57 protein-coding genes (1 of these 57 cut by a window edge) are annotated in these 54839 nt (G+C 76.9%); 26 read left to right on the top strand and 31 right to left on the bottom strand.

The window, feature by feature from the left end:
• A protein-coding gene (locus ACFVVL_RS14505) for a carbohydrate-binding protein (RefSeq protein WP_387674859.1) crosses the window boundary here: on the top strand, positions 1–1124 show its 3' portion. The gene continues 259 nt to the left of window position 1, outside the view; only the last 1124 of its 1383 coding nucleotides appear in the window; its start codon lies off the left edge, out of view; its stop codon occupies positions 1122–1124.
• A 295-nt stretch (positions 1125–1419) separates the two neighbouring features.
• On the opposite strand, the gene ACFVVL_RS14500 is transcribed toward ACFVVL_RS14505, so the two are convergent.
• On the bottom strand, positions 1420–2082 hold the full coding sequence (locus tag ACFVVL_RS14500; RefSeq protein WP_387674856.1) for a GNAT family N-acetyltransferase: 663 nt from the start codon (positions 2080–2082) through the stop codon (positions 1420–1422).
• Positions 2083–2246: 164 nt separating this feature from the next.
• Here ACFVVL_RS14500 and ACFVVL_RS14495 point away from each other — a divergent pair, with 164 nt between their 5' ends.
• The 4 genes from ACFVVL_RS14495 to ACFVVL_RS14480 all read left to right on the top strand — a co-directional run bounded on the left by ACFVVL_RS14495 (position 2247) and on the right by ACFVVL_RS14480 (position 4529).
• The gene (locus ACFVVL_RS14495) at positions 2247–2654 is read left to right on the top strand and encodes a YybH family protein (protein WP_380297993.1); all 408 of its coding nucleotides are present in this window, start codon (positions 2247–2249) and stop codon (positions 2652–2654) included.
• A gap of 84 nt (positions 2655–2738) precedes the next feature.
• Entirely contained in the window at positions 2739–3692 is a 954-nt protein-coding gene (locus ACFVVL_RS14490) for a TIGR03557 family F420-dependent LLM class oxidoreductase (RefSeq protein WP_387674853.1), read from the top strand.
• A 17-nt stretch (positions 3693–3709) separates the two neighbouring features.
• Positions 3710–3949: a trehalase-like domain-containing protein gene (locus ACFVVL_RS14485; protein ID WP_387674958.1), complete on the top strand. Its 240-nt coding sequence runs from the start codon at positions 3710–3712 to the stop codon at positions 3947–3949.
• Positions 3950–3977: 28 nt separating this feature from the next.
• Positions 3978–4529, top strand: coding sequence for a YceI family protein (locus ACFVVL_RS14480; RefSeq protein WP_380297989.1), 552 nt, complete (start codon positions 3978–3980; stop codon positions 4527–4529).
• A gap of 73 nt (positions 4530–4602) precedes the next feature.
• On the opposite strand, the gene ACFVVL_RS14475 is transcribed toward ACFVVL_RS14480, so the two are convergent.
• The 4 genes from ACFVVL_RS14475 to ACFVVL_RS14460 all read right to left on the bottom strand — a co-directional run bounded on the left by ACFVVL_RS14475 (position 4603) and on the right by ACFVVL_RS14460 (position 12088).
• Positions 4603–5043, bottom strand: a complete 441-nt coding sequence (locus ACFVVL_RS14475) for an ATP-binding protein (RefSeq protein ID WP_380297988.1) — start codon at positions 5041–5043, stop codon at positions 4603–4605.
• A 45-nt stretch (positions 5044–5088) separates the two neighbouring features.
• A complete protein-coding gene (locus ACFVVL_RS14470) occupies positions 5089–5580 on the bottom strand; it encodes a hypothetical protein (RefSeq protein WP_387674849.1) in 492 nt (163 codons plus the stop codon).
• Positions 5581–5657: 77 nt separating this feature from the next.
• Entirely contained in the window at positions 5658–8234 is a 2577-nt protein-coding gene (locus ACFVVL_RS14465) for a SpoIIE family protein phosphatase (RefSeq protein ID WP_387674847.1), read from the bottom strand.
• Complete coding sequence (locus tag ACFVVL_RS14460; RefSeq protein WP_387674845.1) at positions 8231–12088, bottom strand: HAMP domain-containing protein; 3858 nt, start codon at positions 12086–12088, stop codon at positions 8231–8233. The genes ACFVVL_RS14465 and ACFVVL_RS14460 overlap by 4 nt, the downstream gene beginning before the upstream one ends.
• Before the next feature lie 220 nt (positions 12089–12308).
• On the opposite strand from ACFVVL_RS14460, the gene ACFVVL_RS14455 reads away from it, so the two are divergent.
• Both ACFVVL_RS14455 and ACFVVL_RS14450 read left to right on the top strand, forming a co-directional pair.
• Complete coding sequence (locus ACFVVL_RS14455) at positions 12309–12632, top strand: plasmid stabilization protein (RefSeq protein ID WP_380296291.1); 324 nt, start codon at positions 12309–12311, stop codon at positions 12630–12632.
• A 16-nt stretch (positions 12633–12648) separates the two neighbouring features.
• Positions 12649–12870 (top strand): hypothetical protein, encoded by a 222-nt coding sequence (locus ACFVVL_RS14450; protein WP_380296290.1) that lies wholly within the window; start codon positions 12649–12651, stop codon positions 12868–12870.
• A gap of 26 nt (positions 12871–12896) precedes the next feature.
• Here the strand turns inward: ACFVVL_RS14450 and ACFVVL_RS14445 are convergent, their stop codons facing one another.
• Both ACFVVL_RS14445 and ACFVVL_RS14440 read right to left on the bottom strand, forming a co-directional pair.
• The gene (locus ACFVVL_RS14445) at positions 12897–13388 is read right to left on the bottom strand and encodes an ATP-binding protein (RefSeq protein WP_387674841.1); all 492 of its coding nucleotides are present in this window, start codon (positions 13386–13388) and stop codon (positions 12897–12899) included.
• 4 nt (positions 13389–13392) lie between these two features.
• Complete coding sequence (locus tag ACFVVL_RS14440; protein WP_387674838.1) at positions 13393–13848, bottom strand: STAS domain-containing protein; 456 nt, start codon at positions 13846–13848, stop codon at positions 13393–13395.
• A 315-nt stretch (positions 13849–14163) separates the two neighbouring features.
• Between ACFVVL_RS14440 and ACFVVL_RS14435 the strand changes: the two genes are divergently transcribed.
• The 6 genes from ACFVVL_RS14435 to ACFVVL_RS14410 all read left to right on the top strand — a co-directional run bounded on the left by ACFVVL_RS14435 (position 14164) and on the right by ACFVVL_RS14410 (position 17848).
• On the top strand, positions 14164–14703 hold the full coding sequence (locus ACFVVL_RS14435) for a DUF6328 family protein (protein WP_387674835.1): 540 nt from the start codon (positions 14164–14166) through the stop codon (positions 14701–14703).
• Between the two features lie 49 nt (positions 14704–14752).
• On the top strand, positions 14753–15784 hold the full coding sequence (locus ACFVVL_RS14430) for an SDR family oxidoreductase (protein WP_387674832.1): 1032 nt from the start codon (positions 14753–14755) through the stop codon (positions 15782–15784).
• The gene (locus ACFVVL_RS14425; RefSeq protein ID WP_387674829.1) at positions 15781–16914 is read left to right on the top strand and encodes a glutamate--cysteine ligase; all 1134 of its coding nucleotides are present in this window, start codon (positions 15781–15783) and stop codon (positions 16912–16914) included. Before ACFVVL_RS14430 ends, ACFVVL_RS14425 begins: the two co-directional genes overlap by 4 nt.
• A gap of 77 nt (positions 16915–16991) precedes the next feature.
• On the top strand, positions 16992–17165 hold the full coding sequence (locus ACFVVL_RS14420; RefSeq protein ID WP_380296281.1) for a CsbD family protein: 174 nt from the start codon (positions 16992–16994) through the stop codon (positions 17163–17165).
• Positions 17166–17214: 49 nt separating this feature from the next.
• A complete protein-coding gene (locus ACFVVL_RS14415; protein ID WP_387674826.1) occupies positions 17215–17448 on the top strand; it encodes a hypothetical protein in 234 nt (77 codons plus the stop codon).
• A 238-nt stretch (positions 17449–17686) separates the two neighbouring features.
• Positions 17687–17848, top strand: a complete 162-nt coding sequence (locus tag ACFVVL_RS14410; RefSeq protein WP_387674823.1) for a hypothetical protein — start codon at positions 17687–17689, stop codon at positions 17846–17848.
• 94 nt (positions 17849–17942) lie between these two features.
• Here the strand turns inward: ACFVVL_RS14410 and ACFVVL_RS14405 are convergent, their stop codons facing one another.
• Both ACFVVL_RS14405 and ACFVVL_RS14400 read right to left on the bottom strand, forming a co-directional pair.
• Positions 17943–18815: a VOC family protein gene (locus tag ACFVVL_RS14405; protein ID WP_387674820.1), complete on the bottom strand. Its 873-nt coding sequence runs from the start codon at positions 18813–18815 to the stop codon at positions 17943–17945.
• Positions 18816–18818: 3 nt separating this feature from the next.
• On the bottom strand, positions 18819–18962 hold the full coding sequence (locus ACFVVL_RS14400; protein ID WP_387674817.1) for a hypothetical protein: 144 nt from the start codon (positions 18960–18962) through the stop codon (positions 18819–18821).
• A 191-nt stretch (positions 18963–19153) separates the two neighbouring features.
• On the opposite strand from ACFVVL_RS14400, the gene ACFVVL_RS14395 reads away from it, so the two are divergent.
• Positions 19154–19714: a hemerythrin domain-containing protein gene (locus ACFVVL_RS14395; RefSeq protein ID WP_387674814.1), complete on the top strand. Its 561-nt coding sequence runs from the start codon at positions 19154–19156 to the stop codon at positions 19712–19714.
• Positions 19715–19807: 93 nt separating this feature from the next.
• A complete protein-coding gene (locus ACFVVL_RS14390; RefSeq protein WP_380296272.1) occupies positions 19808–20455 on the top strand; it encodes an HAD-IIIA family hydrolase in 648 nt (215 codons plus the stop codon).
• 626 nt (positions 20456–21081) lie between these two features.
• Here ACFVVL_RS14390 and ACFVVL_RS14385 read toward each other — a convergent pair.
• Positions 21082–21666, bottom strand: a complete 585-nt coding sequence (locus tag ACFVVL_RS14385; protein ID WP_387674811.1) for a DJ-1/PfpI/YhbO family deglycase/protease — start codon at positions 21664–21666, stop codon at positions 21082–21084.
• A 221-nt stretch (positions 21667–21887) separates the two neighbouring features.
• Here ACFVVL_RS14385 and ACFVVL_RS14380 point away from each other — a divergent pair, with 221 nt between their 5' ends.
• Complete coding sequence (locus tag ACFVVL_RS14380; RefSeq protein ID WP_387674808.1) at positions 21888–22073, top strand: hypothetical protein; 186 nt, start codon at positions 21888–21890, stop codon at positions 22071–22073.
• A 23-nt stretch (positions 22074–22096) separates the two neighbouring features.
• On the opposite strand, the gene ACFVVL_RS14375 is transcribed toward ACFVVL_RS14380, so the two are convergent.
• Complete coding sequence (locus ACFVVL_RS14375; RefSeq protein ID WP_387674805.1) at positions 22097–22531, bottom strand: hypothetical protein; 435 nt, start codon at positions 22529–22531, stop codon at positions 22097–22099.
• A gap of 121 nt (positions 22532–22652) precedes the next feature.
• On the opposite strand from ACFVVL_RS14375, the gene ACFVVL_RS14370 reads away from it, so the two are divergent.
• Positions 22653–23492 (top strand): hypothetical protein, encoded by an 840-nt coding sequence (locus ACFVVL_RS14370; RefSeq protein ID WP_387674802.1) that lies wholly within the window; start codon positions 22653–22655, stop codon positions 23490–23492.
• A 94-nt stretch (positions 23493–23586) separates the two neighbouring features.
• Here ACFVVL_RS14370 and ACFVVL_RS14365 read toward each other — a convergent pair whose 3' ends face one another.
• The gene (locus ACFVVL_RS14365; protein ID WP_387674800.1) at positions 23587–24045 is read right to left on the bottom strand and encodes an SRPBCC family protein; all 459 of its coding nucleotides are present in this window, start codon (positions 24043–24045) and stop codon (positions 23587–23589) included.
• A 182-nt stretch (positions 24046–24227) separates the two neighbouring features.
• On the opposite strand from ACFVVL_RS14365, the gene ACFVVL_RS14360 reads away from it, so the two are divergent.
• Positions 24228–24452 (top strand): hypothetical protein, encoded by a 225-nt coding sequence (locus ACFVVL_RS14360; RefSeq protein WP_380296263.1) that lies wholly within the window; start codon positions 24228–24230, stop codon positions 24450–24452.
• A 59-nt stretch (positions 24453–24511) separates the two neighbouring features.
• Here ACFVVL_RS14360 and ACFVVL_RS14355 read toward each other — a convergent pair whose 3' ends face one another.
• Both ACFVVL_RS14355 and ACFVVL_RS14350 read right to left on the bottom strand, forming a co-directional pair.
• A complete protein-coding gene (locus ACFVVL_RS14355; protein ID WP_380291744.1) occupies positions 24512–24748 on the bottom strand; it encodes a DUF6296 family protein in 237 nt (78 codons plus the stop codon).
• Between the two features lie 210 nt (positions 24749–24958).
• A complete protein-coding gene (locus tag ACFVVL_RS14350; RefSeq protein ID WP_387674795.1) occupies positions 24959–25924 on the bottom strand; it encodes a DUF5133 domain-containing protein in 966 nt (321 codons plus the stop codon).
• Between the two features lie 201 nt (positions 25925–26125).
• Between ACFVVL_RS14350 and ACFVVL_RS14345 the strand changes: the two genes are divergently transcribed.
• Positions 26126–27025 carry a Rieske 2Fe-2S domain-containing protein gene (locus tag ACFVVL_RS14345; protein ID WP_387674792.1) on the top strand — a complete coding sequence of 300 codons (900 nt, stop codon included), beginning with the start codon at positions 26126–26128 and terminating at the stop codon, positions 27023–27025.
• A 54-nt stretch (positions 27026–27079) separates the two neighbouring features.
• Here ACFVVL_RS14345 and ACFVVL_RS14340 read toward each other — a convergent pair whose 3' ends face one another.
• Positions 27080–27379 (bottom strand): GNAT family N-acetyltransferase, encoded by a 300-nt coding sequence (locus tag ACFVVL_RS14340; RefSeq protein ID WP_387674789.1) that lies wholly within the window; start codon positions 27377–27379, stop codon positions 27080–27082.
• 492 nt (positions 27380–27871) lie between these two features.
• The gene (locus tag ACFVVL_RS14335) at positions 27872–28201 is read right to left on the bottom strand and encodes a hypothetical protein (protein ID WP_387674787.1); all 330 of its coding nucleotides are present in this window, start codon (positions 28199–28201) and stop codon (positions 27872–27874) included.
• A 476-nt stretch (positions 28202–28677) separates the two neighbouring features.
• Here ACFVVL_RS14335 and ACFVVL_RS14330 point away from each other — a divergent pair, with 476 nt between their 5' ends.
• Both ACFVVL_RS14330 and ACFVVL_RS14325 read left to right on the top strand, forming a co-directional pair.
• Entirely contained in the window at positions 28678–29328 is a 651-nt protein-coding gene (locus ACFVVL_RS14330; RefSeq protein WP_387674784.1) for a HemK2/MTQ2 family protein methyltransferase, read from the top strand.
• Positions 29312–29542, top strand: coding sequence for a CDGSH iron-sulfur domain-containing protein (locus ACFVVL_RS14325; RefSeq protein WP_380291734.1), 231 nt, complete (start codon positions 29312–29314; stop codon positions 29540–29542). The genes ACFVVL_RS14330 and ACFVVL_RS14325 overlap by 17 nt, the downstream gene beginning before the upstream one ends.
• On the opposite strand, the gene ACFVVL_RS14320 is transcribed toward ACFVVL_RS14325, so the two are convergent.
• The 9 genes from ACFVVL_RS14320 to ACFVVL_RS14280 form a co-directional block, all read right to left on the bottom strand.
• Positions 29530–31113, bottom strand: coding sequence for a N,N-dimethylformamidase beta subunit family domain-containing protein (locus ACFVVL_RS14320; protein ID WP_387674781.1), 1584 nt, complete (start codon positions 31111–31113; stop codon positions 29530–29532). The genes ACFVVL_RS14325 and ACFVVL_RS14320 overlap by 13 nt on opposite strands.
• A gap of 96 nt (positions 31114–31209) precedes the next feature.
• Positions 31210–32286 (bottom strand): iron-containing redox enzyme family protein, encoded by a 1077-nt coding sequence (locus tag ACFVVL_RS14315; protein WP_387674778.1) that lies wholly within the window; start codon positions 32284–32286, stop codon positions 31210–31212.
• A 1074-nt stretch (positions 32287–33360) separates the two neighbouring features.
• Positions 33361–35865, bottom strand: a complete 2505-nt coding sequence (locus ACFVVL_RS14310; RefSeq protein WP_387674775.1) for a SpoIIE family protein phosphatase — start codon at positions 35863–35865, stop codon at positions 33361–33363.
• Between the two features lie 301 nt (positions 35866–36166).
• Complete coding sequence (locus ACFVVL_RS14305) at positions 36167–36847, bottom strand: HAD family hydrolase (RefSeq protein ID WP_387674772.1); 681 nt, start codon at positions 36845–36847, stop codon at positions 36167–36169.
• A gap of 18 nt (positions 36848–36865) precedes the next feature.
• Positions 36866–37246, bottom strand: a complete 381-nt coding sequence (locus ACFVVL_RS14300; RefSeq protein WP_387674769.1) for an STAS domain-containing protein — start codon at positions 37244–37246, stop codon at positions 36866–36868.
• A gap of 50 nt (positions 37247–37296) precedes the next feature.
• Positions 37297–37431, bottom strand: a complete 135-nt coding sequence (locus ACFVVL_RS14295) for a hypothetical protein (protein ID WP_380291722.1) — start codon at positions 37429–37431, stop codon at positions 37297–37299.
• 68 nt (positions 37432–37499) lie between these two features.
• Positions 37500–38447: a SigB/SigF/SigG family RNA polymerase sigma factor gene (locus ACFVVL_RS14290; protein WP_387674766.1), complete on the bottom strand. Its 948-nt coding sequence runs from the start codon at positions 38445–38447 to the stop codon at positions 37500–37502.
• 259 nt (positions 38448–38706) lie between these two features.
• Positions 38707–39045 carry a hypothetical protein gene (locus ACFVVL_RS14285; RefSeq protein ID WP_387674763.1) on the bottom strand — a complete coding sequence of 113 codons (339 nt, stop codon included), beginning with the start codon at positions 39043–39045 and terminating at the stop codon, positions 38707–38709.
• A gap of 269 nt (positions 39046–39314) precedes the next feature.
• Positions 39315–42059 (bottom strand): M4 family metallopeptidase, encoded by a 2745-nt coding sequence (locus ACFVVL_RS14280; RefSeq protein ID WP_387674760.1) that lies wholly within the window; start codon positions 42057–42059, stop codon positions 39315–39317.
• Positions 42060–42652: 593 nt separating this feature from the next.
• On the opposite strand from ACFVVL_RS14280, the gene ACFVVL_RS14275 reads away from it, so the two are divergent.
• Together ACFVVL_RS14275 and ACFVVL_RS14270 are read left to right on the top strand one after the other, a co-directional pair.
• Positions 42653–44695: a stealth conserved region 3 domain-containing protein gene (locus ACFVVL_RS14275; RefSeq protein ID WP_387674757.1), complete on the top strand. Its 2043-nt coding sequence runs from the start codon at positions 42653–42655 to the stop codon at positions 44693–44695.
• 128 nt (positions 44696–44823) lie between these two features.
• Positions 44824–45507, top strand: coding sequence for a hypothetical protein (locus ACFVVL_RS14270; RefSeq protein WP_387674755.1), 684 nt, complete (start codon positions 44824–44826; stop codon positions 45505–45507).
• 54 nt (positions 45508–45561) lie between these two features.
• Here ACFVVL_RS14270 and ACFVVL_RS14265 read toward each other — a convergent pair whose 3' ends face one another.
• Positions 45562–46026 carry a GreA/GreB family elongation factor gene (locus tag ACFVVL_RS14265; protein ID WP_380291710.1) on the bottom strand — a complete coding sequence of 155 codons (465 nt, stop codon included), beginning with the start codon at positions 46024–46026 and terminating at the stop codon, positions 45562–45564.
• 202 nt (positions 46027–46228) lie between these two features.
• On the opposite strand from ACFVVL_RS14265, the gene ACFVVL_RS14260 reads away from it, so the two are divergent.
• On the top strand, positions 46229–46906 hold the full coding sequence (locus tag ACFVVL_RS14260) for an RDD family protein (protein WP_380291708.1): 678 nt from the start codon (positions 46229–46231) through the stop codon (positions 46904–46906).
• Positions 46907–47153: 247 nt separating this feature from the next.
• Complete coding sequence (locus ACFVVL_RS14255) at positions 47154–49274, top strand: HelD family protein (protein ID WP_387674751.1); 2121 nt, start codon at positions 47154–47156, stop codon at positions 49272–49274.
• Positions 49275–49361: 87 nt separating this feature from the next.
• On the opposite strand, the gene ACFVVL_RS14250 is transcribed toward ACFVVL_RS14255, so the two are convergent.
• The 4 genes from ACFVVL_RS14250 to ACFVVL_RS14235 all read right to left on the bottom strand — a co-directional run bounded on the left by ACFVVL_RS14250 (position 49362) and on the right by ACFVVL_RS14235 (position 52832).
• Positions 49362–50939: a multicopper oxidase family protein gene (locus tag ACFVVL_RS14250; protein ID WP_387674748.1), complete on the bottom strand. Its 1578-nt coding sequence runs from the start codon at positions 50937–50939 to the stop codon at positions 49362–49364.
• A 106-nt stretch (positions 50940–51045) separates the two neighbouring features.
• Entirely contained in the window at positions 51046–51468 is a 423-nt protein-coding gene (locus tag ACFVVL_RS14245; RefSeq protein WP_387674745.1) for a hypothetical protein, read from the bottom strand.
• 114 nt (positions 51469–51582) lie between these two features.
• Entirely contained in the window at positions 51583–52038 is a 456-nt protein-coding gene (locus ACFVVL_RS14240; RefSeq protein ID WP_387674742.1) for a DUF5990 family protein, read from the bottom strand.
• A gap of 62 nt (positions 52039–52100) precedes the next feature.
• Positions 52101–52832 (bottom strand): TSUP family transporter, encoded by a 732-nt coding sequence (locus ACFVVL_RS14235; RefSeq protein ID WP_387674739.1) that lies wholly within the window; start codon positions 52830–52832, stop codon positions 52101–52103.
• Between the two features lie 184 nt (positions 52833–53016).
• Here ACFVVL_RS14235 and ACFVVL_RS14230 point away from each other — a divergent pair, with 184 nt between their 5' ends.
• Complete coding sequence (locus ACFVVL_RS14230) at positions 53017–53289, top strand: hypothetical protein (protein ID WP_387674736.1); 273 nt, start codon at positions 53017–53019, stop codon at positions 53287–53289.
• A 4-nt stretch (positions 53290–53293) separates the two neighbouring features.
• On the opposite strand, the gene ACFVVL_RS14225 is transcribed toward ACFVVL_RS14230, so the two are convergent.
• Positions 53294–53968, bottom strand: a complete 675-nt coding sequence (locus ACFVVL_RS14225) for a phosphoribosyltransferase (RefSeq protein ID WP_387674734.1) — start codon at positions 53966–53968, stop codon at positions 53294–53296.
• Positions 53969–54839: the final 871 nt, after the last annotated feature.

Genomic DNA, 54839 nt, shown 5'->3' with positions numbered 1-54839 from the left:
GGGCCGGCGCCCTCGCCCAGGGCCTGGGCGGCAGTTGGGCCGGCTCCTGGGTGGAGGGCGCCGACGCGGCCGGGCTGGCCGTCGCCACCACCCGGGCCGCCGACGCGGCGTCGATCCGCGCGGCGGGCGCCCGCCCGGTGCTGGTCGCGCGCACGCTGGCCGCGCTGGACGGGGCGCTGGCCGCCCTCGACCGCGCCGCCGGCAGCGGCGCCGCCGGGCGGGCCGACGCGCTCGGCGCGGCGGTGCGCTTCGTCGACGTGCGCAGCAACACCGTGGTGGTGCAGGCCACCGACCGGGCCGCGGCCGAGCGGCTGGTCGCCGCCGCCGGGGTGGACCGGGCGGCGGTCCGGGTGGAGGCGGTGGCCGAGGCCCCGCGTCCGCTCTACGACCTGCGCGGCGGTGACGCCTACTACATCGACAACAGCAGCCGCTGCTCGATCGGCTTCCCGATCACCCGGGGGACGACCCAGGGCTTCGTCAGCGCGGGCCACTGCGGCCGGGCGGGCTCCAGCACGACGGGGTCCAACCGGGTCGCCCAGGGCAGCTTCCAGGCCTCGGTCTTCCCGGGCAACGACATGTCCTGGGTCGCCACCAACAGCAACTGGACGGCGACCCCGTACGTGAACAGCGCCTCGGGCGCGGTGAGCGGCTCGGTGCTCCAGCAGGTCGGCGCCTCGGTCTGCCGCTCCGGCTCCACCACCGGCTGGCACTGCGGGACCATCCAGCAGCACGGCACCAGCGTCACCTACCAGGAGGGCACCGTCTCCGGGGTGACCCGCACCAATGTGTGCGCCGAGCCGGGTGACTCGGGCGGCTCGTTCATCTCCGGGACGCAGGCGCAGGGCGTGACCTCGGGCGGCACCGGCAACTGCTCGCAGGGCGGCACCACCTACTTCCAGCCCGTCAACCCGATCCTCCAGGGCTACGGGCTGACGCTGAAGACGAACACCCAGGGCCCGGGCCCGGGCCCGGGCAACCCCGGCGGCACCTGGGCGGCCGGCACCGTCTACCAGGCCGGTGACACGGTGACCTACGGCAGCACCTCCTACCGCTGCCTCCAGGGCCACCAGGCGCAGGTCGGCTGGGAGCCGCCGAACACGCCGTCGCTCTGGCAGGCGGTCTAGGCAGGCGGTTCAGGCGGGCGGCCCGGGCGGGCGGCCCCGGGCGGGCGGCCCCGGGCGGGCGCCGGTGCGGCCGTGCCCCGTTCGCGGGGCGAGAACGCGACGGCGGGCCACCGGTGTGAGACCTTGGACGGGGGCGAACCACCAAGGAGGCCCGATGTCCTCGAAGCGCCGCCGCAAGAAGAGGGCCCGCCGCAAGGGCGCCAACCACGGCAAGCGGCCCCAGTGCTGAAGCAGCGCTGAGCCGGTGCCGCGACGCCGCGCCGGTCCGGACTCCCCGTCCGGACCGGCGCGGCGTTCACGCGTCGGCGGGCCCGTCGCTCCGCGGCGCGTAGCAGAGGCTGGCCATGGGCGCGCGGACGCTCCAGCCGAGGGCGGCGTAGAGCGCCCGCCCCTCGGGGGTGGCGACCAGGAGGCCGGTTTCGGCGCCGGCGCGGTGCCCGGCGTCCTGGAGGGCGCGCATCACCACCGAGCCCAGGCCGCGGCGGCGGTGGGCGGGGTCGGTCTCGATCTGGTCGGCGACGGCGACCGCCCCGGTGACGGCGAGCTGGCCGCGCGCGGCGAAGTGGCCGTCCACGGTGCGCACCAGGGCCCGCACCACGCCGCCGCGTTCCCAGCTGGTGAGGGTGTAGCCGGCGGGCGCCGCCGGGCGGCCGGCGGCGAGCGGCAGGGTCATCAGGTAGCCGGGGACGTCGTAGCGCCAGCCGGGGCCGAGCCAGGGGCGGACGGTGTCGTCGTCGGCGAAGAGCTTCAGCCAGGTGCCCGGCGCGGTGGTGGCCGCCACCAGGGTGCGGACGTCGGCCTCGGCGGGTTCCGGCAGGACGTGCCGGGCCACCTGGTGGGGCTGTCCGACGTCGATGCTCCACCCCCAGGGCTCGTCCACCGGGTCGGCCGCGCCCCGCGACACGATCCAGCCCCCGATCCACGCCCGCACCAGCTCGTTGACGGTGGGCTCGTCCACCCGCCACCCCCTTGTAAGAGTCACTAGGTCGATTCACATCTTACCAAGGCCGGGGCGGCGGTTCCCGCCGGCCCGGCACCGCCACCCCGGGGCCCGGCCGCCCGGCGGCGGCTACGGGCGCCCACGCGTTGCGGCGGAGGCGTGCGGGGCGCAGCATCCTGGGCATGACGAGCGACGAGGAACAGATCCGGGCCCTGATCACGCGCTGGGCCGAGGCCGTCCACCGGGGCGACCTGGCGGGCGTGCTCGCGGACCACGCGGCGGACATCGTCATGTTCGACGTGCCGCCGCCCTACGAGGGCATCCGGGGCATCGACGCCTACCGGGCGATCTGGCCGCCGTTCTTCGAGTGGCAGGCGCGCGGGGCCGCGTTTGCGATCGAGTCGCTGGACGTCACGGCCGGCGCCGACGTCGCCTACGCGCACGCGCTGCTGCGCTGCGGGACCCCGCAGGACCTCGCCGAGCGCCCGGCGCAGCGGCTGCGGCTCACCCTCGGGCTGCGCCGCCGGGACGGCCGCTGGGTGGTCGCCCACGAGCACCACTCGTTCCCGGAGGTCACCGGGGCGGAGTAGCGCCCGCGGTCCGGGCGGGGTTTCGGTGCGGCGGGGGCGGTTAGCCGTGTCGGTGCAAGCGTCGATCCAGGAACCGAGGCCACCATGACCGCGTTCGGATACTTCCTGTCCTGCGAGGAGTTCACCCCGGCCCAGCTCGTCGACCAGGCGCGGCGGGCGGAGGCGGCCGGGTTCACCCGGCTGGCGATCTCCGACCACTTCCACCCGTGGAACGACGAACAGGGCAGCAGCCCCTTCGTCTGGGGCGTGATCGGGGCGCTGTCGCAGGTGACCGCGCTGCCGGTGACCACGCTGGTCACCTGCCCCACCGTGCGGCTCCACCCGGCGGTGACCGCGCAGGCGGCGGCGACCGCCGACGTGCAGCTGCCCGGCGGGCTGCGGCTCGGGGTGGGCACCGGCGAGGCGCTCAACGAGCACGTGCTCGGCGACCGCTGGCCGCCGTACGAGCAGCGGGCCGAGATGCTGGAGGAGGCCGTCGCGGTGATGCGCGAGCTCTTCACCGGCGGGCAGGTCTCGCACTGGGGCACGTACTACACGGTCGAGAACGCCCGGCTGTACACGGCGCCGCGGGAGGGCCGGCTGCCGGTCCTCGTCTCGGCGTTCGGGGCCAAGGCGGCCGAGCGGGCCGCGGGCTTCGCCGACGGGCTGGTCACCATGACCCCGGACACCGGGCTGATCGACCGCTACCGCGCCGCCGGGGGCCGCGGCCCGGTGGTCGGCGGGGTGAAGGTCTGCTGGTCCGCCGACCGGCAGCGGGCCGTGAAGACCGTCCACCGGCTGTGGCCGAGCGAGCTGCTGCCCGGCGAGCTGGCCCAGGTGCTGCCCACCCCGGCGCACTTCGAACAGGCCACCGAGCTGATCACCGAGGAGATGGTCGAACAGTCCGTGACCTGCGGCGACGATCCGGCCGAGCACGCCGCGCGGCTGGACGGCTACCGGCGGGCGGGCTTCGACGAGGTGTACGTGGGCCAGATCGGGGACGAGCAGGAGGGGTTCTTCGACTTCTACCGCGAGCGGGTCCTGCCGCGGCTGGGGTGAACGGCCCGGACCGCGCCGTGACCGGCTTCCCGCCCCAGGTCCTGGGCGACTACGCGCTGCTCGCCGACGGCGAGCGCGGCGCGCTGGTCGGGCCGGACGGCGAGGTCGCCTGGCTCTGCGCCCCGCGCTGGGACTGCGACCCGGTCTTCGAGGAGTACGACATCGCCCGACGACAACTGCGAGGCAACCTGCCCCAGGCCTTCGTGCACGCGATGATGCTGGAGTGTGCGGCCCGGGCGGCCGCGCCGCCGTCCTGACGGATCCTCATCACCACGGAGGCACAGCATGTCCGCTTCACTCCCCGAGCTCACCGGCGACTACGTGCTCGACCCCACCCACACCCGGATCGGCTTCGTGGCGCGCCACGCCATGGTGACCAAGGTCAGGGGCTCGTTCGGCGAGTTCGAGGGCACCGCCCGCCTGGACGGTGCCGACCCGGCCAAGTCGGCCGGGCAGCTGACGATCAAGGCCCAGAGCATCGACACCGGTGTCGAGCAGCGCGACCAGCACCTGCGCACCAATGACTTCCTCGACGCCCCCACCTACCCCGAGATCACCTTCCGCAGCACCTCGGTCGAGCCCCGCTCCGAGACCGACTACCGGGTGACCGGCGACCTCACCATCAAGGACGTCACCCGCCCGGTGACCATCGACTTCGAGTACACCGGCAACGCCGTCGACCCGTACGGCAACCTGCGGGTGGGCCTGGAGGGGTCGGTGACGATCAGCCGCAAGGAGTTCGGGGTCACCTGGAACGCGGCGCTGGAGGGCGGCGGCGTGCTGGTCGGCGACAAGGTCGTCCTGGAGTTCGACATCTCGGCGGTCAAGCAGGGCTAGCCGGCCTCGCGGGAACGCCGGGCCGGCCGGGTGGTTCCGGCCGGCCCGGTCCCGCACCGCGTGGCGCGCGTGGCTAGCAGGCCGGGAGCGGCCGGGGCGGGGGGAGGACCACCTCGCACCAGACGGCCTTGCCCGGGCCGTGGCGGTACCAGCCCCAGCGGCGGGCCAGGCGGCCGAGCAGGAAGAGCCCGAGGCCGCCGACGTCCTCCGGGTGCCGGGGCCGGCGGGGGCGCGGCGGGCGGGGGCTGCTGTCGGTCACCTCGATCCGCAGGAGGTTCTCGTCACGCAGGAGCAGCAGGGAACCCGGCTCGCCCGTGTGCCGGACGGCGTTGGTCACCAGTTCGGAGACCAGCAGCAGCACGTCCGCGACGACCACGCGTTCGGTGATGTCGTCGAGCCAGTCCGAGGTGCGGGCCCGGGCCTCGGCGGTGATGCCGGGACGGGCCGACAGCGGGACCCGGAGGAGCGTCAGCGCTCCGTGGAGGCGGGTGACGGGCGGGGCGGCCCTGGGCATGCGCGCGGTCCTCCTTCCGGGGTGACGGGGATGGTGCGGGCGCGGTCAGCGGCCGAGGAAGCGGAACCGCCCGCCGCCGCTGCCGGCGGCACGGCTCCCCCGGTCCTCGGCGGCCGGTTCGTCGACGACGGGCTCGTCCACGGGCTCGTCCGCGGCGGGCCGCTCGGCGACCCGCGTCTCGACGGCGGGCTTCTCGACGGCACGCTTCTCGGCGAGCGCCTCCTCGGCCGGCGGCGCGTCGACGACGCGTTCCCCGGTGCGCGGGGCCCGCGGCGGCGCGGCGGCGGTCCGGCGGTCGCGCCGGGTCGTGCGGCCGACGCGCCGGCGCCTGCGGGCCGCGCCGGCCAGTGCCAGGCCGAGGCAGAACAGCAGCGCGAGCGCCAGCCCGGCGAGGAAGACGCCGAGGCTGGAGAGCGTCACCAGCTGGTGCCCCAGAATGGTCACCTGGTACTCCGGTCCGCCGGACAGGTTGTCGGCGATCAGCAGGCCGGTGAAGGCCGCTGTCGCGGCGACCAGCAGGAGTCCGATCAGCAGCATGGCGGTGTCCCTTCGGTCCTCGCCCCTCGGTGTCCGGTCCCCTCCGCTGCGTCGCGCCTACCCGGGCGGATCCCGCTCTAACGCCCGGCCGGCCCCTCCGGCTCGACGCGGACGGCGACCAGGCAGGTGTCGTCGTCGGTGTCGGCCGGGCTCAGCTCCAGCAGCAGGTCCAGGTAGCGCTCCAGGTCGGAGCCGGGGCGGCCGGCGGCGCGGATGAGGTGGTCGACGGACTCCTCGACGGGGCAGTCCCGGCGCTCGACCAGGCCGTCGGTGTAGAGCAGCAGGACGTCCCCCGGCTCCAGCCGCGCCGAGTGCTCCTCGTAGGCGGCGTCCGGCATGGCACCGAGCAGCACCCCGTGCGGCAGCGGCAGCACCTCGGCGCCGTCCGGGGCGAGCCTGATCGGCGGGAGGTGGCCGGCCCGGGCCCAGCGCAGCGTGCCGTCGTCCGGGCCGAGCAGCGCGCAGACGGCGGTGGCGGTCAGCTGCCCCGGCTCGCGCAGGGCCACGGTGTTGGCCCACTCCAGCAGCCGGCCCGGACCCGCGCCGGTGACGGCCAGCCCGCGCAGCGCGTGGCGCAGCGCGACCATCCCGGTGGCCGCGCCGACCCCGTGACCGGCCACGTCCCCGACGGCGAGCAGCACCTGCCGGTCGGGCAGCACCAGCACGTCGTACCAGTCGCCGCCGACCCGCTCGCGCTTGGCCGCCGGCCGGTAGCGGACGGCGGCGCGCAGCCCGGTGGCGCCGAGCGGCGGCGGCGCCGCGGGCAGGATCGCCTGCTGGAGCCGCAGGGCCAGCTGTTCGCGCTCGGCCGACTCCTGCTCGCTGTCGGCCAGCCGCTCCCGGGTGGCGCCGAGCGCGACCTCCGTCCAGTGCTGCGCCGACACGTCGTGGTAGGCGCCGCGCACGGCGCTCAGCGCGCCGTCGGCGTCCAGCACGGGTTCGGCCACCACCCGGGTGTAGCGCTGGGTGCCGTCCGGGCGGACCAGCCGGAACACCGCGGAGGCGGTGCGCAGCCGGTGCTGGACGGTGTCCAGCAGCCGCCGGACGGCGGGCAGGTCGTCGGGGTGGACGTACCGGCCGAGGTGCGCCAGCGGCACGGCCGGGGCGTCGGGCGGCAGGCCGAACAGCTCGGACAGGCCCGCGTTCCACAGGATCCGGCCGGTCCCGGGCTGTTCCTCGAAGCCGGCGACCCTGGCGAGGCGCTGGGCCTGGCGCAGCAGCACGGTCTGGTCGGACTCCCCGCTCGGGTCGACGTCCCGCTGCCAGGTGAGCAGCAGCCGCCCGTCGAGCGGGGCGACGGCGATCCGCAGGGTGGTGGGCTGGACGATGCCGCCGCCCTGGAAGACCAGGTGCAGGCGGTCGTCGGTGCGGGTCTCGCCGGTCTCGTGGGCCCGCAGCAGCGGTGCGAGCAGGCCGGTCGCGCAGGCCACCGGGTAGGCCTCCAGCAGGGAGGTGCCGTCCAGGCCGCTGCGGGGGCGGCCGAGCGGGTCGAGGAAGGCCCGGTTGGTGCGCAGGATCGTGAAGTCGACCGGCCGGCCGTCGCGCAGGACGGGGGCGAGCAGCAGGGCGGGGGTGAGCAGGCCGTCCAGCAGGTCGGCCTGCCGGTCCGGCGGGACGGCGGGCTCGGGGTGGCCGAGGACGGTGGCGCAGAGGTCGGCGAGGGCCCGGAACTGGCGGTGCTGCGGGGGGCCGAGGGCAGGCGCGGGGCCGGGCCAGAGCACTTCGAGCGCGCCGAGACGGCGGCCGTCGTCGAGCAGCGGGAGGACGGCCCGGGGCGTGTCGGGGCCGCCGACGCGGGGGCCGGGCGCCGCCGGGTCGCCGGGCCAGTGCTCCTCCCCGGTGTCGACGGCCCGCCGGGCGGGGCTCGGGACGCCGGGCGGCACCCGGCTCCAGGCCTCGGCCTCGTCGGCCGGCAGCCCGGCCTGGGCGGCGAGTGCGAGGGCTCCGGCGGGCAGTTGCTGCCAGACCAGCACGGCGTGGGCGCCGAGCGGCGCGGCGCCCTGCCGCAGCACGGCCTCGACGGCGCCGGCCAGGTCGGACGCGGCGGCCAGGGCCCGCACGGGGGCCGCCGGGGCGGACGGGGGCGCGGGGGCACCGGACGGGCCGGACGGGCCGGACGGGCCGGGGGCGGCGGAGGCGTCGGAAGGAGCGGGGGCGGCGGCCTGCGGCCCGGCCGGAGCGCGAACGGCGGGCTCGACGGAGCGGCCGACGACGTCGGCGGCCAGGGTGACGACGGGGACGCCGGCCTCCCCGGCGAGGTGGGCGAGCCGGGCGGCGGCCTCGACGGGCGGGACGGCCAGCCGCTCGGCGAGCATCCCGGTGGCGAGGTCGACCAGCGCGCGGGTGCCCTCCTCGGCCCGCATCCGTTCGGCGGCGTGCTGGAGCCGTCGGACGGTGCCCGCGAGCTGCCGGGCGACGTCGTCCGCCGCCGGCTCGCCGCCGTCGGGCGGCCCGGCGGCGTCCGGCCCGGGAGCGGCGGGGCGGGGAGCGGCGGGGCGGGGGTCGGCGGGGACGGGGTCCGGCCCGGGAGCGGCGGGGCGGGGGTCGGCGGGGACGGGGTCGGCCGGCCCGGGACCGGCGGGGCGGGCGTCGCCGGGAACGGGGTCGGCGGGGCCGGGGTCGCGCGGGGTGCCGCCTCGCGGGCCGGTGGTCATGACGGGTCCAGCCAGTGCCGCATCCGCTCCAGCAGCAGCGCGGTGTCCACGGGCTTGGTGACGTGGTCGTCGGCCCCGGCGGCGAGGCTCTTGGCCCGGTCGCCCGCCATGGCCTTGGCGGTGACGGCGACGACCGGGAGACGGGCGAAGCCCTCGTCCGCCCGGATGGCCGCGATGGTGGCGTAGCCGTCGAGCCCGGGCATCATCACGTCCATCAGGACCAGGTCGGTCTCGGGGTGGCGGCGCAGCAGGTCGAGTCCGGCGCGGCCGTCGGCGGCGTGCAGGACGGTCAGGCCGTGCTGTTCGAGGGCGGCGGCGAGGGCGAAGACGTTGCGGATGTCGTCGTCGACGATCAGCACGGTGCGCCCGGCGAGCGGTTCGTCGGCGGGGACGTCGGGCTCGGCGGGCCCCGCGGCGGCGGGGTGACGCCCGCCCAGCAGCGCGATCAGGCGTTCGCGCACCTCGTCGAGCCCTGAGAGGACTTCGAGGCGGTCGACCGTCGTGCCGATGCCGGCGGCCGGGCCGCCGTCGCCGTGGTAGCCGAGGACGGGGGTGCTCTCGGGGAGGGCGGTGAGCAGCACGGGGACCAGTTCGCCGGTGTGGGCGAGGTCGACGACGGCGCAGCGGTAGGGGCCGTCGGCGACGGCGGCGCGCAGCCCGGCCTCGTCGCCGGCGCTGCGGACGCCGGCCTGCGGGTCCTCGCCGTGGGCCTCGGCGGCGGTGCGGGCGAGCAGGGTGAGCAGGGCCGGCGGGTCGGCCTCGACGACCAGGACGCGGGTCACGGCGGGCGGGGCGGTCGCGGGCCGGTCGCGGCGGGCGAGCGGGAGGTAGAAGCTGAACCGGCTGCCCTGCCCGGTGGTGGAGCGCACGGTGAGGGCGCCGCCGAGCAGGCGGGCGAGTTCGCGGCTGATGGACAGGCCGAGGCCGGTGCCGCCGTAGCGGCGGCCGGTGGTGCCGTCGGCCTGCTGGAAGGCGCCGAAGATGCTGTCGAGGTGGGCGGGGTCGATGCCGATGCCGGTGTCGTCGACGTGGAAGGCCACCGCGGCCTCGGCCTGGCCGATCTCGACGGGCAGTTCGGCGGCCTCGACGCGTTCGATGCGCAGGTCGACCCCGCCCGCGTCGGTGAACTTGATGGCATTGGACAGCAGGTTGCGCAGGACCTGGCGCAACCGGGCCTGGTCGGTGACGAGTTCGCCGGGCACGCCGTCCTCGACGGTGATCCGGAAGGCGAGGTCCTTCTGGTCGGCGAGCGGTTTGAAGGCGGACTCGACGTAGGCCAGCAGGTCCTGGACGGCGAAGGGTTCGGGGGCGAGCTCCATCTTCCCGGCCTCGACCTTGGAGAGGTCGAGGATGTCGTTGATGAGCTGGAGCAGGTCGGAGCCGGCCGAGTGGATGACGCCCGCGTACTCGACCTGCTTGGGCGTGAGGTTGCCGGCCGCGTTCTGGGCGAGCAGCTGGGCGAGGATGAGCAGGCTGTTGAGCGGGGTGCGCAGTTCGTGGCTCATGTTGGCCAGGAACTCCGACTTGTACATCGAGGTGAGGCTCAACTGCCGGGCGCGCTCCTCCAGTTCCTGGCGGGCCTGTTCGATCTCCAGGTTCTTGGCCTCGATGTCGCGGTTGCGGTCGGCGAGCTGTCCGGCCTTCTCGGCGAGTTCGGCGTTGGAGCGCCGCAGCTCCTCCTGCCCGTTCTGCAACTCCTCGGAGCGGGCCTGGAGTTCGGCGGTCAGCCGCTGGGACTCGCCGAGCAGTTCGTCGGTGCGGGCGTTGGCGAGCAGGGTGCCGAGGTTGACGCCGCAGGCCTCGGCGAACTGTTCCAGGAAGTCGCGGTGGACGGCGCTGAAGGGGTGGACGGAGGCGAACTCCATGACGCCGAGCAGCCACTCCTCCAGGGCGATCGGCAGGATCACCACCGAGCGGGCGTGGGTGGCGCCGGCGCCGGAGGCGATGGTGGCGTAGTCGGGCGGCAGGTCGTCGACGGTGAGGGTGCGCCGGCTGCGGGCGGTCTGGCCGACCAGGGACTCGCCGAGCCGCAGCCGGGCGGGGGTGGTTCCGTCGCCCGGCGGTCCGTAGGCGCTGATGCGGGCCAGCGCGGTGGATTCGCCGTCCTCCTCGGCCAGGTAGAAGGCCCCGTACTGGGCGCCGACCAGCGGGGTCAGCTCGTCGGTGATCAGCTCGGCGACGGCGCGGACGTCGCGTTTGCCCTGCATGGCGCCGGTGAAGCGGGCGAGGTTGGTCTTCAGCCAGTCCTGCTCCTCGTTGGCGCGGGTGCTCTCGCGCAGCGACTCCACCATGAAGTTGACGTTGTCCTTGAGGTCGGCGACCTCGCCGGAGGCGTCCACGGTGATCGAGCGGGTGAGGTCGCCGGCCGCGACGGCGCCGGTGACCTCGGCGATCGAGCGGACCTGCCGGGTGAGGTTGCCGGCGAGTTCGTTGACGTTCTCGGTCAGCCGCTTCCAGGTGCCGGAGACGCCCTCGACCTCCGCCTGGCCGCCGAGCCGGCCCTCGGTGCCGACCTCCCGGGCGACCCGGGTGACCTCGTCGGCGAACGAGCCGAGCTGGTCGACCATGGTGTTCACGGTGGTCTTGAGCTCCAGGATCTCGCCGCGCGCGTCCACGTCGATCTTGCGGGTGAGGTCGCCCCCGGCGACCGCCGTCGTCACCTGGGCGATGTTGCGCACCTGGCTGGTGAGGTTGTGCGCCATGAAGTTGACGTTGTCGGTGAGGTCCTTCCACGTCCCGGCGACGTTGGGCACCCGGGCCTGGCCGCCGAGGGTGCCCTCGGTGCCGACCTCGCGGGCGACCCGGGTCACCTCGTCGGCGAACACCGAGAGGGTGTCCACCATCGTGTTGATCGCACCGGCCAGTGCGGCCATCTCGCCCTTGGCCTCCACGGTGATCTTCCGGGAGAGGTCGCCCCGGGCGACGGCGGTGGCCACCTCGGACATCGAGCGGACCTGGCCGGTGAGGTTGGAGGCCATCACGTTGACGTTGTCGGTGAGGCCCTTCCAGGTGCCGGAGACGCCCCGGACGGTGGCCTGGCCGCCGAGGTTGCCCTCGGTGCCGACCTCGCGCGCGACCCTGGTGACCTCGTCGGCGAACGCGGACAGCTGGTCGACCATCGTGTTGATGGTCTCCTTGAGCAGCAGGATCTCGCCGCGCGCGTCGACCCGGATCTTCTGGGTGAGGTCGCCCTCGGCGACCGCGGTGGTGACCTCGGCGATGGCGCGCACCTGGGCGGTGAGGTTGTCCGCCATCACGTTCACCGACTCGGTGAGGTCCTTCCAGGTGCCGGAGACGTCGCGGACGTCGGCCTGGCCGCCGAGCCGCCCGTCGCTGCCCACCTCGCGGGCCACCCTGGTCACCTCGTCGGCGAACGCGGACAGCTGGCCGACCATCGTGTTGACGGTGTTCTTGAGCTCCAGCAGTTCGCCGCGCGCGTCGACCTCGATCTTCTGGGTGAGGTCGCCGCGCGCCACCGCGGTGGTCACCTGGGCGATGTTGCGCAGTTGCCGGGTGAGGTCGCCGGCCATCGCGTTGACGGCGTCGGTGAGGTCCAGCCACGTCCCGGACGCGCCGGGCACGTGCGCCTGCCCGCCGAGCCGGCCCTCGGAGCCGACCTCCCGGGCCACCCGGGTCACCTCGGAGGTCACCCGGGCGAGTTGCTCCACCATGCCGTTGAACACGGCGGCGATCTCGCCGGGCACCCCCGGCAGGTCGGGCCGCAGCCGGGTGCGGAAGTCACCGTCGCGAACCGCCGTCAGCCCGGCGAGCAGCTGCCGCAGGACCTGCTCGGACTGCTCCACGTGGCCCGCCTCGGCGCCCGGCGCACCGCCCGGCGCCCGGTGCTCGTCCATGCGTCCACCACCCGGATCGAGCGCGCGGCCGGATCGCCCGACGGCGGGCCCGGCCGTGGGAAGCGGCGGCGCCGCCCCGCCTCCCACTGTGCCACCGTCGCGCGGGAGGCGACACGCGGGACGTCCGGACCGGTGGCGGCCGCGCGGTGGTTCGCCGCCCGCCGACCGGGTAGACGCGCTCGGCAAGGACGGGGAACCGGAACCGGAGAGGAGCACGGCCATGCCCCGAGGATCGAGCCCCAAGCGGGAACGCCAGTACGAGCACATCAAGGAGAGCGCGCTGGACCGCGGCGAGAGCGAGAAGCGGGCCGAGGAGATCGCCGCCCGGACGGTCAACAAGGAACGCGCCCGGCACGGCGAGTCCAGGACCGCGAGCCGCAGCTCCACCCATGACATCTCCTCCGGCCGGCGCGGCGGACAGCGTTCGCACCGGGGCGCCGGCGGGCCCACCTACGACCAGCTGTACAACGAGGCCAGGCAGCGCGGCATCAAGGGGCGCTCGAAGATGAACAAGCGCGAGCTGTCCCACGCGCTCGGCCGGTGACCACGGGAGGAGTGCCATGACCGCCACCGCGACGACCGTCACCGGTGCGGCGGGCACCGCCGCGAGCGTCCCGACGGTGCCCCCGCCCGGCCACCCGGACACCGAACCCTTCCCCCACCCGCACCCGAACCCGCTCCCACGGCCGGAACCGGACCCGGCGCCGCCGCCGGTGCCGCCGTTCCCGCCGCCGGAGCCCGACCCGGGCCCGCCGACCGAGCCCGGCCGGGCGGGCGCCTGAACACCGCTCCCCGCGGCCCGTACGGCTCAGCCGTACGGGCCGCGGTGGTCCAGCGGCGACGGCACCTCCAGCCAGACCGACTTGCCCGCGCCCTCGGGCCGCGATCCCCAGGCGCGGGCGAGCCGGTCCACCACGCGCAGCCCGTGCCCGCCCGGCTGCCCCGGATCGGCGGACGGGCGCAGCTGCGGCGGTACCGGGCTGGCGTCGCTCACCTCGACCCGCAGCCGCAGGGTGTCCCAGCGCAGCCGCAGTTCGCGCGGGCCGCCGGGCGCGTGCAGGCAGGCGTTGGTGACGAGTTCGGAGACCATCAGCAGGACGTCCTCGAAGACCGCGACCTGCTCGTCGTCGGGCCACTGCTCGCCGTCCACCGCCAGCCAGTGCCAGTCGAGCAGCGCCTGGCGGCTGAAGTCGCGCGAGCGCTGCACGGCTCCCCGGGCGCCGCTCAGCGCCAGCCGCCGGGTCTCGTCCGGATCCGGTGCCGGGGCGGGGGCGGGGCCGGGGCCGGGGCCGGTCGTCATGTCGTCACGCCCGCTCACCGGCCGGGCCGGCGCCCGTCTCCAGGGCGAGGGCGAGGGTGGGGTGGACCCGCAGCACGGTGTCGGCCCCGGTCACGGCGAACAGCCGCACGAGGGCGGGGCGCGGCCCGGCGACCTCCAGCCGGACGCCGGCCCGTTCGGCCTCCTGGCGGGCCCGCAGCAGGATGTTCAGCCCGGTGGAGTCGCAGAAGCGCAGTTCGGCGAGGTCGACCAGGATCCGGGCGAGGCCCTCCTCCGGCAGTCCGGCGAGCGCGGTGCGCAGCCCGTCCGCCGAGTCGTGGTCGAGTTCTCCCCCGACGGTGACGATCCGCACCGGTCCGTTGCGGTGCACCACGACGGACAGTTCTCCCGGCCGGTAGTTCTCCGGGGGCTCGCGCCGCGTGCCACCGGGTCCGTCCCCCGTGCCCCCCGTGCCCCCGGCGTCGCCCGCGGAGAGATGCATGGCTGGCTCCCGGTCCGGTCGCAAAGGCTTGGTGCCGTCCAGACCATGATGCCGCGCCGCCGGGCGGGCCGCGCGGACGGCGCGGACCGGCCGGTCCGCGGCCCGCCACGGCGCTCGCGGCGGTGTCCGGGTCCTCTCGTCCACGGCCCGCGTTTGCCCGCCCCCCCGCCCGGCTACACGCCGGGCGGGGCGGACCGGTGGATGATCGGAACGGGACGGGGTCGCGCGGTCGGGGAGGGAGCGCGGCGGGAGCCGACGGACGGCCGCGACGGACGCGACGGACGCGAGGCGACGGACAGGACGGAGGAGGGGCGGATGACACGGGGAGCAGGGGGAGCAGGGCGCCGCGAGGGCACCACCGCGCCCCGGGACGGACGCCAGGAGTCACCGGAGGAACGCGCGGACCGCCGCTGGAGCGACCTGCTCCAGGAGGTGCGGGTCGCGCAGACCGGCTCCCAGGTCCTGTTCGGCTTCCTGCTGAGCGTCGTCTTCATGCCGCGGTTCGCCCAGTTGGAGCAATTCGACCGCGATCTGTACGTGGTCACCGTGGTGCTGGGCGCGCTCGCCACCGGCTCGCTCGCCGCGCCGGTCTCCTACCACCGGCTCTTCGCCGGCCGCCGGCTCAAGCCGCAGCTGGTCGACGCGGCCGCGCGGCTGGTCGCGATCGGCCTGATCCTGCTGGCGCTGACCATCGGCTCCGCACTGCTCCTGCTGCTGCGGGAGGCCACCGACGGTGCCGCGGCCGCCTGGATCGCGGGCGCGGTGATGGCCTACTTCGCCGTCTGCTGGCTGCTCCTGCCGGTGGTCCAACTGCGCCGCCAGAACCGCCGGGAGAAGCGCCCGCCCGAGGACTGAACCGCGGACCGGGACGTTTCGCCACCGCGCCCGGGGCAACACGCCCGCCATGAGGACTCACCGCGATCCGCCGCCACGCACCGTCGTCGTCACGGGGGCCGGGGCCGGAGTCGGCCGGGCCTGCGTACGGGAGTTCGCCGCCCGCGGCGACCGGCTGGTGCTCACCGGGCGCGGCCGGGCCGGGCTGCGCGCCGCGGCCGCCGAGGCCGGGCAGGCGGGCGCGCCCGCGCTGGTCGTCCCGGCCGACGTCGCCGACCCCGAGGCCTGCGAGGACGTCGCGGACCGCGCCGAGGAGGCGTTCGGGCCGATCGACGTCTGGGTGAACGACGCCTTCGCGGGGGTGTTCGCGCCCTTCGCGGACATCACCGCCGCCGAGTTTCGCCGGGTCACCGACGTCACCTACCTTGGATACGTGAACGGCACCCGAGCTGCGCTGCACCGGATGCTGCCCCGCGACCGCGGCACCGTCGTGCAGGTCGGATCGGCCATCGCCTACCGGGGCATTCCGCTGCAGAGCGCGTACAGCGGCGCCAAGCACGCCCTCCAGGGCTGGCACGAGGCGCTGCGCTGCGAACTGCTCGCCGCCCGCTCGGGCGTGCGGGTCACCATGGTCCAGCTGCCCGCCGTCAACACCCCGCAGTTCGACTGGGTGCTCAACCGGCTGCCCGGGCGCGCCCGGCCGGTCGCGCCGGTGTACCAGCCGGAGGTCGCCGCCCGCGCCGTGCGGTTCGCCGCCGACCACCCCGGGCGGCGCGAGTACTGGGTCGGCGCGAGCACGGTGGCGACCCTGTTGGCCAACGCCGTGGCACCCGGGCTGCTCGACCACTACCTGGCCCGCACCGGCCGGTCGGCGCAGCAGGAGGACCGGCCGCGACGCGTCCAGGACCGCGCCAACCTGTGGGAGCCCGCCGACGACGACGTCGACCACGGTGCGCGCGGGCGCTTCGACGACGAGGCCCACGCGCGCAGCCCGCAGCTGTGGGCCTCCCAGCACCGCGCCCTGCTCGCGGCGGCGGGTTCCGGCCTGCTGGGCACGGCCGGCCTCGCGCTGGCCCGCGGTTCGCGCCGGAGCCGGCCGTGACCACGCGCCCGACCCCCGGAACGGTGCCGACCGTCGGGGTGGAGGAGGAGTTCCTGCTGGTCGACCGCCGGACCCGGCTGCCCGTCGCCCGCGCCTCGCAGGTGCTGGCGGCCGCCTCCCGGGTGCTGGACGAGCAGGTGCAGCCGGAGATCTTCCAGGTGCAGGTGGAGACCACCAGCCGCCCCGCACTTCGCCTCAAGGAGCTGGCCGACGACCTCGCCCGGCTGCGCGCCGGCCTGGTGGCGGCGGCCGCCGACGCGGACTGCCTGCTGGTCGCCAGCGGGACGCCGGTGCTGGCGGGACCGGAGCCGGCGCTGCTCACCGACAACCCCCGCTATCGGCTGATGGCGGACCGCTACCCGGCCGCGGCCGACGGCTACAGCGGGGCGCTCTGCGGCTGTCACGTGCACCTGGGCACCCTGGAGCGCGGGCTCGCGCTGGCGCTCGGCAACCGGCTGCGGCCCTGGCTGCCGGTGCTGCAGGCGCTCGCCGTCAACTCGCCGTTCGACGCGGGCCGCGACAGCGGCTTCGCCAGCTGGCGGGACGTGCGCTGGTCGCGCTGGCCGACCGTCGGCGCGGCGCCGCTGGTGGACGAGCGGGGCTACGAGCGGCGCGCCAACGCCCTGGTCGCGCGCGGCACGCTGCTCGACCGCCGGATGATCTACTGGTACACCCGCCCGTCGGAGCACGTGCCGACGCTGGAGGTGCGGGTCGCCGACGTCAACGCCGACCTGGGGACGGTGCTGCTGTTCGCCGGGCTGCTGCGCGGGCTCGGCGCCGTCCTGCTCGACGAGGCCCGGGTCGGGCTGCCCCCGCCCGCCGTACCGCACGGCCGGCTGGCGGCCGCCCACCGGCGGGCCGCCCAGACCGGCCCGTCGGGCGAGGGGATCGACCCGTTCACCGGGTGGCCGGTGCCGATGCCCGCGCTGGTGGACCGGCTGCTGGAGCGGGCCGCGCCGGGGCTGTCCGCCGCGGGTGACCTGGCGGCCGTCGAGGCCGGTCTCGACCGGCTGCGCCGGCTGGGCAGCGGTGCCGAGCGCCAGCGCCGGGACTTCCGCGCGCACGGGCGCGCACGCGACGTGGTCGACGGACTCGCCCGGCTGACCGCCACCGTCACCCCGCCCGTCTGACGCATGACCTGCCCGCTTCGGGGCAGACGCCTCCCGGGCGGGCACCGGCCCGCCCGTGGCGAACGGAGGCGAACACCATGGCGACCGACGACAAGGTGCGCAACATGGCCGAGAAGGCCCGCGGCAAGGCCAAGGAGGCCGCCGGCCGGGCCACCGGTGACCGCACGATGGAGGCCAAGGGCCGCGGCACCCAGATGAAGAGCGACCTGAAGCAGGCCGCCGAGAAGCTCAAGGACGCGGGCAAGGACTGACGCGGCCCCCGCGACCGCACCGACACCGACGAACCGGAGGTGGGCGACCATGACCGGCCCGCACGACCGTACCCGCGAACCCCCGGACCCGCCCGTGCGGGCCGAGACGCCCGAGTCACGGATGACCGGCGAGGGCGGTGCTCCGCCGGAGCACGAGGAGCAGAAGGGCCCGGCCGACGGCCCGGAGTACGCCGTGACCCGGCAGGCGGACGGGGAGCCGGGGCGTGAGCCCCCGCCCGACCGTCCCGCCGACGACCCGCAGCCGTACGAGCCGCCCGACTGACCGCTCCCCCGCACCGCACACCGTTCGCCGCAGGCCGGTGGGATGATCACAACATCCCGTCCGGCCTGCGGCGAACGGCTGCTCCGCCCCGGCGCACGCCGCGGCCTGCTACGACAGCGCCAAGTCCTACTCGAAGCCCGATGGGGCGCGGTGGTACCCGGCGGGGTCCTCCTACCTCACGACGACGAGCAACTGCGCCGACATCAACATCAAGCCCAAGACCAACCGCTACGTCGCCGTGTGCTTCGTACCGAGTTCGGGATCGCCGTACTGCCAGTCGGGCTACAAACTGGCCACCGCAGGTCAGTGGAACGTCATCGCGACCGACGTGCAGAACGGCACCCGCTTCTACTTCGACTTCCAGTCGACGGCCCTGTCCAACGGCAGCTGGGCCGCCTGATCTCCACGGCGCCCGAACGGCCTCCGGACTCCGGCCGTGTGCCGGAGTCCGGAGCGTCCCGTGCCCGCGAGGTCCTCGCCCGCTCGGGCATCGCTCACGGCGTCACCAGGTGGAACAGGCCGCCCTCCGCGTCCTGGAGGGCGGCCACCCTGCCGTACGGGGTGTCGACGGGCGGCCGGAGCACCCGGCCGCCCAGCCGCAGCGCGCGGGCGGTCGCGTCGTCGACGTCCGCGGTCTCGAAGTGGACGTGCCAGCGCGGCCTCAGCAGCGGCTCCGTGGCGCCGTCGGTGCCGCCCCCGCACAGCGCGGCGGCGGCACGGCCGTCGACCCTCAGCACCACCCGGTCGTGCTCGTAGCGGACGTCGTAGCCGTCACCGTCGCGTTCCGCCCAGTCGAAGACCCACGCGTAGAAGATGGCGGCGGCGAAGGCGTCACGGGTGCGCAGCTCGGTGCGGACCGGCGCGCCCGGTCCGCACGGCCCTCCCGGCGGGCGGGCGGGTGCCTGCCAGAGACCGAAGACGGCGTTCTGGGAATCGGCGCCCAGCACCACCCGGCCCCCGTCGAAGGTCAGCGGGCCGACGGCCACGGTGCCGCCGCCGGAGCGGATCCGCTCGGCGGCCGCGTCGGCGTCCTCGGTGCCGAAGTAGGTGGTCCAGCCGACCGGGAACCCCCAGCGGCGGGCCGTCTCGGCGAGACCCGCCACCACGGTGCCGTCGGCGATCCCGTGCAGGTACGGCCCCCAGGGGCTCGGCACCGGACGGAAGGTCCAGCCGAGCAGGGGACCGTAGAAGGAGGTGGCGGCCGGCAGGTCACGGCTGAGCAGGCTCACCCAGCACGGCACGGCCGGCACGCAGCTCGGCGGTTCGGTCGGCGGCGGTTCGGTCGGTGCCAGGTCGATCGGCGCCAGGTCGATCGGTGACGGCGCGGTCGCGGCGATGGGGCGCTCACGGCCCGGGGGCCCGGGCACGGCTCAGCCCTCCAGGGCGGCGGCCGGCCGGTGGAGGGGTTCGTCCGGCCGCTCGACCGCCACCCGCCGGGCAGGTTCCCCGCCCGGGCCGTCCCTCCCGGCGAGTCCCCGGTATGCCCGCAGCAGGACGCTCGCGTCGTTCGTCATGGCCGCACTCCTCCTTCCCACTTCCGTGTCTCGGCCGGGCGTGTCCCCGGACCACCGGCCGGCAAACACCGCCCACCGGGCGTCCGGGGGGCGGTACGACCCGACGGCCCCCGGCGCGATTGAAGCGACCGGGGGCGGGCAGACGCACAGATTCCCCCGACACCCCTCACCCGCCCCCGTACGGAGGCACCATGAACGGCCCTGACGGGCTCCTGGGCGAACTGTCCACCGCCCACCGCGCGGTGGAGGCCCTGCTGCGCCGACTCGACACCGTCCACGCCCGAGGCGAGCACGCCGTGGCGGACGGCCACCGGCTGCTGGCCGAACTGGACCGGCTCCTCGACGAGCACCTGACCGCCGAGGAGACGTCCTTCTACCCGCTCGTCCGCCAGTACCTGCCCGCCGGACGGGCGCTCGCGGACGCCGCCGCCCACACCCACGAGACGGTGCGCCGGCTGCTGGCGCGGGCGATGGACGAACGGCTTCCGGCCGCCGACCGCACCCACTGCACCGGCGCGCTGCTGGTTCTCCTGCGCGCCCACCTGAGCGGCGAGAACGAGCGGCTCTTCCCGCTGGTCCGCGCGGCCGTCCCGGCGGCGGAGCTGCGGCGCTGCGCCGACCGGCTCGCCGAGGCCCGGCGGGCCGGCCCCTGCTCCCCCGTTTGGGGGCTGCCTCCGGGCACCGGCGCCATCGCCTCGCTGCGCGACCGGTTCACCGGCCACGACAGCACCGACCGGCCGCACGGGCCGTGACCCCCCGCAGCCCCCGGCCAACGGTGCGTCAGCAGCGCGCTCCGTCCGGGCCGGTACCGTTTCGGCCGCCGCCCGTCGGCAACCCGCAGGAGTATGGCGTACCTCGAAAGCACCGCGACGACCGTCCCGCTCCCCCGCCCGGCGGGTGCCCCCGCGAGCCGGCCCGGTGCCTGGCTGTTCCTCCGCGAGCCGCACCGCACGGCGGCGGGCGCACCGCGCGGCGCCGTGCTGTTCGGCCGGGACGGCACGCTGATCCAGGACGTCTCCTGCAACGGCGACCCCGGCGCGGTCCACCCGCTGTCCGGGGTGCGGGCCGCCCTCGCGGCGCTGCGGACGGCCGGCTTCGCGCTCGGTGTGCTGAGCACCCAGCCCGGGGTCGCGCGCTGCGTGCTGCGACGCGAGCAGGTCGAGGCGGTGCAGGCCCGCACCGAACTGCTGCTCGGGCCGGTCGAGGTGTGGGCGGTCTGCCCGCACGGGCCGCACGACGGCTGCGACTGCCGCCCGCCCGCGACCGGTCTGGTGACCGCCGCCTGCCGCGCACTCGACCTGCCGCCGGCGCTCGTCACGGTGGTGGCCCACGGAAGTCCGCTGATCGAGGCCGCCCTGGCCGCCGGCGCCCACGCCGTCCGCCTCCCCGACGCCGCCCGGCCCCCGGCCGCACCGTACACACCCTGCGTCCCGGCCGTCTGCCGCTCCGCCGACGGCCCCGAAGACGCCGCCGGCCTGCTGCTGCAGGGCTGACGGCCGGTCACGGCCCCGCTGCCCGAACCGGCCGGCTACCGCACGGCTGATCGCCGTCCGCGAAGGGACGAGGACACCGCGGGCCGGCTCCGCCGGGCACGTCCGCTTCCACACCGAACGCCCCCGAGGCCCGCCGACTTCGTCGTCGACGGCGGGCTCGTGGACTCCCTGTGAGGCGGGAGGTCAGGGTTCCCGGTCGGGCATGGTCGCCGCCTGGTGCCTGGCCGGCTCCGCCGTGAGGGCCACGAGGTCCTCCGGGGGCAAGGGAGGCGCCGCTTTGCCGGGCTCGGGGTCGATGCCGTTGTCGAGCCGGAAGCCCTCGTGTCCGCCGGTCATGATGTCCGCCGGGCGCCGGCGCGATGTCGGCCGGCGGCGGGCAGACGGCGACCCCCCGGCCGCCCGCGCGCACGCCGTCCGCGTCCCCCGGGATCCCGCCGACCTGCTGCTGCACGGCTCGGTGCCCGTGGGCGGGATGCGCAGGGCGGCATGAAGCCCGCTCGGCGCGGCGGCAGCCCACCGGCCCAGAACCCCGCCGATCACCGCCTCCAGACGCGGCAGCGGGCCGCCACCCAGGCCGGCCCGCTGCCGCGACCGCGCGACGCAAACGGCAACTTCCCGGCGGGCCGCTACCCGGGCCGGCCCGCTGCCGCGACCGTGCGGGGCAGGACGGCGTCGATGGCCTGGGTGAACGGTCCGAGGTCGCCCGGGTTGCGGGAGGTGATCAGGTGCCAGCCGCCGCTGTCGTCCTCGACCAGCGGCTCGTCCGTCCACTCGGCGCCCGCGTTGGTGAGGTCGGTGCGCAGCGACGGGTAGGAGGTCAGCCGTTTGCCCTCGGCGACCCCGGCCTCGGCGAGCAGCCAGGGGCCGTGGCAGATGGCCGCGACGGCCCGGCCGGTGGTGGTGAAGGCGCGCACCAGCCGGACGGCCTCGTCCTGGAGCCGGAGCGTGTCGGCGTTGATCGTGCCGCCGGGGATCAGCAGCAGGTCGTAGCCGTCGGTGCCGTCGGCTACGACCTGGCCGAGGGTGTGGGTGGGGCGGACCGTCTCGCCGGGGTCCTCGTCCCCCACCAGGGTGCGGATGTCGTCGTCCTCGACGGCGGCGATGTCGACCCGCACGCCGTCGTCGCGCAGGTGCCGCAGCGGGACGAGGAGTTCGTCCTGCTCGACGCCGTAGTTGGTGACGATGGCCAGGGCCTTGCAGTCGCGGGTCATGGTTCTCCTCCTGGTCGGCCGGCTCCCGGTGCGGGAGGCGGTGGGCAGGGCGTGGTGGCCCCCGGACGCGGGCGGGTACCCGGGCGGGCGCCCGGTATGCGTGGTCGGGTGGCTGTGGGCGGCGGATCGCGCTGGACTACGGGTGTGGGCCGTTGCGGTGTCGGGTAGCCGCAGGCCACCGGTGGGCGTGAGGGTCCGCCCCGAAGCCGAGGGAGGCAGTGGTGAGTGCCAGACGACGCTCGTGGGCCGTGAGCGTGGAGCGGGCGGCCGGGCGGCCGGGCGGGGAGGCCGGTCCGCAGCGCGAGGACGTGGAGGCGGAGCAGGGCCCGGCCGTGGCCGACGCCCCGGCGGAGGACGAGGAGGGCGACGGTCCCGAACCGCCGGCCGCGGACCGCGCGGCGCCCTGACGGTCAGGTCGGCCGGGGTCGGGTCAGCCGCCGGGGTCGTCGCCGTCCGCGTCGTCGCCGTCCGCGCCGGGCTCGCCGTAGCGGGCGCGCCACTCGCGGGCGCGGGCGTTGTGCCAATCCACCCCGCGTTGCGCCTGGTGCTCGGAGAGGCCGCTGAGTGCGGCGACGAGGCCGAGCGGCACCGGCTCGTCGCAGTCGGCGAGCGTGCGGCAGACCTTCGCCGCCCACTGCTCCTCGTGGACGAACGGGCGGTTGCGGTACTCCGCGATCAGCGCGGCGAGGTGGTCGGACGAGCAGGCGGTGACGACCCGCCTGCCGTCGAGTCCGGGGTCGTGGGCGTGGACGGCGGAGGAGTCCGGGACGAGCGCGCCGAGCAGTTCCTCGTCGTGCAGGACCCGGCCGCAGTGGTCGCACAGGTCGTACCCCGCCGCGTCGTGCGCGCCGGGTCCGCCGTTCACCGGGGGTTCGTAGTGCTCCACACCCGGCGCCTACCCGGCCCGCTCCGGGCCAACCGCCCCGGTACGTGCTGCCGGGGGCGGGTAGGCGCACGGTCCGGAGTTCGACGATCGGGAGGTCACCATGACCGGGACACCGCGGGAACGGCCGCTGCACGACATGGGCGGCGCGATCGGGCCGGCCGGCACCGCCGGGGCACGCCGGCCGGGGCGGGACGCCGAGGGGGCGGAGGGCGCGCGACGACGGCCCGCGCCGGTCGGCAGGGGCGGCACGCCGAACGTGGCCGGCAGCGACGGGCAGCAGCCGGAGATCGCCGAGGGCCCGGTGCCGGGCACCGCGCCCGGCGAGGGCGACGCCCGCGCGGAGCACCGGGCGCCGCTGGAGGTCGATCCGCCGCCACGGAACGGGCCGGGGTCCGGGACGGAGTCCGGGACCGGGTCCGGTGAGCCGCCGGTGTGGGAGCCGGAGACCGGGGCGCGCAGCCACGATCCCGGCGCTGCGCCCGAGGACGAGGGCATCCCCGATCTGCAGGACGGCTCGCCGTCCCAGTGGTGGTCGGGCGACCCGCAGGTCCAGCCGGTGCCGGGGGACGCGCCGGTGGCCGTCGAGGCCTTCGGCACCACCGGGGCCGAGCAGGCGGAGGGCGAGTCGCTGGACGCACGGCTGGCCCAGGAGGAGCCGGAGCCGGACGAGGCGGCCGGTACCCCGGAGCCCGCGGCCGGGCGGCTCGACCTGCTCGACCCGCACAGCGACCTGCGGGCCGCCGCGCCGCAGGACACGGCCGGGCTGTCGGCCGAGGAGGAGTCGGTGCGGATCAGGCGGGACGAGGCGGGCCGGGAGGACGCGGAGCGGACCGACGGCGCCGAGGACCGCACCGAGTGGCCCGGCGTCGAGACCCCGGAGGAGGTCGAGGGCGCCACCGGGGCGCAGGACGCCGAGGGCGACGTGCCCGGGATCGGCTGAGCCGCCCGCCCGTCCCCCGCGCCCGGCCGTGACGACGGCCCCGGGTCCCCCGTCGGGGGGATCCGGGGCCGGGGTCGTGCGGAGCGCTCCGGGCTCAGCCCGGGGTGATCCGGCCCCGCCAGCCGCCCTCGGCGCGCCCGCGCTCCTCGATGAAGTTTTTGAAGCGCCGCAGGTCGCCCTTCACCCGCCGGTCGACCATGCCCAGGGCGGATCCGGCCTTCTCGGCCATCCCCTCGGGCTGGTAGTCGATGGCCAGGCTGACCCGGGTGTGCGCCTCGTCGATGCGGTGGAAGCTGACGACGCCCTTCTGGTGGACCTCGCCGTCGACGGTCCGCCAGGCGATCCGCTCGTCCGGCAGCTGGTCGACGATCTCGGTGTCGAACTCGCGGCTGACCCCGCCGATGCTGGTCCGCCAGTGGTTGTGGCGGTCGTCGAGCTGGGTCACCGAGTCGACGCCCTCCATGAACCGGGGGAACTCCTCGAACAGCGTCCACTGGTCGTAGGCGGCGTGCAGCGGCACGTCGACCTCGACCGACTCCTTGACCATGCTCATCCGGTGCCTCCCTGCTGGGTCACGGCCGGGCCCGTCCCGGCCTCGGCTGCGCGCCTGCCCCGCCCGGGCGCCGGTAACCGTCCGTTCGCCGGAGAACCGTCCCAGTGGGTGCCACCCGGTGGCCGACCGGCGCCGCCCGGGATTGCATGGGAATCCCCGATCCCCTGCTCCGGGAGGCAGTCGTGTACGAGATGTGGGCCGAGTCCGATCCGGCGGTGGATCCGTCGGGCCTGGTGTGGCACGTGGTGTCGAAGGACGACGCGTCGACGGCGCTCTGCGGGCAGCTGTTGGAGCTGTCCCGCCGGGTGGTCCCGAACGGCCTGGACGGGCCTGCCGGGGTGCCGGACCGCTACTGCGATCCGTGCCTGGTCACGGTGCGCGAGACCATGGCGGCGACCGCCGGCTGACAGCGTGGCGGGGGCGTGCACCATGTGGTGCACGCCCCCGCCACGCTGTGCGCGGGCTCTCAGGGCAGTGGTACGGCGTCCAGGCAGGGGTGCCGGGCGCTTCCGGCGGGCGCGGTCAGGACGGTGGCCACCTGGCCGGCGATCTCCACCCGGAGATCGCCGTCGGCGCTCGCCCACACCGGCCTCCCGCCCGGTCCCAGGGCGCCGGTCCGGTGGACGACGACGACGGAGAGTGGCGCGTGTCCGCCGGTCGTGGCCGGCAGGGTCACCGCGTAGCGGCGGTACGGGTCGGTCATGGCCCGCCTCCTCGGTTCGGCCCCCGCCTGTCGATTGTCCGCACACCGGGCCGGACCGCACCTCGGGGCCGGCGGCCCCGGGCCCGGTTCCCGGGTCGCGGCTTGCTCCGGAACCCCGGCGGGTTCCCCGGGCGGGCGGCGGCAAACCCCGGCGCCGGGCCGGCCCGGGGCGCGGGTCGGCCCGGCGGCGCGGGTCGGCCCGGCGGCGGATCAGTCCGGGTCGGGTGCCGGGCCGGTGCCCGGCCGGTCGTGGGCGCTCAGCCGGCGGGCCACCGTGCCGAGGTCGGTGTCCAGCCGCCGGGCCGCCCGGGCGAGCAGCATGAGGGCGGTGTGCGGCGCCACCCCGTAGCGCTCCATCACCACGCCCATGGCCAGCCCCGTGGTGTGCCGCCGGTCCAGCAGGTCGGCCACCGCCCGGGCCAGCGCGGAGCGGTCCAGGGCGATCGAGGACTGCAGGGCGAGCGCCGCGACCAGCCGCAGTACCGACGCCCCCGGCTCCGTCGAGGAGAGCAGGTAGGCGCTGAAGGCGGTGCACCCGTGCGGGTGGGTCCGCAGGTGTGCCGCGACCACCGTGCGCACGCCGCAGCGCCGGGCCCGGTCGGTGAACCGCCCCGGGCGACCCGCCTCGATCCGCACCACGACCTGGCCCTCCCCCTGGGTCCGGATCCGTGCCAGCGGCCCGGCCCCGGCCTCGCCCTGCGCCCGCTCCAGCGCCAGCAGCTGCGGCGAACCCGCCGCCAGGGTGTGCACCGCCCCGTCGTCGTGCCAGGTGCTCACCGCCGCCCCCGCGCAGTCCGGCAGCGCCACCCGGGCGAGGTGGAGCACCTCGCCGAGGGTCGAGAACGGCCGCGAGCGGCCCCGCTCTCGGCCCGCGAGCTCGCCGAGCTCCGCGAGCAGGGTCTCCGAGAGCGCCTGTGCCGGGGCCGCCCGCCGCCGCCTGGCTCCGGGGCCGGGGCCGGGGCCGGGGTTGCCGGACGCGGTGGGCCCGCCGTCTTTGGCGTCCAGCAGTTCCCGGGCCCGCGTCACGGCCCGCGCCGCGTCCGCCTCCCCGGTGTAGACGCCGATGGTGTAGCCGATGTCCCGCAGCCGCTGCCGCGCGTCGGACGAGCGGTCCCCGGCCAGGGCGTCGTGCTCGGCGACCAGCCTGCGCAGCTCCGCGACATCCACGATCGACATGGCCACCTCCGGTCGGATCCGCACAGTATGCCCAGCCGGGTACGGCACGTGATGACGGCGCGACGGAGCGTGGCCGGGCCCCGTCGCAGGGAAGGCCCGGACGGCGGACGGCCGGCCCGGCCCTGCCCGGCCCTGCCCGGCCCTGCCCGGCCCGGTGGCGGACGCGGGTTTGCCCGGCCGCCGGTCGGCTAGCCGCCGGGTATGGACACTTCCTCCCATGACCTCCCGCAGGGCGGGCCGTGCGCCCGCCGGCTGCGCGACGCCCTGGACGCCCCGGCCGGCTGGCGGTTCCTGGACCGCGCCGCCGCTCCGCTCGCCGACGCGCTGAACGGGCTGCCGCTCGGCCGCTACCGCGATCTGCTGCACGGTGTGTGGCTCGGCCACCCCCTGCACCCGGCGCTGGTCCAGCTGCCGCTCGGCTGCTGGATCTCGGCGGAGCTCCTGGACGCCCTGCCCGGCCACCGCCGGGCGGCGGGCGTCCTGGTCGCCGCCGGGCTGGCGGCGGCCGGGCCCGCCGCCGCGGCCGGCTGGGCGGACTGGGCCCGTCTGGACCCGCCCCGGCGGCGCACCGGCCTGGTGCACGCCGCCGCCAACAACGCGGGCGTCCTGCTGTTCGCCGCCTCGCTGGTGGCCCGCTGCCGCCACCGGCCGCTGAAGGGCCGGCTGCTCGGCCTCGCCGGGCTGACCGCCGTCTCGGTCGGCGGCGTGCTCGGCGGCCACCTCTCATACCGGCAGGCGGCGGGCCCCAACCGGGCGGCGGCCGTACACCGGCTGGCGCCCCCGGACTGGGTCGGGGTGGGGCCGGTCGAGGACTTCCCGCCGGGTGAACCGGTGCGGCGCACGGTCGACGGCCTGGCGGTCGTGGTGGTCCACGACGACCAGGACCGCTGGCACGTCCTCGCCGAGCGCTGTGCCCACCTGTCCGGCCCGCTGGCCGAGGGTGCGGTGGTGGACGGCTGTCTGCGCTGCCCGTGGCACGGGAGCGAGTTCCGGCTGAGCGACGGCGAGGTCACCCGGGGGCCCGCCACCTCGCCCCAGCCGGTGCTGGAGGCCCGGGCGCTCTCCGGACACCTGGAGATCCGGCTCCCCGGCGCGGGCTGACGGAGGACGGGGCCCGGGCGCCCCGGCGCCACCGGAACGCTCGGCGGGTGCGGGTCAGCGCGGCTCGACGCCGAGGCGGAAGCCGAGTTCGGTGAACCCCAGCGCCGCCGCCACGCGCCGGGACGCCGGGACGCTGGCCCACCACTGCGGCAGCAGGTCCCGCGCGAGCGCGTGCCGCACCGCGGCGGAGGCAGCCGCCCGGGCGAGGCCGCGGCCGCGGCCGCGCAGAGCGAGGGCGATCAGCACGGCCAGGCGGCCGGTGCGGCACGGCCGGCGACGGCAACCGGCCGCAGCGGCGACCCGGCCGCCCGCCCGGACGGCGAAGGCGGGCAAGATGATGCCGTCGAGCCCCACCTCGTCGACATCCGCGCAGGGCGAGGGCCGTCAGCACGGCCAGGTGGCCGGTGCGGCACCGCCAGCGGCAGCAGCCGACCGCAGCGGCGACCCGGCCGCCCGCCCGGACGGCGAAGGCGAGCGAAGTGATCTCGTCGAGGCCCGCCTCGACAGCATCCGCGCAGGGCGAGGGCCGTCAGCACAGCCAGGCGGCCGGTGCGGCACGGCCGGCGGCGGCAGCCGGCCGCAGCGGCGACCCGGCCGCCCGCCCGGACGGCGAAGGCGGGCGAAGTGATCTCGTCGAGGCCCGCCTCGACAGCATCCGCGCAGGGCGAGGGCGGTCAGCACGGCCAGGTGGCCGGTGCGGCACGGCCGGCGGCGGCAGCCGGCCGCAGCGACGACCCGGCCGCCCGCCCGGACAGCGAAGGCGGGCAAGATGATGCCGTCGAGGCCCACCTCGTCGACCTCCGCCCACCCCGCGAACGCGTGCCGCACCGCAGCGCAGCCGGCCGCTCAGGCGAGGCCGCGGCCGCGCAGGGCGAGGGCGATCAGCACCGCCAGGTGGCCGGTGCGGCACGGCCGGCGGCGGCAGCCGGCCGCAGCGACGATCCGCCCGCCCGCCCGGACAGCGAAGGCCGGCAAGGTGATGCCGTCGAGGCCCACCTCGACGGCATCCGCCCACCCCGCGAACGCGCGCCGCACCCCGGCGCAGCCGGCCGCCCAGGCGAGGCCGCGCACGGCGAGGGCCGTCAGCACCGCCAGGCGGCCGGGGCGGCACCGCCGGCGACGGCAGCCGGCCGCAGCGACGACCCGGCCGCCCGCCCGGACAGCGAAGGCCGGCAAGGTGATGCCGTCGAGGCCCCCCTCGACGGCATCCGCCCACCCCGCGGGCCCGTTGCAGGCCGATCGGTTCCGGGTGCCCGGCCGGCAGCAGCTCCACGCCCGCGTCTGCGCCCGCGCCCGCGTCGACCGGCCGGAAGCCGGCCTCGGACACGTGGGCGAGCGCGGCCGGTCCGAGCATCCGGCCGCGCGGGAACGCCCTCGCGAACACCGCCGGATCACCCAGCCGGCCGGCCGACACCCCGGCCGCGGCGGCACGGATCCGGTCGGCGGCGTCCTCCGTCGGCGCCGTCACGACGCCCGCCCAGCCGGGCGGGCAGAGCCGCGGCCCGGGAAAGACCACCGCCTCGACCTCGCCCGCCGCGCCGAACGCGACCGGCGCCGCCGGTTCCCACCACCGGAGAATCGTCCGCCACGGTCCGATCCTGCCGGGTGGCTCGCCGGGGTGTGGGACCGGCCGGGCGGGGCAGCCGCTCGGCATGCTGCTGATCAGACCGCCCGGCGTGTACCCGCCGCAGGGCGACACCGACCTCCTCGTCCGCTGCCTGCGCGGTGAGCGCCTCGACGCCGCCAGCCGGGTGCTCGATCTCGGCACCGGGACGGGCGTGGTGGCGCTGGCCGCCGCGCGCACCGGGGCACGGGTGACGGCGGTGGACCTCTCGGCCCGCGCCGTGCTCACCGCCTGGGTGAACACCCGGTTGCACCGCAGCCGGGTCGAGCTGTGCCGGGGCGATCTGACCGGCCCGGTGAGCGGGCGGCACTTCGACCTGGTGACCGCCAATCCCCCGTACGTGCCCGCTGAGGAACCCGGGCGGCCCCACGGCGCGGCGCTGGCGTGGGACGCCGGGCCGGACGGGCGGCTCGTCCTCGACCGGATCTGCCGGGAGGTGCCGGGGCTGCTCACCGCCCGCGGGGTGCTGCTGCTGGTGCAGTCCTCGCTCGCCGGGGTGCCGCAGACGCTGGCCGCGCTGCGCGACGCGGGGCTGCGGGTGGCCGTGGTGACCCGCAGCCGGCAGGTGTTCGGGCCGGTGATGACGGCGCGGGCCGGGCTGTTCGAACGGCTGGGGCTGATCGGGGCCGGTGTGCGCGAGGAGGAGTTGGTGGTGGTGCGCGGTGTCCGGTCGCGGTGACCCGGGCGGCGGCGGTCGTCCGCCGGTGCGGGTGACGGTCCTGGCGGAGGGGCCGATCCTGGTGGAGGGCCCGGTCGAGGTGACCGGGCCGGACGGCACGGTCCGGCTCTGCGAGCGCCCGGTGGTGGCGCTCTGCGCGTGCCGGCGCAGCCGGAACCGCCCGTTCTGCGACACCAGCCACCGGCGGCGCCGGGCCCTGCCTCAGTCCGGGTAGACGCCGCGCACGTTGTCCTGGGCCGGACGGGCGGCGGCCGGGCCGGCCGCGAAGGCCCGCAGGACGTTCTCGGTCACCCGGCGGGTCAGCGCGCCGGTGCGACCGTCCAGACCGTGGTTGACGCCCGGGGTGGCCGGGCCTTCGGCGTCCAGCGACTCGACCCAGCGCATGGTGCCGCAGGCGAACACGGCCGCGCCGGAGGGGTGGGTGTAGTAGGCGGTGTCGGCGTGGGCGCGCCGGCCGTCGCAGACCACCGGGGAGTGGGAGACGATCTCCAGCGGCCGGGGGAAGGAGCGGACCGCGTCGACGGTGTCGTACTCGACGCCCACCAGGTGCTCGAAGGAGTCGCCCGCCGCCACCCCGGTGCCGTCGAAGATCCAGTGCCCGGGGGCGGTGACGACGTACGGCGCGTCGACGGGGTAGCCGTCGTACAGCACGCCGAGCAGCGAGCTCTCCGGGTCGGCGCCGGGCCCCAGCCGGAAGTCGGTGGTGGCCGGCCCGCCGTCCAGGTAGCCGGGGTCGCGGGCCCAGTCGCCCTTCCAGCAGGCCATGATCCGGTCCTCGCCCAGCGGGGACGGCTGGTACCGCACCCGTCGGTAGCAGCAGTTGGCACCGAGCACGGCCAGGTTGGTCCCGGCGTCCCGGGCCGCGGTGACCGCCGCGCGCTGCTCGGGCGACCAGTACTCGTCGTGGCCCGGCGACAGGACGGCGTGCGCGCCGTCGAGGATCCCGGGGCGGCGGTGCACGTCCACGCCGGTGGCGTAGGACAGCGGCAGTCCGAGGCGCTCGGCCAGCGCGATCAGCGGCGCCTCGTAGACGAGGAACAGGCCCGCGCCGTCGTCGTCCAGGTACGGGCGGTCGAAACCGACCTCCAGCGAGCGGGTGGCGAGCCCGCCGCTCGGGCCGTCGTACAGGTCGTGGCCGCCCCACCGGTTGTACGCCTGCCAGGTGCCGACGGCGTTGACGACGACGAGGGTGCCGGCGGTGGCCGCCGAGCGGATCGTCAGCGGCACGTAGCGCTGGCCCTGGCCGTCGACGGCGTCCAGGCGCAGCAGGTAGCTGCCGGGCGGCCAGCCGGTGGTGTCCAGTTCGGCGGACGGTTCCCAGGTGGTCGTCACCGTGCGGGTGCGGGGGTCGACGGTGGCGGGCGGTCGGCGCTCGCCGGGCAGCGGCGGTGACCGCCACAGCAGGCGGGCGCGCGCCCCGCCGTACCAGCCCATGCGGTAGGCGCTGACGCGGAAGGCGGGGCTGGTGGTGGACACGTGCAGCCGCACGCGTTCGCCGGGCAGCGCGCTGACCCGGTCGGCGTAGCCCTCGACGGCCTCCGGCGGGCCGGCGGCGGTGATCCGCCAGTCGGCGTCGCCGGGCAGGGCGTTCTCCGCTGCCGTCGGCGTGGGCGAGGCCCCGGACGAGGCCGCCGGGGAGGTGGCCGGGGCGACGGGCGGGGTGGGCGACGGCGGGGTCTCCGGGGGTGCGGGGGTCGGGGAGCGGGTGCAGGCCCCGGCCGCCGCGGCGGCGAGTGTCAGCCCGAGGAACCGCCGCCGTCCCGCCATGCCGCGCTGCCCGTCCATGCACCCTCCGAACCCTCGGCGTCCGCGGCCCCTGCTGACCGGTCGTCGGGAAAAGGATGCGGGAGCCCGCACCGGCGCGGCGGCAGCGACACCGTCTCAGCCGGGGCCGTCGGGCAGCGGCGAGCGCAGCGAGCTGCGCCCGGCCCGCCAGTGCTCCAGCAGGTGGGCGGCGAACCGGCCGTCCACCGCCTCCGTCGCCGCCAGGCCGAAGGCGATGTCCCCGGCCAGCCCGGGCTCGGTGGCCGTCAGCTCGTCGATCACGCCGCGCCGGACCAGTTGCTCGTGGACCGCGTCCGCCTCGACGTGCTCGCGGTAGAACAGGGTGCCGTCCGGACCGGCGCCCAGGCGCTCCAGCGCGGCGGCCAGCCGGGCGGAGCCCGGTGAGGAGGTGATCTCGATGGCGGCGAACTGGCCCACGGCCGCGCCGCGCAGCGAGCGGTGCAGCCCGAACAGCGTCATCAGGTTGACCACCGCCAGCGCGGGCGCGGGCACCGCGTCGAGGTAGTGCCCGTAGGCCGGCTCCAGGTCGAGGTCGGCCATCATCCGGGCGAACAGCAGCGCGTGGGCGTTCTCGGGCCGCCCGGCGCCGTACTCGTCGAAGGCGACGGTCATCAGGACCGCCTGGGCGGGGCCGTGGATCCTGGGCAGCAGCCAGAGCTGCGGGTCGGCCTCCTTGAGGTGGTAGACCGAGCGGTGCACCAGGTACTCCCGGGCCTGCCAGCGCTCGCCCTCGGCCTCCAGGTACGCCGAAGGGCCGCCGTCGCCCTCGGCGGTCAGCAGGCGCCCGACGGCCTCGGCGAGGGGCGTCACGGGCCGGGCCGCCTCCCGGACGGCGGCGAGGAAGGGGCGCTCCAGACCGCGCCGACGGGCGAGCAGGCCGGGGTCCCACTCCCAGCCGGGGTGGACGCCGGGCAGGCCGCGGTCGTGCAGTTCGTAGCAGAGGTGCAGGGCGAGCTGGTGGTCCTCGCCCCACGGATCGGTGCCCCGGAGCGCTTCCGTCCAGGCCCCGTCGCCGGCCGCGGAGCCGCCCGGGGCACCGCCGTCGGCGCCGTCCGGGGCACCGGCGTCGGCGCCGTCCGGGGCACCGGCGTCGGCGCCGTCGGGCGGGCCGGCGGTCACCAGCGCGAGGACGGCTGCGGAGAGCGGCCCCCGGGGAGCCGGGGCCCGCCTCATCGCGCGCTCCCGCCGCCGGAGGCACGCCGGTCCGGCCGTACCCCGATCGGCCCCCACCGCCCGGGCGCCGCCGGGGCGGCCGGCGCCCGCGTGCCGCCGGTGGCCGCCCCCAGCGCCCCGGGGCCGTGGACGGGCCGGGCGTTCGGTGTCCGCGGGTCCATGCTGTCCGCCTCCTCGGCATCGTGCTCCGCTTCCGGCCGGGCGGGTGCCCCGGATCGCCCGGAACGAACCTCACCCACGGGGCGCCCGGCCCACGCGTCCGCACGGGCCGGGCCGTTGCCGTCGGGGCCCTGGACGCGTACGGCGGGGCGGCCGGCAGCCTCCCGCGGGCGAGCTGCCGGCCTGACGGGGACCTTCGCCGGGCAGCCGGGCAGCAGCGGCCGGGCGTCACCGTTCGGGCGGGACCGGGCCCCACGGTGCGGGAGGAAGACCGTCACCGGCGGCCGGACGGGCAGGCCCACCGGGCGGGGGCGAATCGCGGCGATCGGCGCCCACGCACGCGGGGACGGCGAGGAGGCGGCTCCGCAACCTCGCCAACTCCGGCAGCGGCCCGGCCGACCGGCCGGGAGCAGAAGACGCGGCAGAGTCCGGCTGGTCGGCGCACACGTCGGCAGCCGCACGACAGCGGGCGGGCAGGGCGCAGGGTAGGCCGTGAACGACGACGGCGGGACCGGTGCTCAGGCCGGCGACGGCCCCGCAGGCCAGGTGGCCGGGGCCTCTCGCCGGGCAGCCGCGCGGCAGGGGCGGCCGTCGCCGCCCGGGATGCGCAGAGCGAGAGCGAACCGGCGATCGACGCGGGCTGGACCAGCGACCGGGCCACCCCGGGCAGGCGGCCGACCCACACCTCGGCACCACCCCCCGGACGCACCCCGCCAGCCCCCTCACCCGGCAACCGCGCGACAAGGGCAGGCATCACCGCCCGGGATGCGCAGACCGACAGCGAACCAGCAATCGACGCGGGCAGGACCAACGACCGGGCCACCCCAGGCAGGCGGCCGACCCACACCTCGGCACCACCCCCCGGACGCACCCCGCCGAACCCCTCGCCCAGCAGCCGCGCGACAAGGGCAGGCATCACCGCCCGGGCAGGGCCGGAACGCGCAGGGCGAGGAGGAGTCCGTGGTCGACGGGGGCGGGGCCGGTGGTCAGGCGGGCGGCGATGCGGTCGAGGTGGGCGGGCAGGGCGGCGGGTCCCGCGCAGTCCGGAGGGTCGGCGGCATCGAGGAGCAGGCGGGCCGTGCGGTCGGCGGCCGGGGCGTGCACCGGCCGGCCGAGGGTGGCGAACAGGAGGACGTCGCCCGGCCGCAGGCTCAGGTCGGACTGGTCGTACCGGGCCCCGGGGCGGGCGCCGAGGGCGGGGCCGACGGGGCCGGGGGCGAAGGCGGCCCCGCCGTCGCGCAGGAGCAGCGGGGGCACCTCGTCGGCGGCGGTCCACAGCAGTTCACCGGCGCGCGGGTCGTAGAGGGCGCAGACGGCGCCGACCGTGCGGTGGCCGTTGTGCTCGCCGAGCATGGCGTTGAGCACGTCGAGCAGTTCGGCCGGGCCGGCCCCGGTGTGGGCCAGGGCGCGCAGGCCGTTGCGGACCTCGCCCGCCCGGACGGCGGCGACCGGGCCGCGGCGGCCGACGCCGCCGACCGCCAGCAGGTAGCGGCCGCCGGGCAGCCGCAGCAGGTCGCACAGGTCCCCCGCCGAACGGGGGTTCTCGGCGCCGCGGAGGGGGCGGACGGCGCTCTCCGGCCCTCCGGTCTCCGGCTCGGCGACGGACGACGCCGCCGTCAGCGCGGTCCGCAGGGCCCGCGCGGCCCGGTGCTCGGCGGCGGCCCGGCGCCGCTGCTCGGCGAGGCGGGACCGGACGGCGGTGAGCTGGTCGTCGGCGTGACGCCTTCCGGTGACGTCCTCGACGACGCCGTTCACGGTGCGCGCCCGGCCGCCGCCGGGATCGGCGAGCGACTCGGCGACGACCCGTAGGACGCGCGGGGCCGCGCCGGGCGCGCCGACCACGCCGAACTCCAGGGTGGCCAGGTGCTGGCCGGCCAGCAGCCGGCGGACCAGCAGGCCCGCGGCGGGCCGGTCCTCGGGGCACACCCGGTGCAGCAGCCCGGCGAGCGGCACCACGGCCGGCTGCCCGCCGCCGAGGCCGAGCAGTCGCAGGGCCTCCCGGGAGCAGTCCGGTCCGGGGTCGCCGGTCGACCAGCGGAAGCTGCCCACGCCCGAGAGCCGTTGCGCCTCGGCCAGGTGGGCCGCGCGTTCGACCGGGCCGCGGCGCGGGCGCCAGGTGAGCAGCAGGCCGTCCAGGAAGGGGGTGGCGCGGATCGTCACGGCCCGTTCCGGCCCGCCGGTGCCCTGGCTGAAACCCTCGGCCGGGCCCTCGTGCGGGACGGCCTCGACGGCGGCCCGCAGGATCCGGGCGAACGTCCCGGTGGCCACCAGGCCCGGGTGCAGTTCACTGAGGCGCCGGCCCTGGGCGGACGGGCCGGGGCCGACGGCGGCCCGGTTGGCGTAGGCGACGCGCAGGTCGGTGACCGGCCCGCCGCGACCGCCCGGGCGGACCGCGGAGAGCGCCAGGACCGGGGAGAAGGTGGCGTCCAGGACGCCGCGCAGCCAGGCCTCGCCGCCGGGGACGGCGAGCGCCGGCTCGCCGCCGTCGCCCGCCGCCACCCGCAGCAGGTTCACGCCCACCGGGCCCGCCAGCGCGTTGACGTACCGGGTGGCGGAGCGGGCCTGCTCCGCCGGGCCGGCCCAGCCGAGGCTCATCGCGCCGATGATCCGCCCGGCGTGGTGCAGCGGGACGGCGCAGGCGCTGCGGCCGGGGACGATGCGGCCGGTGACCGGCCGGCCGGCGTCGCCCTCCGGAGGGTCGAACTCCCAGACCATGCCGCCGCCGTGGGCGGCCGAGACCAGGGGCACACCGGTCTCCGGCGGGATCCGGCGCCACTGGCTGAGCCGCTGGGCGGGAACGCCGTGGCCGGCGACCAGGGCGAGGGCGCCGTCCGGCTCCAGCAGGCCGAGCACGACCGCGATGACGCCGACGGGGGCGAGGGCGACCTCGTGCAGCACCCGGGCGAGGTCCTCGGGGGTGTCGGCGCTCGCCAGCGCCGAGGAGGCCAGGTGGAAGAGCGCCGCGAGGTCCTGGACCCGGGCGCCGGCCGCCCCGCCCGGCGGGTGCGGCAGGGGCCGGGGCGGTTCGGGCTGCTCCGGGAAGGCGGCGGCCGGTTCCTCGCCCTCCGGCAGCGGCGGCCCGGCCGGGGCCCGTTCGCCGTCCCGTGGCGCCGCGGCGTCCTCGGGCGGCGGTGCGGCGACGCCCACCAGGCCGGCGGCGAGGTCGACCACCTTGCGGTTGGTGTCCTGGGAGAGGTGCACCAGGTACGCGAAGGCTTCGTCGGGGGTGCAGCCGAGCCGTTCGGTGAGCATCCCCTTGGCCTGCTCGATGACGCCGCGGCTGCGCATCGCCCGGCGCAGCCCCTCGGCCTCGGTGCGCAGCCGGTCCACGGCCTCGCGCAGCACGGCGGTCTCCTCGGCACCCGGCGTGGTGGCCGGGCGCGGGGGGTCCTGCCCTGCGGTGGAGGGCGGCCCGGGCACGGTCACTCCTGCCCGCGCGGGACGGCTCCGGGCCGGTCGGGGCAGGGGCGGTCGGGGCGGGGCCGGTCGGGGCGGGGCCGGGAAAGCGGCCGGAGGAGGAGGGGCTGGAGAACGGCGGGCTGCATGACGGTCTCCCCGGTGTCGATGGGGTTCCGCCACGCGCCTACCCGGTGCCGTCTGCCGGACACCCCGGCGCGCACGCGGGACCTCCGGACGGGCGGACCCGCCCGGACTTCCAGTATCGCGGTGCGGACCCGGCCGGGTCGAGCGGACGCGGTCCGCGCCGCGCGGCCGGGGCGGCTCAGCCGGGGACCGGCGGGCGGGCGAGCAGGCTGGTGTCCAGGCCGGCCAGCAGGTCCCCGGTGTCGGCGTGGACCTCGACGGCGCCGGCGCCGAGCAGGTCCTGGGCGGAGTGCCCGCCGCTCTCGACGGCCACGCACGGCACCCCGGCCCGGGCGGCGGCGGTGACGTCCCAGAGCGTGTCGCCGACGAACACCGCCAGCTCGGGGGCGCTCTCGGCCCGGTCGAGGGCGGCGCGGACGAGGTCGGGCTCGGGTTTGGTGGCGGCGACGTCGTCGGCGGTGGTGACCGCGGCGATCACCTCGTCGGCGCCCAGCGCGGTGCGCAGCGCGGTCAGCTCGCGCTGGGACGCGGAGCTGGCCAGGACCACCCGCCAGCCGCGGCGGGCGCAGGAGCGCAGCAGTTCGGCGGCGTCGGGCAGCGGGCGCACCACGGGCCAGTACCGGGCGTAGAGGGCGTCGTGGGCGGCCGTGACGGCCTGGTCTTCGGCGCGGTCGCGGTCCTCGCCGAGCAGGTGGTCGAGCAGCCGGTCGGCGCCCATGCCGACGGCCCGGTGCACCCGGACGGCGGGGACGGCGCGGTCGTACTGGCGCAGGGCCTCCCACCAGGCGAGGGTGTGCAGGTAGGTGGTGTCGAGCAGCGTTCCGTCGACGTCGAAGAGCGCCGCCGGGGTGGTGGTCATCGGATCCTCCTGGGGGGCCTAAGGTGGCGCGGTGTCGTGGACGGCGAACGCTTCGGTGGCGCCGGTGAGTTCGAGCACCCGGCGGACCAGCGGCCGGGGGCGGGCGAGTTCCACGCGGCTGCCGAAGCCGGCCGCGCGGGCGGCGGCCTCCAGCAGCGCGCCGACGCCGGTGGAGTCGCAGAACGCGAGGTCGCCGCAGTCGATCACCACGACGGTGCCGGGGATGGCGAGCGCGCGGTCCAGGGCCCGGCGCAGGACGGCGACGGAGTCCAGGTCGAGTTCGCCGTGCAGGGCGAGGACGCTGCCGCGGGCCCACGGCCGGAGGCGGACGGCGAGTCCGGCGGGTTCGTCCGGCACGGTCGTGGTGTCGGCGGGCGGTCGGGGCTGGTGGCGGGTCATCGCGGGTGCTCCTCGGGGTGCACGGTGCCGGGTGGTGGCGGCACCTGGGCTCACGCGGTCCGGTAGGGGGCCGCGCGGGCGGGGGCGAGGCGCAGCCCGTGGCCGGGTGCGCCGTCGGCGCCGGGGGTGACGGTGCCGCCGGCGGGGTCGGACCCTGCGGTGACACGGTGCTTCTCCTCCTTCACGCCGACGGCCCCCCGCAGCGCGGCTAACCGCTGCGGGGGGCCGGAAACGCCCGGAGGGGTGCGGGTTGTCAGCCGGGCCCGGGCGGAGCGTCCGACGGGCCGTCCGCCGCCCGGTCCTCCAGTTGCTCGCGCAGGTGCGCGAGGGTGGCCGAGAGCAGCCGTGAGACGTGCATCTGCGAGACGCCGATCCGCTCGGCGATCTCCGACTGCGTCCGGTCCTCCCAGAAGCGCAGCTTGAGCACCACCTGCTCGCGGCGCGGCAGCTGTCCGAGCAGCGGGCGCACGGCGGTGCGGAACTCGGCCAGCTCGATGCCGGGGTCGCAGGAGCCGAGCCGGTCCAGCAGCGCGCTGCCGGACTCGTCGGTGTCCTGGTCGCGCAGCGCGTCCAGCGAGTTGGGCCGGTAGACCCGGCCGGCGACCAGCCCCTCGACGACCTCGTCGACGGTGAGGTGCAGGTCCTCGGCGATCTCCTCGGGGTGCGGCAGGCGGCCGAGCCGCTGCTCCAGCCGGTCGGAGCCGCGGGCGACGGTCAGGTAGAACTCCTGCATCCGGCGCGGCACCCGGACCGGCCAGGAGGTGTCCCGGAAGAACCGCTTGATCTCGCCGGCGATGGTGGGGATGGCGTAGGTCACGAACTCCACCCCGCGCTCCGGGTCGTAGCCGTCGACCGCCTTGATCAGTCCGACGGTGCCGACCTGGAGGATGTCGTCCATGTCCTCCGGACGGTGGCGGAAGCGACCGGCGATGAACCGCACCAGCGGCATGTTGAGTTCGATGATGGTCCCGCGGACGTAGCTGTAGGCGTGCGACTCGCGGGGCAGCCCGCCGAGCCGCTCGAAGAGCGCGTCGCTGAGTTCACGGGCCTCGGTCTTGCCCATCACCCGCAGCTGCGCCTCGCTGGGGCGCGGGGGCAGGTCCGGCGGCAGGGCGTCCGGCAGGGCGGACGGCGCGGTGGGCGGGGCGGACGGCGGGGCGGACGGGGGGTCGGCGCACGGGCCGGTTGGGAGTGTCGACATGGACACGGCTGTTCTCCAGGGAGCGGGAACGCCTGGGCCGCGAGGGACGGCGGGCGGGAACTCCCGCACGCACCGCGGCTCCTCTTCCCGAAGACCTCTGCCCGGCTTCTTCAAGCGACGGTCCAGGTGGCGCCCGACGGGCGCGGGAACGGCCGGCGTCGGTGCACCACGGCCACTCCGATGAGAGTGGTACCCGGAATGCGGCGATTGATACCGATCTGCCCGGACTTCCTCTCCGCCCCGCGCCCCACCCCCGCGCTCACCGGCCGCGACGGACACGGATCCGGCGCGGCCCCGCCCTCGTCCCCCGGGCGAGCAGCAGCACGGCCGTGGGCAGCCACACCACGGAGTACAGCGCCACGGCGAGCGCCGTGTGCACCGTCGCGCCGACCAGCAGCAGCCCGAGCGAGAGCGCCGCCAGCAGCACCGGCACCGACCCCGGCACCCGGGCGGCGGCGTCCAGCGCCCGGCCCGCGCCGCCCGGCAGCACGAACCGCATCGTCCGCAGCCGCTGCTCCAGCCGCCGGTCCGCGCGCAGCCCCGCCTCGATCTCCGCCAGAACGCGCCGCTCCCGGCTCGACAGACCTTGACCGTCCATGACCGCCACCTCCGCACCGGCGCTCCGTGGCACCGGACACCCCGGCGGGTGCCCCACCCCCACCCCGGCAATCCGCCGGAGCGGGCAGCGGGGCACCGGGGGCGGGGCCGGGGCCGGGTGGCGACAGGCCGGGGCCGCGGTGCGCGACGGAAGAGTCCCGCCCGGCCGCTGCGGGCAGGCAGCGGCCGGGCGGGCGGCCAAGGGGGCGGACGGGGTCCGGGCGCGGGGTCGGCGCCGTGGGTCGGACCCCGGGGCAGCCGTCCCTCCGGTCAGCAGGTGCCGGTCGGACGCTCGCGCACGACCAGGTCGGTGCGGCCGGCCGTGGCGTCCAGCCAGAGCACCCGGGTGCCCCGGTCGGCCGCCGGGACGTACTGGCCGCCGCGGTTGCAGGAGACCCTCCGGGGGGTGCCGCCGGCCAGCGGGAGCTGCCAGAGCTTCGGCAGGTCGGCGTTGTGCACGGGGCCGTTCGGCTCCTCGAAGGCGTGGACGAAGGTGACGGCCTTGTCGGAGACGGTGAAGCTCTCGATCCGGCGCAGATCGGCGGTGGTGCCGGTGAGCACCTCGCTCACCCCGGAGCCGTCCACGGCGCCGGAGCGGATCGAGCTGCCCGTGCTCTTGTCGTCGGGCTGCTCCACCCAGTACAGCCGGTCGCCGGCCAGCCGGGTCTGCTCGGCCCGGACGGCGGGGGCGCCCTCGCCGTCACCCAGCACGTACTGGGCGACGACCCGGCCGGTGGCGATCGAGTAGACGGTCGGCGCGAACACGGTCCGCTCACCGGACGTCCAGATCTCGGTCCAGCCCAGCAGTCCGCCCTGGAGGGTGACCGAGGAGGCGGCATGGCCGTCGGCCAGCGGGATCTGCACCACCGGGCCGCCGTTCACCGAGATCGCGGGCAGCGCCCGGTGGGTGGCGAAGTCGGCCAGCCGGAAGGCGATGGTCCCTCCGGAGACCTGGACGTCCGAGACCTGCTGGTTCGGGCCGGTGTAGACGCTGCGCAGCGGTCCGCCGTCCAGCGGGCGGGCCAGCACCTCGGCGCCCCAGCCGCCGCCGGGGAGCCCGCCCAGGGTCGTCCACGCGGCGGTCGTGCCGTCGGTCGCGGGCCAGGCGTGCGAGCGGCCGTCGTCCGGGCTGAGCCGCACGGGTTCGGCGGAGCTGCCGACGGTTCCGGCGACGACGCCGAGGACGCCGCCGAAGCCGTGGCCGGTGGTGGCCGCCACCCAGCGGCCGTCGGCGACGGCCGGCGCGACGAGCCCGCCGGCGACGTCGCCCAGCACCAGCCGGCTGTCCACGCCGATCCGGCGCTGCCAGCCCTCCTTGATCCCGTGCGCGTCGAAGGCGCCGGCGACGGACCGCAGCTGGGCACGGGACAGGCCCATCGACCGGCCCGCCGCGAGCACCGCGTTGCGGGCCTCGACGAAGCCGTCCAGCGGGGTGAGGTACTCGCTGAGCGCCCGGTAGACCAGACGGTCGGCGGTCAGCGGGTCCAGGGTGCGCCGGATGTCCCACAGCGCCCCGCCCATGATGGTGGAGTTGAGGTGCGCCCCGCCGCTGTCGACGCTGTAGGGGGCGCCCACGTAGTCGGCGACCGTCGTGCGGCCGTCGTCCAGCCGCCGGTCGGCGCAGGCCTCCGGGGTGCCGGTGCGGCAGAGGCTCTCACCCAGCAGGGCGGCGCGGGGGTCGTCCATCGACAGGCCCCGGGCGGTCACCTCGATGGCGTTGCCGAAGTAGTCGGAGACCGCCTCGTCCAGGGCCCCGGACTGCCCTATCATGATCAGCCCGGCCGTCTTCTCGACCACGCCGTGGGTCATCTCGTGGCCGGCCACGTCGATCGCCACGGCGAAGGGGAACTCCTTGGCACCCCCGCTGCCGTAGATCATCTTCTGGCCGTCCCAGGCGGCGTTGCGCATCGGCTTGCCGAAGCTGGTCGCGTTGACCATCGCGATGATCGGGCCGTTCTGGCCGTCGATGCCCTGGCGCCCGAGCCGGTCGCGGTAGAAGTCGTACACGAGCCCGGCGTTGATGTGCGCGTTGGCGGCGCCGGTGGCGGCCGCCGAGGCGGGGAAGTCCGGCGTCGCGGAGGCCGCGGGCTGGATCCCGGCCGGCATCCTGCCCCTGACCTCCAGGTATTCGCGCCCCTCCGCGTCATAGGTGGTGATGGTGGCGGGGCGGGTGAGGTCGGTGAGCTGGTAACTGCCGTCCGGGAGGCGGCCGATGTTCACCTGCACGGGGTTGCCGTGGACGTCCGGAGCGGTGCCGACCGCCGGCTCGGGGGCCCCTGCGGCACCGACGGCACCGGCGGACCCGGCGGCCTGCGCGGCCGGCGGCTGCGGGGCGCGGACCTCGTAGGCGAGCGCGACCGCGCCGACGGTGGCGTCCACGAACACGGCGCGCGCCTTCGCCTCCCCTGCGGCCGCGTCGGCGCCGCGCACGGTGAAGTGGCGGGCGAGCCGGCCGGTGCCGCCGGGCAGCACCACCAGGCCGTGGTCCTCGGCCGTCGCGGCCTGCCGTGCGACCGGGTCCTCGACCGCGCCGAGCGCGAGCTCGCGCAGCACCGCGTCCGGGACGCTCTGCGCGGTCGGGGCGGCGAGCCCGGTGAAGTACTTGCCGCCGACCGACTCGACGCGCTGCCCCTCGCCCTCGCCGACCAGGTGGACGAGGTAGGCGGCCCCGAAGACCGGGAGGCCGCCGTACTGCTGCGCGAACCTGACGGTGCGGCGGCCGTCGGCGGCGCGCTCCGTCCCGGTCTCCACCAGTTGGGCGGGGTCGACCTGGTAGCGGTCCCGGTGGGCGGCCAGGTGGGCCCGCGCCGCGTCGGCCGGGGTCGCGCCGGGGGCCGCCTCGGCCAGGCCGGTGACCAGCTGCGGGGCGGCGGTGTCCGATCCGGCGACCAGGCCCGGAACGGGGTCGGGGTCGGCGGCCGGGACGGCGGACGCGGTCGGCATGCCCAGGCCGAGGCCCAGGACGGCGGCGATCGCCGTGCCGAGCAACTTGGGCGAACGGGAACGGTGGTGCACTGCGGTCCTCCCACAGGAAGCGAAGGGCCCGGCCGTCTGCCGGACCACGCGGGTGCGGCGGGCGCCCACACCCCCCACGGCTCGTCCGTTCTCCGGAGCCGGCCGCCCGCCTGGCGAACACCATAGGACAACTCTCGGCATATGTCGACCATCTGCATATGCAGGCCGACGAGAGTCGCTCCCGGCAGGCGGACACGGACGCCAACCCCGGGCAATGGCTGGGTCACGACAGGACAAAGGTGGCGGAAAGCCGGATCGCGACGGCAGGACAGATCCGGTGAATCGGCGAACCGATGACGGGCCCTCAGGCCGGTCGCACACCATTCACCACGGACGGCACTCCCCGGGCGACGCCTCGCAGAGCCGAAAAGACATGCGATTGTTACCATGGCTCAACACAGAATTCGCCTGGTCGCATACGATCTCGTGCGGACCGGAAGCCCGTCCCACCTGCGCCCCCGTCGGGTGCACGGGTGAGCCGGTCGCGAAGAAGAAGAGGCGAGGAAGAGAGCCGGAGGAGCGGAGCAGAGACCGGCAGCTTTTCGGGGGACGTGAAACGCCTGACACCAGTACCGAGAGCCCTGGAGTTCCCTTTGCCGATCCGTCCGGCCGATTTCGCGGCCAAGATGCGCCCGCTGGCCGCGCTGGCCCGTCGCAACCGGCCCGCCGGCGGCACGCCTGCCGGGCCGGCCGCCGGGGCGCCGGAGGAGGTCGCGCCGGAGGCCGCGCACGAGGACGTTGCCGAGGCTGCGCACGAGGCCGCGCAGGAGCCGGTCGAGCCGGTTGCGTCGGTCGAGCCCGAGGACGCCGCCCAGAAGGAGCCCCGGTCGCCGTACGAGCGGCTCGGCGAGGAGCGGGCCGCCCGGGAGGCGGAGCTGCTCGGCACGGTCCCGGGGGTCGTCCGCCACCGCGAGCACCTGGCCGAACCGCGCCGGACACTGCTGCCCGGCGACCGCCGCGACGGCAACCTGGCCGAGGTGAGCGCGGCGCTGCGGACGGCCGGCCTCGCGCACGGCATCGTGCCCGACCGCCACCCGCGGCACCGGCTGGCGATCCGCCCGGGCGACCGGACGGCGGTGCTGGAGGCGCTGGCCGCCGCGTTCGCCGGCCAGGCCGTCTACGCCGGTCTCCTGGAGCACGGGCGGACCCTCACCACCGTGCTCGCCGAGCAGCTGCCCGGCGCGGTCGGCCTGCTGGAGGCGGCGGCGGAGCCCGCGCCGGACGCGGAGGACCGGGAGGCGGCCGAGCGCGACGGCGAGGAGCAGGACGGCGAGCGGGCCGGCGAGCAGGCCGGGCCGATCTGGCCGGCGGACCGGGTCAAGGGCGTGCGGATCTACCGCCCGGCGGTGCTCGGCACCCTGCTGTACGGCCCCGAGACCGGCTGCGACGTCGAGTTCTGGGACTCCGCCGCACCCTCCGAGGGCGCCATAGCGGCGATCGACGAAACGCCCTTCGGCTGGTGGGTGCCCTCGCTGGAGGCCACCGCCACCACCACCGTCGGCGGCCGGCCCTACCCCCTGCTCGACGTCTTCGCGGCCTCGCTGCCCGAGCAGGTCGACTTCCCGGTCGACGCCGTGATCACCTGGGTCGACGACGCCGACCCGGGCTGGCAGGAGCGCCGGGCCGCCGCCCGCGCCCGGCTCGCGCACACCGCCGCCCCGATCGCGGAGGAGGACGGCGTCGCCGAGAGCGGCATCGCCGGCGACGCCGACCAGCGCTTCCGCAACCGCGACGAGCTGCGCTACTGCCTGCGCGCCCTGGCCGCGCACGCGCCGTGGATCCGCCGGATCCACCTGGTCACCGACGACCAGACGCCGCAGTGGCTGGACGCCGACCACCCGGGCCTGACCGTCGTCCCGCACCGGGTGCTGTTCGCCGGCACCGACGCGGGCCCGGTGTTCAACTCCCACGCCATCGAGACCCGGCTGCACCTCGTCCCGGACCTCGCCGAGCACTTCCTCTACCTCAACGACGACGTCTTCCTCGGCCGCCCGCTCGTCCCGGAGGACTTCTTCCTCGGCAACGGCATGCCCCGGTACTTCCCCGACAACCGGATCATCCCGCCCGGCGGGGCCGAGCCCGGCGAGTCGGTGTACGTCGCCGCGCAGAAGAACACCCGGGCCGCGCTGGCCGCCGCCGTCGGCAAGACCTACCCGCGCACCCTCAAGCACTCGCCGCACCCGCTGCGGCGCAGCGTGCTCGCCGAGAGCGCGGAGCGGTTCGCGGCCGAGCTGCACGACACCGTCCGCTCGCCGTTCCGCTCGGCCGCCGACCTCGCGCCGGTCACCCTGGCCATCCACTACGGCCACGCCACCGCCCGCACCGTCGAGGGCCACCTCTACGACGGCTACTTCGTCACCGACAGCACCGAGGACCTCGGCCGGCTCGCCCAGCTGCACGAGGAGCGCTGGGCGGACTACTTCTGCCTCGCCGACGGCACCCGCGACCTGCTGTCGCCCGAGGAGCAGGAGCAGGCCGTCACCGAGTTCCTGCGCGCCTACTTCCCGGTGCCCTCGCCCTTCGAGCGCCGCGACCCGGAGCCCGAGCGGGCCGACGACGACGAGCCCGCCGGGACCGCCGGGACCGGCAACGCCGACGAGGCCGCCGAGCCCGACGAGGCAGTCGAACGGGCCTGACCAGCGGCGCCCCCTCCGGCGCTCCCCCGCGTGTCGTACGTCTCATCGGCGCCACGATCCCGTGCGACCGCGCCGCACTGTGATGGGATGACCCGGCAGAGTGACGACCGCTGACCGGGGGGTACGCCGTGGGGACCAAACTGATCGGGCTGGGACCGGACGCGGGCGCGCCGGACCTCATCGGCGTCGGGCTGATCCGCCTCGCCGTCGAGGAACGGCTGGCGCCCGCGGCCGGCGGCGCGCCGTGGCTGGGACAGCTGCGGGCGGCCTCGTTCGCCGACGCGTGGCTGGCCTTCGCCGACCCCGCGGCGCCCGGCCTCCGGGTGCCGGCCGAGACCGTGCTGCGGGCCGTGGTGCGGCGGGCGGCGGAGCTGGTGCTGCGGCGCCACGACGGGGACGGCCCGGCCGCCCTGGAACGGCTGGGCCGCGAGTCGGCCGAGGCCCGCGACCGGGCGCGGCTCGCCGAGGTGTCCCACCCGGCCGAGCCGGCCGCGCTGGTCCTGCTCTGGCACGGGGTCCGCGCGGCCACCGCCGGGAGCGGCCCGGCCGGCGACGCCGAACGCGAGGCCCACGCCGGGTACGTCGCCGAGCGGTCCGCGGCCTACGTCCGGGAGCACTGCCGCCGCCAGGACCTGCTGGCGCTGGTCCTGGCCTGCGCGCGCTCCGCCGCCGCCGCGCTGGCGGAGCTCACCGACGGCGACCGGGGCCTGGCCCTGGCCGCCCTGGACGCCGACGCGGCCCGCCACATGGCGCCCGACGCCCCGGTGCCGCTCTGGGTCCCGGGCCGTTTCCAGGACGTGCCGCGGGCCTGAGGCGGGCCTGAGGCGGGTCCGAGGCGGGCCGGAGGCCAGGGGCGTGCCGCAGGTCTACGTGCTCCCGATCGACACGACGAGCGCCGTCGTCCGGCCGCCGGGCGCCTCGTACTCGACGGTCTCGCCGGCCCGGCGACCGAGCAGCACCTTGCCGAGCGGGCTGTCCGCGGTGACCAGCTCCGGATCCAGTTCCTCGGCGAGTTCACCGATCCGGACGGTCATCTCGTCGGCGTCCGCGAAGCGGAGGGTCACCGTGCTGCCGACGCCGACGCTCTCGGTGCTCGGCGCCCCGGCGGCGGCCGCCTCGCGCAGCCGCCCCTCGATTCCGGCGATCCGGTCGTCCAACCGGTCGAGCTGGTCGGCCCGTTGCAGTTCGTCGGCCTGATCGGCCCGGTCGCCGACGTCCTCGCCGCCGCGCAGGGTGTCGGCGACGGCGTCGCGTTCCGTGCGCAGTTCGGCGAGTTCCCGCTCCAGCGTGCTGCGGCCGGCCTCGCTGATGGGTTCGGGTGCACCGGTCATTCCCGTCTCCCTGGTCGGGCCGCCGCGGGGGGCGGCGCAGGCTTGTTCCGGCATTTCCGAACATAACGGACTCCCGGCCTCCCGGCTCGGCGACAACGATGCCCCTGATCGGTAACGACTTGCCGATCGGCCTTCCCCCGGCGGACGCGGGCTCGATAGAACAGCCGTACACCACCGTCGCCGAGGCAGGGAACCAGCCACGATGAGCACCAACGGCCCCAACGGGTACGGCCAGAACCCCTACGAGGGGAACAACCCGCACGGTCAGCAGAACCAGAACCCCTACGGCGGCGGGCAGGAGCAGCCGTACAAGCAGGAGGCCCCCTACGGGCAGCCGTTCGGGGAGCAGCAGCCGTACGGGCAGCACGGCTACGGCACTCCCCCGCAGCAGCCCTACGGCGCGCCGGAGGGCTCCTGGCCGCACGGGCACCCGCAGCCCGGCGCGTTCGGCGGCTCGCCGGTGCCCGGCGGCCGTCCGCTCGCCCCGATCGGCGAGCGCCTGGTCGCCCGGCTGATCGACGTCGGCGTGCTGCTCGTGCCCACCGTGGTGCTCTTCGGTGTCATCGGCGCCTCGATCCTGTACTACGTCCTGGCGGCCCTGCTGTCCTTCGGCTACGAGGCCGCGATGCTGCTCACCCAGGGCGGCCAGACGGTCGGCAAGAAGGTCATGAAGCTGCGGGTCGTCTCGGTCGCGACCGGCGGCAAGCCCGCCGAGAACTCGCTGCTGATCCGCGCGGCCCTCTACACGCTGCCGAACGCGGTCTACTGCCTCGGTTCGCTCTTCGCGCTGCTGAACGTGCTGTGGCCGCTGTGGGACAAGCCGCTCCAGCAGGCGCTGCACGACAAGCCGGCCAACACCGTGGTCGTCAAGGAGTCCTGACCACCCGGCTCCCGCGCGCACCGCACCACCGCGCGCACCGCCTCCCGCCGACCGGGCACCCGGACCGCCGCCGCGCGGCCGGGTGCCCGGTCGGTCGCGTTGCGGGGGCGTGGGTGGGGCGCGGGCGGGGCCGGGACGGGGCCGGGACCGCAGTCGGGGGACACAACTCCGGTCTACAAGTCAACATTTACTTTCCCCGCGCGACCACGCATAGTGACAGGCCGACACCGAGAGGGGAGCACTTCCTGTGCCGCAGGCCGAGCAGAACGTGGTACGCCAGGTGGAACTGGAGCGGGCGGAGGTGGCCGCCGTCACCGCCCTGTTCGACGACCGGCTCGCCGACACCCGGGCGCAGCTCGCCGTGACGCTCGCGACCCGGGCGGACGGCGCCCGCGAGGCGTACGAGCGGCAGTCGGCGGCCGAACGGCTCACCCGGGAGGTGCGGCGCCTCGAAGGCGCCGAGGGCGGCCTGGTGTTCGGCCGGATCGACCTGGCGGACGGGACGGCGCTGCGGATCGGCCGGCTGGGCCTGCAGCGCGAGGAGGACGAGCTGCCGGCCCTGGTCGACTGGCGGGCGGACGCGGCGCGCGCGTTCTACGAGGCCACTCCGGTGCACCCGATGGGCCTGCGGCGGCGCCGGCACCTGCGGCTGGCGCGGCGCGCCGTCGTCGGGGTCAGTGACGAGCTGCTGGACGGTTCCGAGCCGACCGCCGAGGACGTGGTCGGCGACGGTCCGCTGTCCGCCGCGCTCCAGGAGCGGCGCACCGGGCGGATGGGCACCGCGGTGGCCACGCTGCAGACGGAGCAGGACGCGATCGTCCGCTCCCCGCACCGCGGGGTCACCGTCGTCCAGGGCGGGCCGGGCACCGGCAAGACGGTGGTGGCGCTGCACCGCGCCGCCTACGTGCTCTACGCCTTCCCGAAGGCCGCCGAGCAGGGCGTCCTGGTGCTGGGGCCGAACGCCCGGTTCCTGGACTACATCTCGCAGGTGCTGCCCTCGCTGGGCGAGAACGACGTCGTCCTCGCGACCTGCGCCGAACTGGCGGCCGAGGTCACCGCTCCGGCCGTGGAGGCCGTCGAGCGGCCGCGGGCGGCCCGGCTCAAGGGCGACGCCGCGCTCGCCGGGGCGCTGGCCGCGGTGGTGCGCGCGCGGCAGGCGCCGGACGGGGGCCTCGCGGTCCGCGTCGGGCAGGAGGACGTCCGGCTGGAGGGGGCGGAGGTCGCCCGGCTGCGGGACGCCGCCCGGGTCGGCGGGCTCGCCCACCACCGGGCCCGCCGGCTGTTCAAGGAGCTGCTGGTGGAGGCCGTGACGGCGGTGCTGGCCCGGGGTGCCGCCGAGACGCTGGAGCGGATCGACGCCGAGGTCGCCGAGCTGACCGGCATCGACCTGGACCGGGCCGCGGCAGCGGACCTGCGTCACCTGGGTCTGGAGGCCGGGCCGGGCGACGACGGCCCCGGGTTCGACAGCGACGCCATGCGGGCCGAACTCCTCGACGACGCGCACGTCGAGCGCGCCGTCGAGGGGTTGTGGCCGCGGCTGACGCCCGGCGCGGTGGTGGACGCCCTGCTGGGCGACCCCGACGCGCTGGCCGCGCACCTGCCGGAGTTCACCGCCGAGGAGCGCGCGCTGCTGCTGCGCGCCCCCGCGGCGCCGTGGACCGACGCCGACCTGCCGCTGTTCGACGAGGCGGCGGCGCTGCTCGACGGGCCGCCGGCGCGGGCCTTCGGCCATGTCGTGGTGGACGAGGCGCAGGAGTTCACCGCGCTCCAGTGGCGGATGGTCCTGCGGCGCTGCCCCGGCCGGTCGATGACGCTGGTCGGCGACTTCGCCCAGGCCGGTCCGGCGACCACCGCCCGCGACTGGCACGAGGCGCTGGCCCCGCACCTCGGCCGCCGCTTCGACCTGCGCACCCTGACCGTCAGCTACCGCACCACCGAGGAGATCCTGGCCGCCACCCGCGAGCTGCTGGCCCGGATCGCCCCGGACCAGCCGCCGGTCGGCTCGATCCGGCACGGCGAGCGGCCGCGCACCCTCGGCGCGGCGCCCGCCGCGCTCCCCGGCGTCCTGCTCGCGGAGCTGGACGGCCAGGCGGCCGCCCACCCCGGCGAGCTGATCGGGGTGATCTGCCCGGACGCGTCGGTCACCGCGCTGACGGCGGCGTTGACGGCGGCGCTGACGGCGGCCGGCGGAGGCGGGCAGGTCCGGCTGGTGCCGGCGTCCGAGGCCCGCGGCCTGGAGTTCGACACGGCCGTCGTCGTCGATCCCGACGGCATCACCGCCGCCCGTCCCGGGGGTGAGCGCGACCTCTACGTCGCGCTCACCCGGGCGACCAAGCGGCTGTGCACGGTCGTGGTGCGGGAGGACTGACCCGCGCGTCGTTCCCGGTCCCGGTCCCGGTCCCGTTCGCCTTCGCGTGCACGGCGGGCGGGGCGGGAGCGGGAACGACGGGGCGGGTCAGGCCCGGTAGGCGAGAAGGCCCATCATCCCGGCCTCGCCGTGGTAGGCGTTGTGGCAGTGCGTCATCCAGCGGCCGGGGTTGTCGGCGTCGAAGTCGCAGGTCACCGTCCGGCCGGGCAGCACGATCACGGTGTCCTTGCGCGGCCCCTGCTCCCCGACCTGGAAGGTGTGGCCGTGCAGGTGCATCGGGTGCCACATCTGCGTCCGGTTGACGAACTCCAGGCGGACCCGCTCGCCGCCACCGACCAGGAACGGGCGGGCAGCCGGGTCCGCCATGTCGAAGGGCCGCCCGTCGAGCGCCCAGTCGTACTTCGCCATGCCGCCGGTCAGCTCGATCCGGTGGGTGCGGTCGGGGGTGCGCGCCGGGAGGCGCACCTCGTCCGCGGCCCGCAGCTCGGCGGCGGTGAGGATCCGGCCGTCCAGCTCGGCGGGGCGGACGGTGGCCGCCGGTGCCTCGCCCGCGCCGGTGCGGACCAGGGCCCGGCCGGCGGCGCCCTTGCCCTCGGCGAGCGCGGTCAGCGGGAAGACGCCGTCCTGGAGGGTGACCAGGGCGTCGTAGCGCTCGCCCATGCCGATCAGCAGGGCGTCCGCCTCCTCGTGCCGCACCGGGTAGCCGTCGGTGTGGGTGACGGTCAGCCGGTGGCCGCCCAGGGCGAGGCGGTAGGCGGTGTCGCCGCCCGCGTTGACGATCCGCAGCCGCACCCGCCGGCCGGGCGAGGAGCGGTACACCTCGGGGTCGGCGGCGATCCGGCCGTTCACCAGGTGGTGCGCGTACCGGACGTCGCCGGCGTCGCCGCCGAGCAGGTCGCTGGTGGCGCCCATGAGCATGAACGACGGCTGCTGACCGGCGGGGGCGCCCGTGCCGCCCGTGCCGCCCGTGCCGTGGCCGCCCATGTCGTGGCCGGACATCCCGCTCATGTCGTGGCCGCCGCTGCCGCCCCCCATGCCCTTGCGGAGTTCGGCGAACGCCTGGTCGGGGGTGCCGGTGACGCCGTCCAGCCAGTCGTCCAGGACGACCACCCACTCCTCGTCGTACCCCAGCGGCTCCTGCGGGTCCTCGACGATCAGCGGGGCGTACAGGCCCCGGTCGAGCTGGACGCCGACGTGCGGGTGGAACCAGTAGGTGCCCGGCCGGTCGGTGACGAAGCGGTAGGTGAAGCTGCCGCCGGGGCCGACCTGCCGCATGGTGACCGGCGGCACCCCGTCCATGTCGTTGCGCAGCGCCAGGCCGTGCCAGTGCAGGGAGGTCGGCGCGGGCAGCCGGTTGTCCAGCGTGGCGACCAGGGTGTCGCCGGCCGTGGTGCGCACGGCGGTGCCCGGCAGGGTGCCGAAGGTCCAGGTCGGGGCGGTGAGGCCGCCGCCCAGCTCGACGGTGGCGGCAGCCGCGGTGACGGTCACCGGGCGCTCGCGGCCGGTGGCGCGCCGCCCGGCCTCGGCCTCGACGACGGGGCTGCCGGACGGGTCGACGAGCGGCGGGGTGCCGGCCGTGTCCGAGCAGGCGGCGAGCAGGCCGGCGCCGGCGGCGCCCAGGCCCGCGAGCAGCAGGGAACGGCGGTTGACGGTGAATCGGGACATCGTGGTCTCTCGGGTGAGTGCGCGACGGCACCGGCCTGTTCGGCCGTGCCGGTGGACGGGGCGGACCGGCGGCGGGAGGGTGCGCTCCCCGCCGCCGTGCGGGCGCCTATCTGCGCGAGACCGAGAGGGTGTCGAGATCGGGTGGCGGCGCGCCCGGCCACAGGATGCCGGGTGCGAGGGCCGGGCGGTGCGGCGCCGGGTCGGCGGAGCCCGCGGCGGCGAGGCCGGACGGCGGCGGGGCGTCGAGCGGGACGCCGCGCGCGGGCGCCGTCGAGGAGCAGACCCGGTGCTCGGCGCAGGCCTGGGCGGGATGCTCGGCGACGGTCGACGCCCGGTGCCCGGCGGGGTGCCCGTGGGCGGGTGCCGTCGGCATCGCCACCGCCATCGCGGCGTGCGGGGCCGGGACGACGCCGGGCGGCAGGCTGTGGTGGCCGATCAGCCCGAGGGCGGTCAGCAGCACCAGGACCAGCGCTGCCCCGGCCCCGCGGCGACGCCGGTCGCGGGAGGGTGGGGCGGCGTCCGGACACATGGCGGTCACTATACCCGGGGCCGGTATGTGGGGCGGGTAAACGGGGCCGGTGAGCGGGGCCGGTGACCGGGGCCGGTGAGCGGCCGGGCGGGTCGTCGGGCGGGTGACCGGGCGTCAGGCTCCGGCCGTCCACACCACGGCCGGGGGCCGGACGGCCGCGCAGAGCGGCTGCCCCTCGGCGTCCGTCAGGCCGAGGCGGGCGACCAGCCGCCCGGCCGCCACGGCCTCGGCGAGCACCTGCCGGTCGACGGCGTCGAGCATGAGCTTGGCCCGCCGGAACATCGTGAAGCCACCCTCGCGCCCGGCCGTGCCCCACACCAGGTAGACGAAGCGCTGCCCGGGCCGGCCCTGGATCCACGGACCCCTGAGGTCGATGCCGCCGGAGACGGGGCTCGCCGTGCACTCCAGTGTCCAGCCCGCCGACAGCGCGTCACCGGGCTGCGGATCGAGGAGTTCGCCGGGGCGGTCGCGCCGCTGGACGGCGACGTGGACGTCCCGGTAGCCGGGGAATCCCGGGGCGGCCGGGCAGGACCGGCCCGGAAGGTCGACGGCTTCGATGCGGAGCAGCACGGACCCGGCCTGCCCTCCGACGGCGGCCGTGACACCGGAACCGGGGGCGACCCGTCGCGCGCTCAGAGCTCCCCGAGCCCCTTGCCGAGGGTGGCCAGGCCGCCGGCCAGGGCCAGGGCCAGCACCACCGTGCGGGCCCGGCGCTCGGCCACCCGCTCCGCCAGCACCTTGCCGGCGCCCGCGCCGAGCACGATCCCGGCCGCCGTCGTCGACCACGCGGGCACCGCGAGGTGCGGCACCCCCTTGGCCGCCAACGAGAAGAGGTTGACGGCCACCCCGTAGAACTGGGCGTTGGGCACGAACTCCCGGGCGCTCCAGCCCGTGTTCACCGCGTACAGCGAGACGGCCGGACCGCCGACCCCGGCGGCGGAGTTCATGAACCCGCTGGCCGCACCGGCCGCCAGGGCGCCGCGCACGCCGCGCAGCCCGGAGGCCCGCACCCCGCGGATCACCAGCAGCGCCGCCCCGCTGACCAGCAGTCCGATCCCGATCAGCAGGGCGGGCGCCGGCACCCGGGCGGCCGTCCAGGCACCGGCCGGAACGGTGCACGCGGCCGCGCCGATCAGCGGCAGCATCCGGGCGAGCCGCACCTGCCGCCAGCTGTCGGCCAGTCCGATCGCGCTGATGACGCCGGCCGCGCAGTTGGACAGCATCACCCCGTCCCCCGGCCCCAGCAGCAGGACCAGCGCCGGTCCCGCGACCAGCGCGAAGCCGACGCCCGCCAGCCGCTGCACGGACGATCCCACCAGGACCACCAGGCCCAGCACCAGCGCGACACCCCACCCGCCCGCCACGGAACTCCCCCCTGTCCCGGACGTCGTCGCCGCCGGCCGCGGCGCCGGAGCCCCGGACTCCCGCGCGGCACCGGACCCTACGCGTCCGGCACCGGCCGCTCGACCGAATTTCACCCATCGGACTCCCACGAACTACTACACGCCTGTAGAGTCGACCTCCACCGCCCACCCAGGAGGGGGAGACATGGCAGACCATCCCGGGCAGCACACCGCAACGTCCCGCCCGGCCGCCGCACCCGGCTGGCGGCCGCCGGAGCACGAGGTCGAGCCCGCCTACCAGCCGGTCCAGATCACCCGGGCGGACGGCAGCTGGGCGGTGGGCCGGATCAACGCCTGGTGGCGCCCGGCCGGCGCCCCGCCCTGGTGCCGCGTCCGCGCGATGGGACGCGGCGAGGCCCCGGCCTGGATGCCGTTCGACCCCGAACGCCTGCTGCTGCTCCCGGCCACGGGGATCTGACCCCTCACCCCGGGGTCCGGGCCGGCGGCCGGCGCAGCAGGACCGCCACCTCGCGGTCGGTCACGTCACGGAAGTCGCCGTACCAGGGGCCCACCGCGTGCAGATAGGTCGTCTCGCGCAGACAGAGCAGCACGTCGACGACCCGGCGCAGCACCGCCGCCGAGCGGGCGTCGCACACCGGGGCGGCCAGCACCAGCCGGTCCGGGCCGCAGCCTCGCAGCGCCCGCACCGCGGCCGGGGCGACCGGGCCGTACACCACCCCGTCGGTGACCAGCACCACCGTCCGCCCGTCCACCGGCAGCGCCGGTCTGCGGTCCCGGTACAGCTTCTCCAGCCGGTGCAGTTCCACCCGCTGGTGGGCCACCTCGGCGTCGAGGTCCTCCTCCCGCAGCCCGAGCGCGCGCATCATCCGGCGGTTCAGCACCGGCGGGCACTCGTCGGCGAGCGCGCCGAGCGGGGTGCCGTTGCCGGGCGCGTTGAGCGGGCGGGCGACCACCACGTCCAGCGGGGCCGCCAGCGCCCGCGCGACCTCGGCCGCCACCGCGACACCGCCCGGGGCCAGCCCGACGACGACCGCCCGCTCCCCCGCGCGGGCACCCAGGTACGCACTCGTCCGCCGGGCCAGCCTGCGCCCGGCGTCCCTGCGGTCGGCGAACAGCGCGGTCACGTCCTCCTCCACGGCCGGTCGGCGCCCCTGTCGGTGCGCCTACCCGGCGCGACGGCCGCCACACACGGTTGCCGGGGCCGTCGCGCACGGTGGCCGAGGCGGCACACGGCGGCCTCGCCGCCGAGCACCCGCCGCCGGTCCGGCCGCCCTGCACCGGCTCCGTTCGAGGGGGCGGCGCGGGCCCGGCCTGGGCGCGGCGGCTACTGATGTCCGCAGGGCCGTCCGTGGCGGTCCCTCCCGAGGCCACCTTCGGGCCGGGGCCGGGGGCGCGGCGCCGGTCGCGACCGCGCTCGGAGCCGGGGCGGCGGGGCGGCCCGGCTCCCGGCGAACCTCCCCAGAGCCGCGCCGCCACGTGCCCCGAGGCCACGACACAGTGCCCGCAGGCCCAGGCCACGAGGCACCGGGGCGACACCGCGCGCGGCAAGCTCCCCAGAACGGCACGCCCGGACACACCGCCACGTCGCCACGAGCCCCGACCCGACGACGCGATGGCCGCCGGCCCGGCGGGCGAGGCAGCCCCGCCCGCCGGGGCTCAGCCGGTACCCCCAAGCGCGTCGCCGCGCAGCCGCGTACCCCGAGGCCACGACACAGTGGCCGCAGACCCACGCCGCGAGGCACCGAGGCGACACCGCTCGCGGCGAACTCCCCAGAACGGCACGCCCGGACACACCGCCACGTCGCCACGAGCCTCGACCCGACGACGCGATGGCCGCCGGCCCGGCGGGCGAGACAGCCCCGCCCGCCGGAGCGCAGCCGATACCCCCAAGCGCGTCGCCGCGCAGCCGCATACCCCGAGGCCACGACACAGTGGCCGCAGACCCACGCCGCGAGGCACCGAGGCGACACCGCTCGCGGCGAACTCCCCAGAACGGCACGCCCGGAC

Source organism: Kitasatospora sp. NPDC058115 (assembly GCF_042884635.1).
Taxonomy (GTDB): Bacteria; Actinomycetota; Actinomycetes; order Streptomycetales; family Streptomycetaceae; genus Kitasatospora.
Note: the sequence above shows the minus strand (reverse complement) of the source record. Positions and strands in the feature narration are given on the sequence as shown.

Excerpts from the sequence above, each read along its gene's own strand:
- ACFVVL_RS14495 (WP_380297993.1), top strand. The coding sequence starts at position 2,247 with ATGACGAGCGACGAGGAACAGATCCGGGCCCTGATCACGCGCTGGGCC.
- ACFVVL_RS14490 (WP_387674853.1), top strand. The coding sequence starts at position 2,739 with ATGACCGCGTTCGGATACTTCCTGTCCTGCGAGGAGTTCACCCCGGCC.
- ACFVVL_RS14480 (WP_380297989.1), top strand. The coding sequence starts at position 3,978 with ATGTCCGCTTCACTCCCCGAGCTCACCGGCGACTACGTGCTCGACCCC.
- ACFVVL_RS14475 (WP_380297988.1), bottom strand. The coding sequence starts at position 5,043 with ATGCCCAGGGCCGCCCCGCCCGTCACCCGCCTCCACGGAGCGCTGACG.
- ACFVVL_RS14470 (WP_387674849.1), bottom strand. The coding sequence starts at position 5,580 with ATGCTGCTGATCGGACTCCTGCTGGTCGCCGCGACAGCGGCCTTCACC.
- ACFVVL_RS14465 (WP_387674847.1), bottom strand. The coding sequence starts at position 8,234 with ATGACCACCGGCCCGCGAGGCGGCACCCCGCGCGACCCCGGCCCCGCC.
- ACFVVL_RS14460 (WP_387674845.1), bottom strand. The coding sequence starts at position 12,088 with ATGGACGAGCACCGGGCGCCGGGCGGTGCGCCGGGCGCCGAGGCGGGC.
- ACFVVL_RS14455 (WP_380296291.1), top strand. The coding sequence starts at position 12,309 with ATGCCCCGAGGATCGAGCCCCAAGCGGGAACGCCAGTACGAGCACATC.
- ACFVVL_RS14450 (WP_380296290.1), top strand. The coding sequence starts at position 12,649 with ATGACCGCCACCGCGACGACCGTCACCGGTGCGGCGGGCACCGCCGCG.
- ACFVVL_RS14445 (WP_387674841.1), bottom strand. The coding sequence starts at position 13,388 with ATGACGACCGGCCCCGGCCCCGGCCCCGCCCCCGCCCCGGCACCGGAT.
- ACFVVL_RS14440 (WP_387674838.1), bottom strand. The coding sequence starts at position 13,848 with ATGCATCTCTCCGCGGGCGACGCCGGGGGCACGGGGGGCACGGGGGAC.
- ACFVVL_RS14435 (WP_387674835.1), top strand. The coding sequence starts at position 14,164 with ATGACACGGGGAGCAGGGGGAGCAGGGCGCCGCGAGGGCACCACCGCG.
- ACFVVL_RS14430 (WP_387674832.1), top strand. The coding sequence starts at position 14,753 with ATGAGGACTCACCGCGATCCGCCGCCACGCACCGTCGTCGTCACGGGG.
- ACFVVL_RS14420 (WP_380296281.1), top strand. The coding sequence starts at position 16,992 with ATGGCGACCGACGACAAGGTGCGCAACATGGCCGAGAAGGCCCGCGGC.
- ACFVVL_RS14415 (WP_387674826.1), top strand. The coding sequence starts at position 17,215 with ATGACCGGCCCGCACGACCGTACCCGCGAACCCCCGGACCCGCCCGTG.
- ACFVVL_RS14400 (WP_387674817.1), bottom strand. The coding sequence starts at position 18,962 with ATGACGAACGACGCGAGCGTCCTGCTGCGGGCATACCGGGGACTCGCC.
- ACFVVL_RS14395 (WP_387674814.1), top strand. The coding sequence starts at position 19,154 with ATGAACGGCCCTGACGGGCTCCTGGGCGAACTGTCCACCGCCCACCGC.
- ACFVVL_RS14390 (WP_380296272.1), top strand. The coding sequence starts at position 19,808 with ATGGCGTACCTCGAAAGCACCGCGACGACCGTCCCGCTCCCCCGCCCG.
- ACFVVL_RS14385 (WP_387674811.1), bottom strand. The coding sequence starts at position 21,666 with ATGACCCGCGACTGCAAGGCCCTGGCCATCGTCACCAACTACGGCGTC.
- ACFVVL_RS14370 (WP_387674802.1), top strand. The coding sequence starts at position 22,653 with ATGACCGGGACACCGCGGGAACGGCCGCTGCACGACATGGGCGGCGCG.
- ACFVVL_RS14365 (WP_387674800.1), bottom strand. The coding sequence starts at position 24,045 with ATGAGCATGGTCAAGGAGTCGGTCGAGGTCGACGTGCCGCTGCACGCC.
- ACFVVL_RS14355 (WP_380291744.1), bottom strand. The coding sequence starts at position 24,748 with ATGACCGACCCGTACCGCCGCTACGCGGTGACCCTGCCGGCCACGACC.
- ACFVVL_RS14350 (WP_387674795.1), bottom strand. The coding sequence starts at position 25,924 with ATGTCGATCGTGGATGTCGCGGAGCTGCGCAGGCTGGTCGCCGAGCAC.
- ACFVVL_RS14345 (WP_387674792.1), top strand. The coding sequence starts at position 26,126 with ATGGACACTTCCTCCCATGACCTCCCGCAGGGCGGGCCGTGCGCCCGC.
- ACFVVL_RS14330 (WP_387674784.1), top strand. The coding sequence starts at position 28,678 with ATGCTGCTGATCAGACCGCCCGGCGTGTACCCGCCGCAGGGCGACACC.
- ACFVVL_RS14320 (WP_387674781.1), bottom strand. The coding sequence starts at position 31,113 with ATGGACGGGCAGCGCGGCATGGCGGGACGGCGGCGGTTCCTCGGGCTG.
- ACFVVL_RS14315 (WP_387674778.1), bottom strand. The coding sequence starts at position 32,286 with ATGAGGCGGGCCCCGGCTCCCCGGGGGCCGCTCTCCGCAGCCGTCCTC.
- ACFVVL_RS14305 (WP_387674772.1), bottom strand. The coding sequence starts at position 36,847 with ATGACCACCACCCCGGCGGCGCTCTTCGACGTCGACGGAACGCTGCTC.
- ACFVVL_RS14300 (WP_387674769.1), bottom strand. The coding sequence starts at position 37,246 with ATGACCCGCCACCAGCCCCGACCGCCCGCCGACACCACGACCGTGCCG.
- ACFVVL_RS14290 (WP_387674766.1), bottom strand. The coding sequence starts at position 38,447 with ATGTCGACACTCCCAACCGGCCCGTGCGCCGACCCCCCGTCCGCCCCG.
- ACFVVL_RS14285 (WP_387674763.1), bottom strand. The coding sequence starts at position 39,045 with ATGGACGGTCAAGGTCTGTCGAGCCGGGAGCGGCGCGTTCTGGCGGAG.
- ACFVVL_RS14265 (WP_380291710.1), bottom strand. The coding sequence starts at position 46,026 with ATGACCGGTGCACCCGAACCCATCAGCGAGGCCGGCCGCAGCACGCTG.
- ACFVVL_RS14260 (WP_380291708.1), top strand. The coding sequence starts at position 46,229 with ATGAGCACCAACGGCCCCAACGGGTACGGCCAGAACCCCTACGAGGGG.
- ACFVVL_RS14250 (WP_387674748.1), bottom strand. The coding sequence starts at position 50,939 with ATGTCCCGATTCACCGTCAACCGCCGTTCCCTGCTGCTCGCGGGCCTG.
- ACFVVL_RS14245 (WP_387674745.1), bottom strand. The coding sequence starts at position 51,468 with ATGTGTCCGGACGCCGCCCCACCCTCCCGCGACCGGCGTCGCCGCGGG.
- ACFVVL_RS14230 (WP_387674736.1), top strand. The coding sequence starts at position 53,017 with ATGGCAGACCATCCCGGGCAGCACACCGCAACGTCCCGCCCGGCCGCC.